At 30.5% G+C, this 57,671-nt stretch carries 54 protein-coding genes and 1 pseudogene (2 of these 55 cut by a window edge); 15 read left to right on the top strand and 40 right to left on the bottom strand.

The annotated features are described in order from the left end of the window. Window positions 1-686, top strand: the 3' end of a protein-coding gene (locus IPK06_17225) for a RecQ family ATP-dependent DNA helicase (protein ID MBK7981712.1). It extends 1,903 nt beyond the left edge of the window; only the last 686 of its 2,589 coding nucleotides appear in the window; its start codon lies off the left edge, out of view; its stop codon occupies window positions 684-686. Here the strand turns inward: IPK06_17225 and IPK06_17220 are convergent. The 4 genes from IPK06_17220 to gap form a co-directional block, all read right to left on the bottom strand. Further along, entirely contained in the window at window positions 670-1,044 is a 375-nt protein-coding gene (locus IPK06_17220) for a hypothetical protein (GenBank protein MBK7981711.1), read from the bottom strand. The two genes, IPK06_17225 and IPK06_17220, sit on opposite strands and share 17 nt — an antisense overlap. Before the next feature lie 80 nt (window positions 1,045-1,124). Then, window positions 1,125-2,027, bottom strand: a complete 903-nt coding sequence (locus tag IPK06_17215) for a rhomboid family intramembrane serine protease (protein ID MBK7981710.1) — start codon at window positions 2,025-2,027, stop codon at window positions 1,125-1,127. 159 nt (window positions 2,028-2,186) lie between these two features. After that, window positions 2,187-3,383, bottom strand: a complete 1,197-nt coding sequence (locus tag IPK06_17210) for a phosphoglycerate kinase (GenBank protein MBK7981709.1) — start codon at window positions 3,381-3,383, stop codon at window positions 2,187-2,189. 208 nt (window positions 3,384-3,591) lie between these two features. Continuing rightward, entirely contained in the window at window positions 3,592-4,650 is a 1,059-nt protein-coding gene (gene gap / locus IPK06_17205) for a type I glyceraldehyde-3-phosphate dehydrogenase (protein MBK7981708.1), read from the bottom strand. Window positions 4,651-4,978: 328 nt separating this feature from the next. Here gap and IPK06_17200 point away from each other — a divergent pair, with 328 nt between their 5' ends. The 3 genes from IPK06_17200 to IPK06_17190 all read left to right on the top strand — a co-directional run bounded on the left by IPK06_17200 (window position 4,979) and on the right by IPK06_17190 (window position 10,083). After that, window positions 4,979-5,806 (top strand): PHP domain-containing protein, encoded by an 828-nt coding sequence (locus IPK06_17200; GenBank protein ID MBK7981707.1) that lies wholly within the window; start codon window positions 4,979-4,981, stop codon window positions 5,804-5,806. 85 nt (window positions 5,807-5,891) lie between these two features. Beyond that, entirely contained in the window at window positions 5,892-8,114 is a 2,223-nt protein-coding gene (locus IPK06_17195) for a T9SS type A sorting domain-containing protein (protein MBK7981706.1), read from the top strand. Window positions 8,115-8,127: 13 nt separating this feature from the next. After that, complete coding sequence (locus IPK06_17190; GenBank protein ID MBK7981705.1) at window positions 8,128-10,083, top strand: ABC-F family ATP-binding cassette domain-containing protein; 1,956 nt, start codon at window positions 8,128-8,130, stop codon at window positions 10,081-10,083. A gap of 6 nt (window positions 10,084-10,089) precedes the next feature. Here IPK06_17190 and blaOXA read toward each other — a convergent pair whose 3' ends face one another. After that, window positions 10,090-10,911, bottom strand: coding sequence for a class D beta-lactamase (blaOXA, locus tag IPK06_17185; protein ID MBK7981704.1), 822 nt, complete (start codon window positions 10,909-10,911; stop codon window positions 10,090-10,092). After that, window positions 10,901-11,872: an ROK family protein gene (locus IPK06_17180; GenBank protein MBK7981703.1), complete on the bottom strand. Its 972-nt coding sequence runs from the start codon at window positions 11,870-11,872 to the stop codon at window positions 10,901-10,903. The genes blaOXA and IPK06_17180 overlap by 11 nt, the downstream gene beginning before the upstream one ends. Before the next feature lie 96 nt (window positions 11,873-11,968). Between IPK06_17180 and rsmA the strand changes: the two genes are divergently transcribed. Genes rsmA through ubiE form a run of 4 tightly spaced genes read left to right on the top strand, consistent with a single transcriptional unit; the run spans window position 11,969 to window position 15,751 of the window. Then, window positions 11,969-12,751 carry a ribosomal RNA small subunit methyltransferase A gene (rsmA, locus tag IPK06_17175; protein MBK7981702.1) on the top strand — a complete coding sequence of 261 codons (783 nt, stop codon included), beginning with the start codon at window positions 11,969-11,971 and terminating at the stop codon, window positions 12,749-12,751. Next, complete coding sequence (gene mgtE / locus IPK06_17170; GenBank protein MBK7981701.1) at window positions 12,735-14,120, top strand: magnesium transporter; 1,386 nt, start codon at window positions 12,735-12,737, stop codon at window positions 14,118-14,120. The genes rsmA and mgtE overlap by 17 nt, the downstream gene beginning before the upstream one ends. Then, complete coding sequence (locus IPK06_17165; protein ID MBK7981700.1) at window positions 14,117-15,061, top strand: phosphatase PAP2 family protein; 945 nt, start codon at window positions 14,117-14,119, stop codon at window positions 15,059-15,061. The genes mgtE and IPK06_17165 overlap by 4 nt, the downstream gene beginning before the upstream one ends. Before the next feature lie 6 nt (window positions 15,062-15,067). Then, on the top strand, window positions 15,068-15,751 hold the full coding sequence (ubiE, locus tag IPK06_17160; GenBank protein MBK7981699.1) for a bifunctional demethylmenaquinone methyltransferase/2-methoxy-6-polyprenyl-1,4-benzoquinol methylase UbiE: 684 nt from the start codon (window positions 15,068-15,070) through the stop codon (window positions 15,749-15,751). 91 nt (window positions 15,752-15,842) lie between these two features. Here ubiE and rdgB read toward each other — a convergent pair whose 3' ends face one another. From rdgB to uvrA, 3 genes are read right to left on the bottom strand one after another with little or no spacing between them, the layout of a single operon-like run. Next, the gene (rdgB, locus tag IPK06_17155) at window positions 15,843-16,421 is read right to left on the bottom strand and encodes an RdgB/HAM1 family non-canonical purine NTP pyrophosphatase (GenBank protein ID MBK7981698.1); all 579 of its coding nucleotides are present in this window, start codon (window positions 16,419-16,421) and stop codon (window positions 15,843-15,845) included. After that, window positions 16,422-17,759 carry an amidohydrolase family protein gene (locus IPK06_17150; GenBank protein MBK7981697.1) on the bottom strand — a complete coding sequence of 446 codons (1,338 nt, stop codon included), beginning with the start codon at window positions 17,757-17,759 and terminating at the stop codon, window positions 16,422-16,424. A 6-nt stretch (window positions 17,760-17,765) separates the two neighbouring features. Beyond that, window positions 17,766-20,594 carry an excinuclease ABC subunit UvrA gene (gene uvrA, locus IPK06_17145; protein MBK7981696.1) on the bottom strand — a complete coding sequence of 943 codons (2,829 nt, stop codon included), beginning with the start codon at window positions 20,592-20,594 and terminating at the stop codon, window positions 17,766-17,768. An 82-nt stretch (window positions 20,595-20,676) separates the two neighbouring features. Between uvrA and IPK06_17140 the strand changes: the two genes are divergently transcribed. Beyond that, window positions 20,677-21,321 (top strand): YigZ family protein, encoded by a 645-nt coding sequence (locus IPK06_17140; GenBank protein ID MBK7981695.1) that lies wholly within the window; start codon window positions 20,677-20,679, stop codon window positions 21,319-21,321. 98 nt (window positions 21,322-21,419) lie between these two features. Next, window positions 21,420-21,848, top strand: coding sequence for an Rrf2 family transcriptional regulator (locus tag IPK06_17135; protein ID MBK7981694.1), 429 nt, complete (start codon window positions 21,420-21,422; stop codon window positions 21,846-21,848). 1 nt (window position 21,849) lies between these two features. Here the strand turns inward: IPK06_17135 and IPK06_17130 are convergent, their stop codons facing one another. The 12 genes and pseudogenes from IPK06_17130 to IPK06_17075 all read right to left on the bottom strand — a co-directional run bounded on the left by IPK06_17130 (window position 21,850) and on the right by IPK06_17075 (window position 34,202). Then, window positions 21,850-22,497, bottom strand: coding sequence for an O-methyltransferase (locus IPK06_17130; protein ID MBK7981693.1), 648 nt, complete (start codon window positions 22,495-22,497; stop codon window positions 21,850-21,852). Continuing rightward, window positions 22,498-23,673, bottom strand: coding sequence for a S8 family peptidase (locus IPK06_17125; GenBank protein ID MBK7981692.1), 1,176 nt, complete (start codon window positions 23,671-23,673; stop codon window positions 22,498-22,500). It abuts the gene before it with no gap. Between the two features lie 244 nt (window positions 23,674-23,917). Further along, window positions 23,918-24,463, bottom strand: coding sequence for a hypothetical protein (locus IPK06_17120; protein ID MBK7981691.1), 546 nt, complete (start codon window positions 24,461-24,463; stop codon window positions 23,918-23,920). 8 nt (window positions 24,464-24,471) lie between these two features. Next, window positions 24,472-25,389 (bottom strand): signal peptidase I, encoded by a 918-nt coding sequence (lepB, locus tag IPK06_17115; GenBank protein ID MBK7981690.1) that lies wholly within the window; start codon window positions 25,387-25,389, stop codon window positions 24,472-24,474. 135 nt (window positions 25,390-25,524) lie between these two features. Further along, window positions 25,525-27,316, bottom strand: a pseudogene (gene lepA / locus IPK06_17110) (elongation factor 4). Window positions 27,317-27,501: 185 nt separating this feature from the next. Further along, window positions 27,502-28,845, bottom strand: a complete 1,344-nt coding sequence (locus tag IPK06_17105) for a hypothetical protein (GenBank protein MBK7981689.1) — start codon at window positions 28,843-28,845, stop codon at window positions 27,502-27,504. A 70-nt stretch (window positions 28,846-28,915) separates the two neighbouring features. Beyond that, entirely contained in the window at window positions 28,916-29,455 is a 540-nt protein-coding gene (locus IPK06_17100) for a T9SS type A sorting domain-containing protein (protein MBK7981688.1), read from the bottom strand. Between the two features lie 23 nt (window positions 29,456-29,478). After that, on the bottom strand, window positions 29,479-29,700 hold the full coding sequence (locus IPK06_17095; GenBank protein MBK7981687.1) for a hypothetical protein: 222 nt from the start codon (window positions 29,698-29,700) through the stop codon (window positions 29,479-29,481). Then, window positions 29,697-31,853 (bottom strand): hypothetical protein, encoded by a 2,157-nt coding sequence (locus IPK06_17090; GenBank protein ID MBK7981686.1) that lies wholly within the window; start codon window positions 31,851-31,853, stop codon window positions 29,697-29,699. Before IPK06_17090 ends, IPK06_17095 begins: the two co-directional genes overlap by 4 nt. 201 nt (window positions 31,854-32,054) lie before the next feature. After that, complete coding sequence (locus tag IPK06_17085; GenBank protein ID MBK7981685.1) at window positions 32,055-32,294, bottom strand: hypothetical protein; 240 nt, start codon at window positions 32,292-32,294, stop codon at window positions 32,055-32,057. Continuing rightward, on the bottom strand, window positions 32,276-33,340 hold the full coding sequence (locus IPK06_17080) for a hypothetical protein (GenBank protein ID MBK7981684.1): 1,065 nt from the start codon (window positions 33,338-33,340) through the stop codon (window positions 32,276-32,278). Before IPK06_17080 ends, IPK06_17085 begins: the two co-directional genes overlap by 19 nt. Window positions 33,341-33,491: 151 nt before the next feature. After that, a complete protein-coding gene (locus tag IPK06_17075) occupies window positions 33,492-34,202 on the bottom strand; it encodes a hypothetical protein (GenBank protein MBK7981683.1) in 711 nt (236 codons plus the stop codon). A gap of 76 nt (window positions 34,203-34,278) precedes the next feature. Here IPK06_17075 and IPK06_17070 point away from each other — a divergent pair, with 76 nt between their 5' ends. Genes IPK06_17070 through IPK06_17060 form a run of 3 tightly spaced genes read left to right on the top strand, consistent with a single transcriptional unit; the run spans window position 34,279 to window position 35,838 of the window. Next, window positions 34,279-35,037 carry a WecB/TagA/CpsF family glycosyltransferase gene (locus tag IPK06_17070; protein MBK7981682.1) on the top strand — a complete coding sequence of 253 codons (759 nt, stop codon included), beginning with the start codon at window positions 34,279-34,281 and terminating at the stop codon, window positions 35,035-35,037. A gap of 1 nt (window position 35,038) precedes the next feature. Next, a complete protein-coding gene (locus tag IPK06_17065; GenBank protein ID MBK7981681.1) occupies window positions 35,039-35,245 on the top strand; it encodes a glycosyltransferase in 207 nt (68 codons plus the stop codon). A gap of 20 nt (window positions 35,246-35,265) precedes the next feature. Then, window positions 35,266-35,838: a glycosyltransferase gene (locus IPK06_17060; GenBank protein MBK7981680.1), complete on the top strand. Its 573-nt coding sequence runs from the start codon at window positions 35,266-35,268 to the stop codon at window positions 35,836-35,838. A 63-nt stretch (window positions 35,839-35,901) separates the two neighbouring features. On the opposite strand, the gene IPK06_17055 is transcribed toward IPK06_17060, so the two are convergent. From IPK06_17055 to IPK06_16990, 14 genes are all read right to left on the bottom strand, one after another. Then, window positions 35,902-36,621, bottom strand: coding sequence for a hypothetical protein (locus IPK06_17055; protein MBK7981679.1), 720 nt, complete (start codon window positions 36,619-36,621; stop codon window positions 35,902-35,904). Beyond that, window positions 36,575-36,874, bottom strand: coding sequence for a glycosyltransferase family 2 protein (locus IPK06_17050; GenBank protein MBK7981678.1), 300 nt, complete (start codon window positions 36,872-36,874; stop codon window positions 36,575-36,577). The genes IPK06_17055 and IPK06_17050 overlap by 47 nt, the downstream gene beginning before the upstream one ends. A gap of 399 nt (window positions 36,875-37,273) precedes the next feature. Beyond that, window positions 37,274-37,756 carry a glycosyltransferase gene (locus IPK06_17045; GenBank protein ID MBK7981677.1) on the bottom strand — a complete coding sequence of 161 codons (483 nt, stop codon included), beginning with the start codon at window positions 37,754-37,756 and terminating at the stop codon, window positions 37,274-37,276. Further along, window positions 37,753-38,853: a UDP-galactopyranose mutase gene (glf, locus tag IPK06_17040; protein ID MBK7981676.1), complete on the bottom strand. Its 1,101-nt coding sequence runs from the start codon at window positions 38,851-38,853 to the stop codon at window positions 37,753-37,755. The genes IPK06_17045 and glf overlap by 4 nt, the downstream gene beginning before the upstream one ends. Continuing rightward, the gene (locus IPK06_17035; protein MBK7981675.1) at window positions 38,850-39,647 is read right to left on the bottom strand and encodes an oligosaccharide flippase family protein; all 798 of its coding nucleotides are present in this window, start codon (window positions 39,645-39,647) and stop codon (window positions 38,850-38,852) included. The genes glf and IPK06_17035 overlap by 4 nt, the downstream gene beginning before the upstream one ends. Continuing rightward, entirely contained in the window at window positions 39,602-40,144 is a 543-nt protein-coding gene (locus tag IPK06_17030) for an oligosaccharide flippase family protein (protein ID MBK7981674.1), read from the bottom strand. The genes IPK06_17035 and IPK06_17030 overlap by 46 nt, the downstream gene beginning before the upstream one ends. Further along, the gene (locus tag IPK06_17025; GenBank protein MBK7981673.1) at window positions 40,145-41,353 is read right to left on the bottom strand and encodes a peptidoglycan DD-metalloendopeptidase family protein; all 1,209 of its coding nucleotides are present in this window, start codon (window positions 41,351-41,353) and stop codon (window positions 40,145-40,147) included. It lies immediately after the preceding gene. Then, entirely contained in the window at window positions 41,347-42,129 is a 783-nt protein-coding gene (locus IPK06_17020) for a DUF4292 domain-containing protein (GenBank protein ID MBK7981672.1), read from the bottom strand. Before IPK06_17020 ends, IPK06_17025 begins: the two co-directional genes overlap by 7 nt. After that, a complete protein-coding gene (locus IPK06_17015; GenBank protein ID MBK7981671.1) occupies window positions 42,126-43,928 on the bottom strand; it encodes a tetratricopeptide repeat protein in 1,803 nt (600 codons plus the stop codon). Before IPK06_17015 ends, IPK06_17020 begins: the two co-directional genes overlap by 4 nt. Before the next feature lie 62 nt (window positions 43,929-43,990). Continuing rightward, window positions 43,991-44,935: a ribosome small subunit-dependent GTPase A gene (gene rsgA / locus IPK06_17010; protein ID MBK7981670.1), complete on the bottom strand. Its 945-nt coding sequence runs from the start codon at window positions 44,933-44,935 to the stop codon at window positions 43,991-43,993. Between the two features lie 89 nt (window positions 44,936-45,024). Beyond that, entirely contained in the window at window positions 45,025-46,467 is a 1,443-nt protein-coding gene (locus IPK06_17005) for an outer membrane protein transport protein (GenBank protein MBK7981669.1), read from the bottom strand. A 54-nt stretch (window positions 46,468-46,521) separates the two neighbouring features. Further along, a complete protein-coding gene (locus IPK06_17000) occupies window positions 46,522-47,691 on the bottom strand; it encodes a hypothetical protein (GenBank protein ID MBK7981668.1) in 1,170 nt (389 codons plus the stop codon). A gap of 140 nt (window positions 47,692-47,831) precedes the next feature. Further along, window positions 47,832-48,164 carry a hypothetical protein gene (locus IPK06_16995; protein ID MBK7981667.1) on the bottom strand — a complete coding sequence of 111 codons (333 nt, stop codon included), beginning with the start codon at window positions 48,162-48,164 and terminating at the stop codon, window positions 47,832-47,834. Between the two features lie 46 nt (window positions 48,165-48,210). After that, window positions 48,211-49,614 carry a cysteine--tRNA ligase gene (locus IPK06_16990; protein MBK7981666.1) on the bottom strand — a complete coding sequence of 468 codons (1,404 nt, stop codon included), beginning with the start codon at window positions 49,612-49,614 and terminating at the stop codon, window positions 48,211-48,213. Between the two features lie 99 nt (window positions 49,615-49,713). Between IPK06_16990 and IPK06_16985 the strand changes: the two genes are divergently transcribed. Both IPK06_16985 and IPK06_16980 read left to right on the top strand, forming a co-directional pair. Further along, the gene (locus tag IPK06_16985; protein ID MBK7981665.1) at window positions 49,714-50,562 is read left to right on the top strand and encodes an EamA family transporter; all 849 of its coding nucleotides are present in this window, start codon (window positions 49,714-49,716) and stop codon (window positions 50,560-50,562) included. 86 nt (window positions 50,563-50,648) lie between these two features. After that, window positions 50,649-51,614 (top strand): lytic transglycosylase domain-containing protein, encoded by a 966-nt coding sequence (locus IPK06_16980; GenBank protein MBK7981664.1) that lies wholly within the window; start codon window positions 50,649-50,651, stop codon window positions 51,612-51,614. On the opposite strand, the gene IPK06_16975 is transcribed toward IPK06_16980, so the two are convergent. The 5 genes in view from IPK06_16975 to IPK06_16955 are tightly spaced (at most 37 nt apart) and all read right to left on the bottom strand, a layout consistent with a single transcriptional unit that may run on beyond the window. After that, on the bottom strand, window positions 51,609-52,598 hold the full coding sequence (locus IPK06_16975) for an RluA family pseudouridine synthase (GenBank protein ID MBK7981663.1): 990 nt from the start codon (window positions 52,596-52,598) through the stop codon (window positions 51,609-51,611). The two genes, IPK06_16980 and IPK06_16975, sit on opposite strands and share 6 nt — an antisense overlap. Next, a complete protein-coding gene (gene lspA, locus IPK06_16970) occupies window positions 52,555-53,202 on the bottom strand; it encodes a signal peptidase II (protein MBK7981662.1) in 648 nt (215 codons plus the stop codon). The genes IPK06_16975 and lspA overlap by 44 nt, the downstream gene beginning before the upstream one ends. Window positions 53,203-53,222: 20 nt before the next feature. Then, entirely contained in the window at window positions 53,223-53,939 is a 717-nt protein-coding gene (locus tag IPK06_16965; GenBank protein ID MBK7981661.1) for a conjugal transfer protein TraR, read from the bottom strand. 20 nt (window positions 53,940-53,959) lie between these two features. Then, on the bottom strand, window positions 53,960-57,136 hold the full coding sequence (locus tag IPK06_16960) for an isoleucine--tRNA ligase (GenBank protein MBK7981660.1): 3,177 nt from the start codon (window positions 57,134-57,136) through the stop codon (window positions 53,960-53,962). 37 nt (window positions 57,137-57,173) lie between these two features. Next, window positions 57,174-57,671, bottom strand: the 3' portion of a protein-coding gene (locus IPK06_16955; GenBank protein ID MBK7981659.1) for a hypothetical protein. It continues 36 nt past the right edge of the window; only the last 498 of its 534 coding nucleotides appear in the window; its start codon lies beyond the right edge, outside the window; its stop codon occupies window positions 57,174-57,176.

Below are 57,671 nucleotides of genomic sequence, written 5' to 3'. Positions count from 1 at the left end.
ATTTATTGAATAAAAATATTTTAAAGGAAATTAATGACGAATTAGTTTTTAATCCTATGGAAGAACTTTTCTCAAGTGAAGATGAAGATTATGAAAGCTCAAAAGTTATAGATAATAAATATGAAAATAATTTAGAATTATTCAACAAACTCCGCGAAGAAAGGGATTTAGCAGCTAAAAAATTCAACCAAAATCCACAGCTTATCTGCTCGGATAAAATACTAAGAGATATAATAAACGCAAATCCGCAAACTTCCTCGGCGCTATTGCAGATTGACGGATTTAACCAAAGAATGTTCAATAAAATAGGAGCTGAATTTCTTTCAATTTTAACAGAACACTATGCGAGTGAAAAACAAAACAGCATTGCAGGTAAACTGCCGAAGCATATTTCTCAGACATACGATTTGGTTATTAAGAAATATTCATTACACGATATTTCGAAATTACTCAAACTTCCGGAATCTATTGTTTCAATTCAAATAGAAACAATAATAAGTTATTATCCGGAAATGGATTTTCATTCACTGTTAATGAAAGAAGAGTTTGAGATTATTGAAAAAAATATTTTAGATTTTTCGGAAGATTTGAAAACTATTAAAAGCCGAATCGATAAAAATATAAGTTACTCAAAGATAAGAATTGTAAAAGCTATTCTAAAAGCAAAGTCTATTTCGCTTGGTTAGATTTAAGCGTATCTAAATATGTTTGCGAAAGATTAAAAAATTCATTCCATTTTTCATCATCAAACTTTAGTGATTTATATTTTTCATAATATGATAAGGAATCGATATCGTATTTTTTAAAGACCTCGTCTTTTTTTATTTTCAGCGAGTCGGTACCGGAATAAAAATCCTCAACAACTAGCAAATCAACATACACTTTAGAAAGTGTATCAATATCAAGTTTTTTATGGCCATCGCAGTTTTGAAACGTAATTAAAAAAAATACAGCTAAAAAAGAATAAAGGAATGTATCAACTAAATTACACTTGGCAAATGATTTTAGAAGTAAATTTCTAATACTTTTTTTTAATAACCGCATAAATAAATTTTTATAAAATGTTTAACCCAAACGCCGTACAATTCAAATAAAAAGAAAATATTTTCACAGAAATGTAAATTTTAATTTTTCTTGCTTGCTTCAAACAATATTTTCTTTTCCTTTTCAGTTAAGTTTTGATATCCGCTCTGACTAATTTTATCAAGAATTTTATCTATTGTTTCTTGAGATATTTCATCACCGCTTTTTTTAGGTGAATTTATCTCAAAAAATTCGGCTTCTTTTGCTTCTTTTTTGCCAAAACTAAACGGTGACTTCTTTTTTTCAAATTTCGAATCATCTGTATAATCAACTTTACTTTTAAAATTTTCAAACATTCTGTCAAAATTATAACTGTTTCTTCTATCCAACATTACAAATACAAAGCCTACAATTGCTCCGCCCAAATGAGCTAAATGCGCTACAAAACTTGCATCGCCGACAGATAAAAATTCAATTACCATCATAAAAACAATAAGATATTTTGCTTTAACGGGAATTAAAAAATAAACGTAAATCAATCTGTCAGGGAAATACATTGCAAAAGCAACCATTACTCCGAAAACAGCGCCGGAAGCACCGATAATTGGAGCGGAACCTCCGCCCAAAAATAACTGTAATAATCCTCCGCCAATGCCGGCAAGCAGATAAAACACTAAGAATTTCTTCGATCCCATAATATTTTCAATTTCCATTCCGAACATCCACAGCATTAACATATTAAAGAAAATATGAGAAAAACTTCCGTGTAAAAATTGATAGGTAATTAACTGCCATGGCATAAAACTCCAATAATCATTACCGAATGGAATTAATGCAAAATATTTTGTGATTAAATTATCCAGCAAAACGCCGCCAACCACAACATTTTGGGCAATTATTGAAATGAAATAAACAATACCGTTAATAATTAAAATGTTTTTAATTACCGGAGGGAAAAAACTAAATCCGCCAAATCCCCGAGGTCTATATTCTTGATAAGACATTAAAAATCCCTTTAAATAACTTTAATTTTCACTGATCGAATTTACTAAAATATATCTAAAAATATATTAAAAATAAGGAAACCTCTGATTTGTTCAATATTCAAACAATTTTCAGAGGTTTGCAAGATTAGACTAACTTATTTGGAAAATGTTTCAGTATTATTTGTTTGTAAGCGCTTCAACACCCGGCAATACTTTTCCTTCCAAATATTCTAAAGAAGCGCCTCCTCCGGTAGAAACGTGAGATACTTTATCATCCAAACCAGCTTTTTTAATTGCAGCGGCAGAATCTCCCCCGCCGATTACGGTTATCGCACCTTTTTCGGTAGCTTCAACCAAAGCTTCGGCAATTGAATTTGTTCCCTTTGCAAAATTATCAAATTCAAAAACACCCATTGGACCATTCCAAACGACTGTTTTGCTGTTAAGAATTACTTCTTTGAATTTCTCTATCGTTTTTGGACCAATATCCAATCCCATTTTATCTGCCGGAATTGCATTTACGGGAACAACTTCAGAAATTGAGCAATTATCAAATTCAGACGCAACAACAACATCTACAGGCAATAAAAAATTTACTCCAGATGATTTGGCTTTTTCCAAAATTTCTTTTGCGAGATCGATTTTGTCAGCTTCCAAAAGCGAAGTTCCAATTTCCATTCCTTGAGCTTTATAAAATGTATAACCCATACCGCCGCCAACAATTAAATTATCTACTTTGCTCATCAATTGTTGAATAACATCAATTTTTCCTGAAATTTTTGCGCCGCCTAAAATTGCGGTAAACGGTCTTTTAGGATTTTCAACTGCGCTTCCTAAATAGTCCAATTCTTTTTTCATTAAATAGCCGGAAGCATTTTGACCAATATATTTTGTGATTCCTTCAGTAGAAGCGTGAGCTCTGTGAGCGGAACCAAATGCATCATTGATATAAACATCCCCTAAACTTGCCAATTGTTTAGCAAATTCCGTATCATTTTTTTCTTCTTCGGGATGGAATCTTACATTTTCTAAAATTAAAACGTCTCCGTCTTTCATAGCATCAACCATCTTCTTTACTTCTTCGCCAATACAATCCGGCGCTAATTTTACTTCTTTTCCCAATAATTCGCCTAAGCGAACAGCCGTTGGTTTTAAACTGTATTTTGGATTCGGTCCGCCTTTTGGTCTGCCCAAATGGCTCATTAAAATTGCTTTACCGCCATCTTTAATTATTTTTTCGATTGTTGGTAATGCAGAAGTAATTCTAATATCGTCCGTAATTTCTAAATTTTCATTCAAAGGAACGTTAAAGTCCACTCGTACAAGAACTTTCTTACCCTTAAGGTCTAAATCTTCAATAAATAATTTTCCCATTTTCATCTCCAATAAAATAAAATTTTAATTCATATAAGTTTTTGAAGAGCAATCAAGATTTGTCATTCCCGAAAACATTGTTTGGGAATCCATAGTTTTATGTGAATAGATTCCGGTTAAAAACATTCCGGAATGACAGAATAATTAAACATATAAAAAACGCAGCCAATAATTTAGACTGCGTTTTATTGAATTTATTTCAATAGGCTTATTTACCCATTTTTAACAATAAGTCTACAACTCTATTTGAATAACCCCATTCATTATCGTACCAAGAAACTATTTTAAAGAATCTCTTTTCTCCTTTTAGGTTATTTTGCATTGTAGCTAAAGAATCATAAATTGATGATCTTTCATCATGAATGAAATCTGAAGAAACAACTTCTTCATTTGCATAACCTAAAATTCCTTTTAAATATGTTTCAGAAGCTTTTTTCATCAACGCATCAATTTCTTCAATACTAGTATCTTTGGTTGCTCTGAAAGTTAAATCAACAACAGAAACATCAGCAGTAGGAACGCGGAATGACATTCCGGTTAATTTCCCTTTTGTTACCGGCAAAACTTCGCCAACAGCTTTTGCGGCGCCTGTTGATGAAGGAATAATATTGATAGCAGCAGCTCTGCCGCCTCTCCAATCTTTCTTTGAAGGTCCGTCAACTGTTTTTTGAGTTGCAGTATATGAGTGAATTGTAGTCATTAAACCGGTTTCAATTCCAATTCCCTCTTTTAACAATACATGAACTACGGGAGCCAAACAGTTGGTTGTGCATGATGCATTAGAAACAATATGATGTGTATCGGCAACATATTCATTATCATTAACGCCGATTACTATAGTTTTAACATCGCCTTTTCCTGGAGCTGAAATTAAAACTTTTTTAGCGCCGGCTGCCAAATGACCTTTTGCCTTTTCCGAATCTGTGAACAAACCGGTTGATTCTATAACAATATCAACACCTAATTCTTTCCAAGGTAATTGCGAAGGATCTTTTTGAGCCATTACGCATTTAATTTTATCGCCGTTTACAACAATTAAGTCATCATCAGCCAATGTAGGATCGCTTTTTGCGCTGCTTAGTTCACCTTTAAATTTTCCGTGAACAGAATCATATTTTAATTGGTAAGCAAAATATTTTGCATCTGTGCTAACGTCAACTACAGCTACAATATCAACTTCTTTGCCAAGCATTCCTTTTTCGGCAAGTACATTAATTACTTGTCTCCCAATTCTACCAAAACCATTAATTCCAACTTTTATAGCCATTTCTTCTCCTTTTAATTCTTTGTTATGAAAAAAATAAATTTATAATTGTCAAAGATAATATTTTAGAAATTCATATACAAAATGAAGATGTTAAAGTCTTAAAAATCTTGTTTTATATCCCAAATTTATAAATGATAGGAATTATATTATTTCAAAATAAGACAAAAATTACGCTCAATTGATAATTCTCAAATAATTAATCACTTATTTGTAATTTTATACATACCAATTTAAAATTTGATCCTGACTAAAATATGATTTATAGAATAAATTTTTGTACTTTTCCAATTAAAAATTTTATAACCCAAATTTCTTGTCAATTTTGAAAATTAAAGCAGATTTACATACTCATACGACTTATTCTGATGGAGCATTACCGCCAAAACTTCTATTAGATTTAGCACATTCAAGACAAATTTCATTTATCGGAATTACAGATCATGATACGGTAGCCGGAATTGATGAAGCGATTAAATACGGAAAAAAAATTGGAATTGAGGTGATTCCCGGCGTTGAAATTAGCACAGATATTGAAGGTACGGAAATTCATATTTTGGGTTATTTTATTGATTATAAAGATAAAGAGTTAAACAATGTTTTGAAATTTTTTAGAGATGAAAGAATAGAAAGAGCTAAAAGAATAATTAAAAAATTAAACATGTTAAATATCAAAATTACCTTAGAAGATGTTCATGAATTTTCACAGAATGCGCCAATTTGTCGTCCCCACATAGCAAAAGCTCTTTATAAAAAGGGTTATATTAAAAATTATATGCAGGCTTTTCAAAAGTATATTGGTGACGACGGTCCGGCTTTTGAAAGAAAAATTCATGTATCGCCTCAAAGCGCAATTAAAATCATTAACGATGCAGGCGGACTTTCATTTATTGCTCATCCGGGAAATATGAAGGATACGATTCTTAAAAATCTTATAAATTTAGGAATTGACGGAATAGAAGTGATTCATTCATCGCATAAGAAATATCAGCAGAAATATTATACTGATATTGTTAACCAATATTGCTTGTTAGCAAGCGGCGGATCGGATTTTCACGGAGGTTTTAGAAACGATGAAACGAATATGGGTAAATATTATATAACTGAAACATTTTTATCAAATCTTAAAAATGCTTCAAAATTAAATTCAAGAAAATAATTATCTTCTCTGGTCAAAAAAATTTAGACTAGATAAAATTCATGAAATCCTTATATTTTGGTTAATTGAACTAATTGAGTTACAGATGAAAAAAATCATCATATTAATATTAATTTTTAATTTCAGTTTGTCATTTTCGCAATCAATTAAGAGCTGGCAGAATTATTCCAATTTTAAGAATGTTGTTCAATCATGCGAATTAAATAATTCAATTTGGACCGCAACCGACGGAGGAATTTTCAGTTACTCTCCACAAGATAGTTCGTTTCAAATTTTAACAAAATCCAACGGACTTTTAAGTCAAAATATTACTTCAATAAGTAAAGATAAAAATGAAAAAATATGGATTGGTACAAACGAAGGGTATATTATTATTTATACACCCCAAACCGGAGAAGTAAAAAATATACTCGAAATTTTTAAAACCGATAAATCAATTAAAAGTATAAATAATATTTATATCTCCGGCGATACCGCTTTTGTTTCAACAGCTTTTGGTTTAACTTTGGTAAATATCAATGATTTTTCTTTCTTTGACAGCATTTTAAAGTTTGGTGAATTTGACAGTCAAACTCCGGTTAAAAGAGTTTATAACGGCAGTACTTTATACATTATTACTCAAGCCGGAATCGCATATAAAAAAGCCGGCGCGATAAATTTAACCGCACCGGAATCCTGGGTTAATCTAAATATCACTGTTTCAAACAATATAAACTCTTTAATTGAGTTTAACAATAATATTTATGCGGCAAGTGATCGGGGTCTGCTTAAATTTTCTAATGGAAGCTGGACACAATTTTTATTCGCCGAAACAAAAGTTTTAGATGTAATTGCAAAAGATCAGAATCTTTATATTATGCTTGCAAATTCAGTTCATAAATTCAATGGAACCGATGAAGAAATTATAACTGAGACCGGTTCAGTATTTAAAAGTTTTTTTATTGATCAGCAAAGCAAAATTTATGTCAGCACAAATAAAGGATTATTGATTTTTGATCAGCAGAAAAATATCTTTGTTGTTCCCAACGCGCCCGCGACAAACAGTTTGATTAGTTTGGCGATCGATAACGAAAACAACTTATGGTCCGCTACTGGAAAAGATGGGGCAGGAATTGGTGTAGTAAAATTTGACCAAAATAATCAGCAATGGTCAATTTTTAATACACAAAACACTAGCAGCATGATAATAAATGATTTTCACAGAGTAAATGCTTCTGGAAATTCGGTGTATTTTTCGACTTGGGGCAGAGGTTTTGTAAGATATAAAGATAATCTATTTCAAAGATTTGACGCTAATAATTCAAATTTAATTGGAATACCGAAAAACAATACTTTTCTCGTCATCAATGATATAAAGGAAGACAAAAACGGTAATGCCTGGATTTTAAATTATTGGGCAGCGGATAAAAAACCGATCAGCGTCTTGAAAAATGACGGAACAATTTTAGGTTATGAATTGGGCAGTCCGCTTAATTCTACAATAATAAGCGTAAAAGATCTTGTAATTGACCAGTTCGGCACAAAGTGGTTCTCCGGTGATATTGGCGGTGACGCGGCAACTGAAGGATTATTTTATTTCAACGAAGGTGAAACCTTAGAGAATTTAAATGATGACACATGGGGGAGATTAACAACAAGTAACGGACTTAGAAACAAGGATATTAGAGATTTGGCAATTGATAAATTTGGAGAACTGATTATTGGAACAAGCAGCGGTGTTGATGTAATAACCGATCCGTCAAATCCATCATCTTTAAGAAATGATCTTTACTTTGCAATTAGATCAGAAACTATTAATGCCGTTGCTGTTGACGCTATTAACCAAAAGTGGTTTGGAACCGCAAAAGGTGTTTTTCTATTGAGTTCGGACGGCTCAACTTTATTAAATAATTTTACGACCGATAACTCTTCTCTTCCTTCAAATAATATTAAAGATATTTCAATAGATGATGTAAACGGAATAATTTACATTGGCACAGATTTCGGATTATCCTCAATAAATACAATGTTTATAAAACCAAATGAAAATTTTTCTGATATTACAGTTTATCCCAATCCCGTTGAAATTTCAAATTCCTCTAACAACAATGTTATAATAGACGGATTGGTTGAAGACTCGGAAATAAAAATATTAAATATAGCCGGAAAAGTCATTCAAGAATTCAGATCCATCGGCGGGAAAACTACATTCTGGAATTGCAAAGATAAAGATGGTAAATTTGTTGCCTCGGGAATTTATATTATTGTCGCTTACGATCCGGAAGTAAATCAAATTGGACATACAAAACTTGCCATTCTTCGCAAATAAATTTTAAGTTTTTATGATAGATATTAACAGCCTTTCAGTTCAATTTACCGGTGAAAATTTATTTGAAAATGTAAATTTAAAAATTCTGCCGAATGATAAAATTGCTTTGGTAGGATCAAACGGAACCGGAAAATCAACTTTCCTCAAAATGCTTTCGGGTAAACAATCCCAAGAGAATGGAACAATATCATTTAAAAAAGGATTAAAGATAGGTTATCTTCCGCAAGAATTAATCTCGGTTAACAATCATACAATATTTGAGGATGTAAGAAATTCTTTAACGCAAATTATAGAAATTGATGAACGAGATAAACTGCTTCAGGCAAAGTTGAACAGACTACCATCAAGCGGAAATGAGCATGATGAAATTATTAAGCAAATAGGAAATTTAAATCATCTTAAAGAGGAAATTGGCTATTACGAAATAAACTCAACGATTGAAAAAATTTTAATGGGATTAGGGTTTTCTAAAGATCAATTCGATAACGCAACTTCGCAGCTTTCGGGCGGCTGGCAAATGAGGGTTGAACTTGCGAAAATTCTTTCATCAAATAATGATATTATTTTGCTTGACGAACCGACTAATCATCTTGATATTGACTCTTTACAGTGGCTCGTTAAATTTCTAAAATCATATAAAGGCGCAATTATACTTGTAAGTCACGATAGATATTTTGTAAATAATATTTGCACAAAGACTTTAGAAATCTATAATAAGAATGTAACTTTTTACAAAGGCAGTTATAATGATTATCTGAACTTCAAAGAAGAACGCGCGGAGAAATTAAAATTAGATTATGCTGAACAGCAAAAACAAATTAAACAAACCGAGCAGTTTATTGAAAGATTCAGATATAAAGCGACCAAAGCAAAACAAGTTCAAAGCAGAATTAAACAACTGGAAAAAATTGAAAGAATTGAATTAGTTGAAACAGAAAATAAAATTAATTTTCATTTTTTCGATACAAATCCAAGCGGCGTTATTCCTTTAAAATTAAATAACGTTTCAAAAGCATACGGAAATCTTTCTGTTTTAGAAAATATAAATTTAGATATAGAACGTGGCGAAAAAATAGCTTTGGTCGGTCCAAACGGTGCCGGTAAAACTACTTTATCCAAAATTTTATCAAAACGATTGGAAGCGACTTCGGGCAACGTTGAATTAGGTTATAACACACTCATTTCATTTTATGCGCAAGATGTTGTAGATAATTTGAATTTGGAAAATGATATAATAACTGAGCTTTATGAAAGCGATTCAGAAAATACAATTGGACAGCTTAGAACTTTATTAGGAGCTTTTTTATTTAACGGCGACGATGTTTTTAAAAAGATCAAAGTTCTTTCCGGTGGAGAAAAAAGTCGTGTGGGACTAGCAAAGGTTCTGCTTACAAAAGCAAATACAATAATTTTAGATGAACCTACAAACCATTTGGATTATGATTCTAAAAGAATTCTGCAAAATGCTTTAGGTAAATTTGACGGCACCTTAATTATTGTTTCTCATGATGTTGATTTTTTAAAACCTATTGTTTCTAAAGTAATTGAAGTGCGAAATAAAACTCTTAAAACTTATTACGGAGGAATTGATTATTATTTAGTTAAACGCGAAGAATCTGATTTTTCCGAAATTAATGAAAATAAGAATGACGATTTCAGCGGTAAAATTTCTCGGAAAGATCAAAAAAGATTTGAAGCAGAAAAAAGGCAGAAGTTTCACAAAGCAACAAAAGAAATTAAAACAAAAATTACTCAGTGTGAAATTGAGATTGATAAATTGGAAAGCTCCAAAACTAGTTTGGAATTGGATATGATGAATGAAAAAGTTTACTCAAATCCTATGCTGGCCAAACAAAATAAAATTGAATATGACAAAGTTAAGTTTGAACTTGAAAGACAGTATGAAATCTGGACAAACTATAGCGAAGAACTTGAGAAAATTACAATTGAGTTAGAACAAATAGATTAGCAAATATTATTTAGTAATAATTCCTTCATTTTTTAAAATCGTTCTTGTAATATTTATTCTATTCGGCAAATCCTCATCTTTTGTGATATCAATATTCGTCGCAAAGATCCATCCTACATTTTGAGTTTCAACAAATCCAACATACCATCCAATTTGGGTCTCATTTTTTACGCGCGCCGACCAGCCGGTTTTAGCATACATTTTGTAAGTTTCGGATGAATCTACGAGAAGAATGTTTTTTACAATTTCCATATTACGCTTTGTAAACGGAAGATCCTGATTAATAAATTTTGTTAGAAACAATATCTGCTCAACCGCGCTTATCCTTAGATCTCCTTCCAGCCAAAATGTATCTATTTTATCACCAAGCATTTTATTGCCGTAGTTAATTTCATTCAAGAATTTTTGCATATTTTCAAAACCAACTCTTCTTGCCAATTCTTGGTAAAACCAAACGACTGAATATTTTATTGCGCTTTTAAGGTTATGGTCTTGATCCCACGCGTCAATAAATCCTTTTTCACCGTTCCATTTAATAATTTCATTTTCATCTTTAATAGCGTTCGTTTCTAATGAAATTAAAGAATTAGGGATTTTAAAAGTCGAGGCAGGCAAATAACTTTTTTCTGATCTTTCAAGATTATAAGCAAACAGCGTATCAATAGTTAAATTATAAAGAAGAAATGTCCCTTTTGCGTTGGCATCTTTGAAAACATTTTCCCATTCGGTTTTAATTACAATATTTTTACTAATTTCATTTATTGATGTTTGAGAATAACCATTACAAATAATAAATAAATACAGCAGAATGAAAATTTTAATTTTCATCTTTAATAAATTCCTCGACCAATGCATAACCTCCGTATAAAGGAGCGTCGTCACCCAATTTTGTTGATTTTAAATTCACAACTTTTGCGGCATCTTTTATAGCGGCATTTTTAAACGCTTTTTCTATTTTTTCCATCATAAATTTTTCGTTGGCTTCAATTAAACCGCCGCCCAAAACAATTGTATCCAAATTTAGTAAAGTAGTAATACTTCCAAGTACAGTTCCTACAATTTTACATGCTTTTTCAATTTCCTCAATTACAAGCTCGTCTTTCTGTTCAATGGCTTTTTGTAAATTTTTACTTTTAATTTTTTCTTTATCTTTAATTATTTTTTTCAATACAGTATTTTTCTTTTCAGATCTTTTAATGATATTATTTACAATTGCCGTTCTGCTTGCAAGATTTTCGAAAGTAGATTTTGCTCCTTCACCGTCAAAATAACCGTTTGCCCGAACTTTCATATGACCTATTTCTCCGGCAAAGAATGATGAACCTCTGTAAAATTGACCGTTAAAAATCAATCCGCCGCCTATTCCGGTGCCAAGAAAAACAACCAACCCATTTACGATTGTATTATTATATTCAAAATATTTAATTCCCAACGCAGCCATATTAACATCATTTTCCAATAGCAAAGGAATGTTGAAATATTTTTCAGTTTCCTTTTTAATATTAAAATTTTCGATTTTCAAATTAGGCGCAACGGAAATTATTCCGCTTTGTGGATTTACTGTGCCGGGAACACCAAGCGCAATTGCTTTAATTTGATTTTCGGTAACGCCGGTTTTCTTTAATAATTCCTCAATACTTTTAACAACTGATTCAACAAGAAAGTCAGGGCCTTTTTTAATATCCGTCGCGACCTTTGTTCTTTCTATAATTTGTTTTTCTTTGTTGATAATCGCAGAAAGAATTTTCGTTCCGCCTAAATCCACCGAAATAATATAATCTTTTGCCAAGTTATTCCTCTTAAATTAAATTTTATTGCTATTTTGGGCACATAAAATATATTTTACAATTTTAATAAATAAGTTAAAAAAGTTATAACTAATATGCTGATAAAACCTCTAAAAAAATTCGGACAAAATTATTTAAAAGATAAAAATATAGTCATTAAAATGATTGAATGTCTGAATTTAATTGAGAATGATTCGGTTTTGGAAATTGGTCCCGGAAAGGGATTTATTACAAATGAACTAATTACTAAAGTAAAGAGTTTAATTGCAGTTGAAATCGATACACGTGTAATTGATGAATTAAAATTATTGTATCCATCGGCTGAAATAATAAATTCCGATTTTACTAAAATTAATTTCAATGAATTAAAAACTGCATTCCCATTGAAAATAATTGGAAATATCCCATTTAATCTTACGGGAAATATATTATTCAAATTACTTGAAAATAAAAGTTCTATAAATGAAGCTTGTTTAATAATTCCTTATGATATTGCAAAAAGATTGACAGCAAAAACAAGAACAAAAGAATATGGATCATTAACCGTAATTTTTAAATATTTTGCGACAATTACTTTAGTAACAAAAGTCTCGCAAAATGTATTTTTCCCAAAGCCGAATATTGATGCCTCAATTATTCATATAAAATTTGACAAAAGTGAATTGCCGTTTATAAATAATGAAACATTTATTAAAGTTGTAAAAGCAGCCTTCGGAAATCGTAGAAAAACTTTAAATAATTCGCTTAGGAATAGTATATTTGCACAATGTAATTTTTCGGCGATAAATATTGATTTGACAAAACGAGCCGAAGAATTGGAATTAAACGATTTTATAATTTTAACCGAATTTATACAAAAAGATAATGCCTCCAGAAAATGAAATAAGAAATGTAAAAACTGTTTTGCAAGTTGATACCGAACTTTTGGAAAGCATTAATGGTTTGATTGAAAATGAAGCTTCTCAAAGTTTGTTAAATATATTTGCTGATCTTCATTCTGCCGATATTGCGGAAATTATAAATCGACTCGATTTGTACAGCGCCAAATATACTTTTTCATTGCTCGATTCTGAAACCGCTGCTGAAGTTATTTTAGATATCGATGAAAGTCAAAGAGAAAAAATACTCAAAGATATAGATGTAAAAACCATCTCTAATATTGTTGAAGAACTTTATTCAGATGACGCGACCGATATTGTAAGTGATTTACCTGAACCTATTGCCCGACAAGTTCTAAAAAATATAGACAAAGAAGATTCCGAAGATCTAAAAGAATTGCTCAAATATCCTGAAGATTCCGCAGGCGGAATAATGACGAGCAATTTTGTCTATGTAACATCAAACGCGACAATAAAAGACGCGATAGAAGAAGTTAGAAAAAATGCCGAGGAATTTGAACATATATATCAAATTTATGTTTTAAAGGAAAACGATGAATTAGTGGGAACAGTCACTTTAAAATCTTTATTGGTAAATCCGTTAAATGTTGGAATAAAATCAGTTATGCAGGAAGATCTTATTTTTGTTACAACAGATATGGATCAAGAAGAAGTCGCAAATATAATGCATAAATACGGACTTGTAACGATTCCGGTTGTTGATGAACATAGACGGATGCTAGGCAGAATTACTTTTGACGATATTCAAGATGTAATTCACGAAGAAGCTTCGGAAGATATACAAAAAATAGCAGGCTTAACGGAAGAAGAAGAAATTAGTTATTCCGCATTTAGAGTTTCGCGAAACAGATTACCTTGGCTGTTTGTTTCTCTTTCGGGAGAACTTATAAGCGCCGTAGTTCTCGCTTCATTTCAAGCTTCAATAGAACAAATAATAATCGCGAGTTTTTTTATTCCGATTGTTATGGCAATGGGCGGAAGCGCCGGAAGTCAATCAGCAATAGTTATGGTTCAAGCAATTAACGCCGGAGAGATTTGGGAAAATGATACTTTTAAAAGATTAATTAAGGAACTTCGTGTTGCTTTTATAAATTCTATTGCATGCACGGTTGCCTTACTACTTCTGACATATTTTATTTTTAGAGTCGATTTGAATTTTGCATACATACTTTCAGCTTCCTTATTTATTATTATGGTAAACGCAACAATGGTTGGAGCAATAGTTCCGGTAATTTTGAATAAACTTAATATCGATCCGGCGATTGCCACTGGTCCTTTTGTTGCAACAACAAATGACATTATTGGTTTAATTATTTACTTTTCACTTCTAACATTATTCATTTTTAAATGACAAGTTTCATTAAAAGCTTAATTAAATCTTTATCGGCAACCGACTTGGTTGTAATATTTTTTTATCTATTCTTAATTTCGGTCAATATTATTTTTTTCGAAAAAATTGAATATTGGTATGTTCTGATTTTATTGGATGTACTTTTAATTTTAATTGTGTTTTTTTTCGCAAATAAATCAAATACATCCAAAAGTAAAATTTGGAAGAACATTCATTTTTATTATGTAGTTCCGTTAATATTTTTATCCTTCAAAGAAGTTTATATTTTATTGAATTCTATCCACTCGCAAGATTATGACTATTTACTTATCGCGGCCGATAGATTTATTTTGGGATTGGATCCGACTGTGTTTTTATTTCAAATTGCAAATCCAGTTTTAACAGAAATACTTCAAATTGCATACGGCACTTTTTTCTTTCTCCCAATAATTCTAGGTATCGAATTTCAACTTAAAAATAAATCAATCGAATTCAACTATATTATATTCACTATTGTTTATGGATTTTTTCTATCCTACATTGGATACTTTTTCTTGCCCGCTGTTGGGCCAAGATTTACTTTACATAATTTTGAAATGACCAATGTTGAACTTCCTGGTTTATTCTTAACCAATTTTTTAAGGGAAATTGTAAATTCCGGAGAATCAATACCAAGCGGAACTTTAAATCCGGTACTTCACGTCCAACGCGATGTTTTTCCAAGCGGACATACACAGATGACTTTGTTAGTAATGTATCTTGCCGTAAAATTGAAATCAAAAAATAAATTATTTTTTCTAATTGACGGAAGTCTTTTAATTTTCGCCACTGTTTACTTAAGATATCATTACGTAATTGATTTAATAGGCGGAATGGTTTTTATGATTTTTACCATTATAACGGGTAAATATTTATTTAACTGGTGGCAGAATAAATCAGGTAATGAATTAATTAAATACTAATTATTTATGACAGAAAAGAAAACACAAGTAAAAAGAATTTTTGACAGTATTTCGCACAGATATGATTTTTTAAATCATTTTTTAAGTGTCGGCGTTGATTTTTATTGGAGAAAGAAATCGTTAAAACTTTCCAAAATTTCTTCAAATGCAATTCTTTTAGATATAGCATGCGGTACTGGAGATTTTTCAATTGCCGCAAATAAAATGGGAGTTAAAAAAATTACAGGCGTTGACCTAAGTAAAAATATGCTTTCACATTTTAATGATAAAGTTGCATGGAGCAAAGGTAATTTAATACAATCTGTTGCTGAAGCAATTCCCTTAAAAAGTGATTACTTTACAAATATAACTGTAGCCTTTGGCGTTAGAAATTTTTATGATATTAAACAAGGTTTTGAAGAATTTTTACGCGTACTGAAACAAAAGGGCAAAGTAACTATTTTAGAATTTAGATTGCCTAAGAATGTATTTATTAAAAACTTTTATCTTTTTTATTTCCACAAAATACTTCCTTTAATTGGGAAAATAGTTTCAAAGGATAATGAAGCTTATACCTATTTGCCTGAATCTGTCGATTTATTTGATTCTAAAATTGATTTGGTGAATATACTAAGTGAGGTTGGATTTAAGAATATCGAAAAGCATTCTCTTACATTTGGAATTGTTCAAGTTGTAATTGCCCAAAAATAACTTTTCGAAATTTTTAATCTGAATGAATAGAATAATATTTAGCTATAAGTTCTTAATTTTTTTTTATTATTTCACGTTTCAAATTTCACGTCTATTCCAGCATCCTTTTCTTCAACAGACCAAATGCTTTCGCTCTATGACTAATTCTATTTTTGTCTTCTAAATTCATTTGCGCTAAAGTCAAATTAAATTCATCGGGTTGAAAAATCGGATCATAGCCAAATCCATGCTCGCCTTTAAATTCTTTAATAATTTTCCCGGGCAATTCACCAATTACGGAAAATCTTTTTGTTTCATCCACATAAACTGCACAGCATACAAACTTTGCTAAATGCGGTTCAGCATACGTTTTAAGTTCATTCAGAAGTTTTATATTGTTATCGTAATAACTAACATCTTCTCCGGCATAGCGGGCCGAGTAAATTCCTGGTTCGCCATCTAATTGTTCAACCGCCAAACCTGAGTCATCAGCAATTACCGGTATTTTAAACTGACTATAAATTCTATCAGCTTTTATAAATGAGTTTTCTTCAAAGGTATCTCCATCTTCAATAATTTCCTCAGTAAAACCGATTTCATCCAACGATAATATTTCAAATTTTGTATCAGAAAAAATATCTCTTACTTCTTTAAGCTTTCCTTTATTTCCGGTCGCAAAAATGATTTTCATTTAATTAAACTTTGTCCTTTTAATTAGTTTGTTCAATTCATGTTTACCTTTTTTATATAATTCCTCTTCATCAAAAAATAATGAACTTCCGTTGCGCAAAACCCATTCGCCGTCAATCATAACTTCTTTTACATTTTCTCTATTTGCGGAATATATAATTGTTGCGTAAATATTTTCGTCAATTAAAGTCTGATTAGGTTTTTCTAAATCCAATAAAACCAAATCAGCTTTTTTGCCGATTTCTATACTACCGATTTCATTTTGAAGATTCAAGGCTCTAGCGCCTTCAATTGTTGCCAATCTGAAAACAGTTTCAGCATTCATAATTGTTGGTGAATATCTTGGCTTTTGAATTAATGAAGCCAATCGCATTTCAGCAAATTGACTTAAATTATTATTACACGGTGCGCCGTCGGCGCCAAGCGAAACGCAAATGCCCTCTTTTAAATATTTTGGAATATCTGCAATCCCCGAGCCAAGTTTTAAATTTGACGAAGGACAATGAGAAATTCTTGTCATGGAATTTTTCAACAGTCCGATCTCTTTTTCATTTACATGCACACCATGAGCTAAAACTGTATGATCACCTAGAATATTTATTGAATCAAAATATTCGATATTTTCCATATTGTGCATTTGTCTTACAGCTTCAATTTCATTTTTATTTTCAGATGAATGAGTATGATAAATTGATCCGTAAAAATCTTTCATCATACTTTTTGTTTCTTTAAGCAAATGTTCGGAACATGATAATACAAATCTCGGCGCAAATCCATATTTAATTTTATCATTGTTCGTATTGTGAAATTCTTTCGCGAGATCATAAGTCATATTTAAACTATCATCAGTACTTTCAATAAATTTAGGATAAAGCGAATTTATATCCATCATGCATTTTCCAGAAAACGCTCGCATGTTTGATATTATGAGTTCATCAAAAATTACTTCATGATGATTAATTGTTCCCATATCCAAAATTGTGGTTGTTCCGCTTTTCTGCAGTTCATATATTCCCAATTGAGCAGAAGCTCTAAGCGAATTTTGATCATGCGCATTTTCATACGGAAATATTTTTTTCTGAAGCCAGTCCAATAATTCCATATCTTCAGCTAAACCTCTGAACAATGTTTGGCACAAATGGACATGCGTTTGTACAAATCCTGGAATCAAACTTAACTCAGGAAATCTAAATATTTCAACATTATTTTCTTTTTCAATTTCATTTTCCGGAAGAATGTTTATTATTCTATTTCCATCAATAACAACGGCATAATCATAAAGTATCCTTCTCTGTTCATCAACGGTTAAAATATTTTTAGGAATAATGATCTTTTTCATTTTGTTTTAGTTCATCTGCAATTCTTGCTTTAAATATTTTCCGGTCAAACTTTTTTGATTTTTAATAATCTCTTCAGGTGAACCTTCCGCAATAATATTACCCCCAAATTCACCGCCGCCGGGACCTAAATCAATGATGTGATCGGCAACTTTAATTACGTCCAAATTATGTTCAACAACAACAACGGTATTTCCTTTATCTACAAGTTTATTTAAAACTCCGAGCAGAATATTAATATCCTCAAAATGTAATCCGGTAGTTGGTTCATCCAAAATATAAATTGTTTTTCCAGTTCCAACCTTACTTAATTCAGTTGCAAGTTTAACTCTTTGCGCTTCGCCGCCTGAAAGTGTTGTTGCCTGCTGACCGAGTTTAATGTAGCCAAGACCAACATCATTTAATGATTTTAATTTTCTTTTTATGCGCGGCATTTCTTCAAAAAATTCCAAAGCAGATTCAATCGTCATTTCTAAAACATCATTTATTGATTTGGTTTTATACAAAACTTCCAAAGTTTCCCTGTTATATCTTTTGCCGTTGCATTCTTCGCAAATTACATATACGTCAGGAAGAAAATTCATTTCTATTTTTTTTAAACCGTCGCCTTGGCATTCTTCACATCTTCCTCCCGAAACATTAAAGCTGAATCTTCCGGGTGAATATCCTCGAATTTTTGATTCAGGAAGCTGTGAAAATAGATCTCTAATAAATGTAAATAATCCAGTGTAAGTCGCGGGGTTTGATCTTGGAGTTCTCCCTATTGGAGATTGGTCAATTTCAATAATTTTATCTAAATGTTCCAAACCTTTTATTTCTTTATAATCAAGCGGAATGGTTTTGGAATCATAAATTTTCCGCATTAAAATTCTAACTAAGGTTTCGTTAATCAATGAAGATTTTCCGGAACCGCTTACTCCGGTTACAGCAACAAATTTGCCTAAAGGAATTATTAAATGCACATTTTTTAAATTATTTCCCGAAGCTCCGACAATTTCCAAAAATTTTCCTTCATGGTCCCTTCTTTTTTTAGGCACTAGAATCGCTTTTTTGTTGAGCAAATATGATAAGGTAATTGAGTTACTATTTTCATTGTTTGTTAAGCTATTTCTGTCTCCGTGAAAGCATACTTCCCCGCCATGAATTCCTGCTTTTGGTCCAAGATCAACTATATAATCTGCATTAGTAATGGTTTCTTTATCGTGTTCAACAACAATTACCGTGTTGCCTAAATTCCTTAATTCTTGTAATGATTTAATTAATTTAATATTGTCGCTTTGATGTAATCCTATGCTCGGTTCATCCAAAACGTAAAGTACTCCTGTCAGTTGAGAGCCTATTTGAGTCGCCAATCTTATTCGTTGTGATTCGCCGCCTGAAAGAGTGCGCGCCGATCTGTCGAGTGTTAAGTATTCGAGTCCTACATTTAATAGAAAATCCAAACGTGAATTAATTTCTTTAATTATTTGATTTGCGATAATCGCCGCGTTGCCTTCGAGTTTAATGTGCTCGCAAAATTCTTTAGTTTTAACAATAGACAAATTGGAAACTTCACTAATATTTTTTTTGTTAATTTTTACCGCTAACGATTCCTTTTTAAGTCTTCCGCCATTACAAGTTGAACAGACTTGAGAATTCATAAATGATTCAGCCCATTCTCTAATTTTTGAAGATGTTGTATTCTCAAAATAATTCTGCACATATTTTTTTAATCCTGAAAACTTATGCATATAATTTGCGGTTTTGCCGTTGCCAAAACTATAAGTAAATGGAATTTTTTCTTTACTGCCGTACAGAATTATATTAAACTGCTCTTCGGTGAGGTCTTTAATTTTTGTATTATAATCAAAATTAAAATTTTTTGCTACGGCTTCAAGCTGATTGAAAAACCAAACTTTTCTTGGTTTTCCTACCGGCTCCAATGCGCCTTCATTAATTGTTTTGTCAAAATCCGGAATTATTAATTTTAAATCTAAATCTTTTTTTTCACCCAATCCATCGCAATCGGGACAAGAACCATAAGGTGAATTAAACGAAAAGGAATTAGGCGCAAGTTCTTGGTAACTTATTCCGCATTCAGCGCAAGCAAAGTTTCTGCTGTAAATATAGTCTTCATTTTCAGAATTAATTATTATGCTTCCGTTACCAAAGTTCAAGGCTACTTCTATTGATTCAGCCAATCTGAATCTTGATTTATCTGTAACTTGAATTCTATCTATTACAATTTCAATATTATGAATTTTATATCTATCAACTTTAAATTCTTTTGTTAACTCTATAATTTCATCATCAACTCTTACTTTAATAAATCCATCTTTTTGTATATCTTCAAATAATTCTTTGTAATGACCTTTTCTTCCTCTTACAACCGGCGCCAGAATAATTATTTTTTTCGCTGTAAAATTTTCCATTATTCTGTCAATTATTTGATCAGTTGACTGTTTTTTTACTTCATTACCGCAATTATAGCAATGCGCGGTTCCCACGCGTGCATATAGTAATCTTAGGAAATCATAAATTTCAGTTATAGTGCCAACTGTTGAGCGGGGATTTCCGCCGGAGGATTTCTGCTCAATTGAAATTGCCGGACTTAGTCCTTCAATTAAATCAACATCCGGTTTTTCTAATTGACCTAAAAACTGGCGCGCATAAACAGAAAGTGATTCGATATATCGTCTTTGACCTTCGGCATAAATTGTATCAAACGCCAAAGATGATTTACCCGAACCTGATAAACCGGTGATCACAGTTAAAGAATTTCGAGGAATTTCCAAATCAATATTCTTTAGATTATGTTCCCTTGCGCCTTTTATAATTATTTTATCTTGTATTGTCATTAAATAAATTTGGAATTGTTCAAACAATTATATTACTTAAAGCTATTCAGAAAATCAATTTTATTATTTAAAATAATTATATATGACCGATTTAAGCAGAATTAAAACTTTAGTCGAAGAAACACAAAATAAGATGAAAGAAAAAAGTTCTTCATTTTTAGGTTTTGCATTCATTGTAGATTCTGAAGAAAGTGCGTTTGAAAAAATAAAAGAATTGAAAAAAAAATATTACGACGCTACGCATCATTGTTATGCAATAAAATTAAATTCAGGATTTGAAAAATATTCAGACGATGGCGAACCAACCGGAACCGCGGGAATAAGAATTTTAAGCGCAATAAGTCATTTCGGTCTTACAAATATTTTAGTTGTAGTTATAAGATATTTCGGCGGTATTAAATTAGGCGTTGGTCCTTTAGGTAAGGCATATTCCACATGTGCAAACGAGCTTCTGCTTAATTCAAAAATAATTGAATCTATAAAATATGAGAAAATTGAAATACATTATAATTATAATGAAACAAGTAAAATTCATTATTTGCTTAAAAAGTATGAATGCCAAAAAGTATCGGAAAAATTTGAAAAATCACCCATAATATCTTGTTTTTTGATTCCGGATAAAATAAAAAATTTTGAAATTGAGCTAAATGATGTTTTACATGGAAAATCCGGTCTAAAACGCATAAATGAAGAAATGTATTTAGAATTATATAATATTAAAATTTAATTTGATAAAGAGTTCCGATTTACTTAAATTTTATTTCGGATATAAAACTCCTTATAAATTTATAAAATTGACAAAAATTTTCACTTAAAGAGGTAAGCATGATTTACACAAAAACCGGTGAATATGCGATAAGAGCTATTTTGTTCCTTGCAAGGCAATCCAATGATATACTTGTAATGTCATCCGACATTGCCAAAAAAGAAGATATCCCTTCTCATTACCTGGCAAAAATTTTACAAAGGATGGCAAAATACGGATATGTTGATTCCTACAAAGGCAGAGGCGGCGGTTTTAAAATCACCAAATTGGCTTTGGATAGTTCAATTTTAGAAATTGTTGAAAGAATAGAAGGTCCAGTTATTACGCTTAAATGCGTAACCGGTTTAAAGGAATGTTCCGATGAAACACCTTGTCCGCTTCATGACGAATGGAGTAAATTAAGAGATAATATTCATTTCTTAATTTCGAGTAAGTCAGTTAGAGAAGTTGCTGAAGAGTATACTGAGACTTTGAAGAGAAAAGTGTAAACTATTCTTTTTCAATTTTTATTGCCAGACCCAATCCATCACCGATTGGCAAAATTGAAGATTTTAATCCCGGGAAATTCAAAAATAAGTAATTGAATTTTCTAATAATTTGAGTACTTTGTTTATAATTTTCCGGGACATTTTCCGAAGCAGTAAATCCTTTCCATAATAAATTATCTATTAAAATTATTCCTCCGGTTTTCAATTTTTCATACGATAATTTAAATAATGTTTCGTAATCCTTTTTATCAGAATCTAAAAATATAAAATCATATTCCGCATTTAATTTGGGAATAATTTTTAACGCGTCGCCTTCAATTAAATTTATTTTAGATTCGTTAGATCTCAAGATAAAATTTTTTGCTAATTTAATATTATGAGAACTTAATTCAATTGTATCTAATTCTCCGTCAGAAGGTAAAAATTTAGAAATCCTAATTGAGGAATAAGCAATTGCAGTACCAATTTCGAGAACAAGTTTGGGCTTATAAATTATAAGTAATTGCTCTAAGAAATTTGCTGATATTTTTTCAAGAATTGGGATGTTATTTTCTTTAGCAAAAATTTCCATTTCGCTAAATAAACTGTCAGTATTTTGAATTGTTTTTTCTAAATATAGATGCTGATCGGGAAATAATATATTTGACATTTATTTAAGAATTATCATTTTCTTTGTATCAAAATTATCACCGGTTTTTAACGTATAAAAGTAGACTCCGGAAGAAAGATTGTTTGTAGGGAAATAAATTGAATAATTTCCTTTTGGTTTATTCTCATTAACCAATGTCGCTATTTCTCTTCCTAGAATATCATAGACTTTCAATTGTACATTTGTAATTCTATCTTCAGCCAAAGAATACTTAATATTGGTGCCAAGGTTAAAGGGATTCGGATAATTCTGCTCAAGTTTGAAGTTTTGAGGAATTTCTTCCGATATTTCATTTATTTGATCATCTACGTATAATTCAAAGTAGCCTTCGTTTGGTTCTCTTATTGTGTTGTTTTGCAGATCTTTATAAGTAAAATAAATTTTATTGTTGGATGCACTAATTTCACTCGGCAATTCAGTCTGATAATAAATTCCGCTATTATGACTTACGGCATATTTATTACCGCTTTCGGTTAGCATCTCCACAGAGTTTTGCTGAATGTTTTCCGAGATTTTAATAATTTTATTGACAACATATTTATTATTAATCATTTCTATATTTGGGTAATTAACGGCTCGCAATGCCGAAACCAAACCATAACCAACATCATTATTAGGTGATGATTGATTATCTCCGCTTTTAATTATAATATTTCTAAGCTGCTTATTTGATAGATGCGGATATGCGGATAATAACTGAGCGGTAATACCAGCTACAATTGGAGCGGAGTAAGATGTTCCGCTTCCTGCTGAATAACTGCTGTCCATTCCAGCGATTGCATTATAAACCGTTACTCCCTGAGCAACAACTTCCGGTTTAGTTCTTCCATCATAGGTTGGACCGCGGGAACTAAACGACGCAATTATATTCGAACTTGTAACCGCTCCTATTGTAAGAGTATTGAATCCATCTCCAGGCGCGGTAATATAATACCAGTAAGTTGAGTCGTTGCCGAAACTATTCCCTTCATTTCCGGCAGAAGTAATAACTGCAATTCCTTTTTCAAACGCCATTTCAGCTGCTTTTGTAACTATTGTCGTTTTTCCATCCATATCAGCATAAGTATAAGAAAAATCTGTTTGATCAAATTCACTGTAACCCAAAGATGACGTTGTGATGTCTACTCCGATTGAATCCATCCATTCCAACGCCGCAGCATAATTATCTTCTTCCATATGTGTTTCCGAAGGAATATATTCAGTTTTTGCCAGAATGAAAGAGGCATTGAACGCCGGACCTATTAACTTCCCTTCGTCAAAACCAGCTAAAATCGAAAAGACACTTGTCCCGTGATTATGTTGTGAAGAAACATCTTGACCAGATTCATTTGCGGTTAAATTATCGTCAAAAACAAAATCATGTTCTGCGATAACATTTCTGTTTCTTAAAGAATTTACCTTTTCCCAGTCAAAGCCCGTGTCAAGAATTCCAATAATTACACCTTGTCCAGGTAAAACCTAAATCATGAACTTCAGGAATATCAGATAACTGATCTTGAGTTAACGAATATCCATAATCATATGTGTGTGGAACATTCGACTTATTAATCGATTTATTTTCTATATATTTATCTGAAATTGGTTTTGATGATATTAATTTTTTAACTTTTTCAACTTTTGAGACAAAAGATAATTTCCTAACAACTTCCAAATCATCATCATTTAGTAATGCGCTTACCGCGTTGAACCATTTCAGTTTTCTAATTATTTGAATATTTTTTTCTTTTAATCTATCTATGTATTCTTGAAATATAGGAATATCAGAATACGTGATATAATTTTCACCTAAGTTTTTCTTCCTTCTATCAATACTTTTTTGAGAAAGGATTTCATGTGCGGTTGATTCTTTATGCGTAATTTTTGAAAATGAATCGCCTTTATCCATAAAATATATAAAATATTTTTGCTGCCCATAATGCAGTGAAGAAGTGAAGATTACAAATAATAAAATTCTTTTAAAATTCATTACTTCCTTTAATGAACTATTTTTGCAATTCTATTAAATCTTGTAGATCCCAAAAGTTTGAAAATGTTACTAAATGGAATTTCCGGATTCCACGACCAATAAATCATTAAAGCCTCTCCGACAATTTTTTCTCTTGGTACAAAGCCCCAATATCTGCTGTCGGAACTATCGTCGCGATTATCGCCGATTGCAAAATAATAATCCTGAGGAATTTCATATTCTGTAACTAATTTTCCATCAATATAAATATTTCCGGTCATTACTTTTACAACTTCCCTCTTGTAATTTCTGTTTATAAGCGTTCTGTATGTTTCAATGTTTTCAGGAGTTAATTTAATTATATCGCCTTTTTTAGGAATAACTATAGGTCCGTACTGATCTTTATTCCATTTGCTGTCTTTAGGAAAAATATCGGGTCGGGTGTAACTCTTTGGTAAAATTTGAGGCATAAGATATTGAATATTTGCCGGTCTTGGCAATTCTTTTCCGTTAACATAAATAACTTTATTTTTAATTTGTAACGTATCTCCGGGTTCAGCAACACATCTTTTAACGTAACTTAAAACTTCGGTTGGAATAATAACATCTCTATCTCCAGGATATTCAAAAACAAAAATATCACCTTTTTTAGGTTCGGAAATTGGAGGTAATTGATAATATGGCAAAACAACATTTGTAAATGGAATATTTCTTGGAGTTGATGCTCCATATATGAATTTATTGACAAATAAAAAATCACCAACCATTATTGTTCTTTCCATAGAGCCGGTTGGGACACGAGATGTTTCAATAAAAAAAGTTTTTATAAGTAAAGCGGCAATTGCGGCATAAAATAAATTTTTCCAAAAATCCAAAAATTTCTGTAAAGGCGTTCTATTCAATTTTTTTAAGTGTTTTTCTTTGATTTTTCTTCGTTTAAACCTCATTTAAAAGTCCAATTTAATTTTTCTTGCATTTATAGTTCTATTTCAAAAAATGTTTCAATAAAATATTAATTTAATGGAATTTCAGCATTAATAACAAATAAAATCTTTTCAATAGAAAAAGCTACCGCTTGTTTTTTATTCATCAATTTGCAGAACGGCTAAAAATGCTTCTTGCGGAATTTCAACATTTCCGATTTGCTTCATCCTTTTTTTGCCTTCTTTCTGCTTTTCCAATAATTTACGTTTTCTTGTTATATCCCGACCGTAACATTTAGCCAAGACATTTTTTCTTAATGCTTTAATGCTCGTTCTGGAAATTATTTTATTACCGATTGCGGCTTGAACGGCAATTTCAAACATTTGACGTGGAATAAGGTCTTTTAGTTTTGAACAGACTTTTTTCCCCCAATCATATGCTTTTTCTTTATGTACAATTATTGACAATGCATCGACAGGATCGCCGTTTAACATTATATCCAACTTAACAAGATCAGAAACTCTATAACCAATGTACTCATAATCAAAAGAAGCATAACCTCTTGTTGTTGATTTTAGTTTATCGTAAAAATCAAAAATTATTTCGGATAAGGGAAATTCAAATTCAACATCCGCTCTTGTAGGATCAATGTAAGTCGTATTTTTATAAATTCCTCTCTTATCCATTGCGAGTTTCATAATATTGCCAAGATATTCACTGGGAACAACGATCTGAGATTTTACATAAGGCTCTTCTATTCTTTCAATTTCACCGACTACGGGAAGATCAGCAGGATTATCAACAGTTACTTTTTCACCATTCTTTTTATACGCATGATATTCAACGTTTGGCAAAGTTGTGACAATTGTTTGGTTGTATTCTCTTTCCAACCTTTCCTGAATAATTTCCATATGAAGCATTCCGAGAAATCCGCAACGAAAACCAAATCCTAAAGCGGCAGATGTTTCGGGAATAAAAGCCAAAGAAGCGTCATTCAGCTGAAGTTTTTCTATTGCATCGCGTAAATCTTCATATTCATCTGAATCAGAAGGATATAAACCTGAGAATACCATAGGTTTAATATTTTTATAACCCGCTAGCGGTTGTTCAGCACCGTTGCGCGCGTGCGTAATTGTATCACCAACCTTAGTATCATGGACATCTTTAATGCTTCCTATCACATATCCAACATCTCCGGTTGATAATTCATCCTTTTGATTTTTCTTAAACCAAGAATACCAATTTCTTCCGCTTGGACAACTGCATTACTTGCAAAAATCTAATCTGATCCTTTATTTTAAGAACACCGTTAACAATCCTGATATAGGCAATTGCTCCGCGATAAGAATCAAATACAGAATCGAAAATTAGCGCTTGTAAAGGTTTGTTGGGATCACCGCTCGGAGACGGAATTTTTGTTATTATCGCGTCTAGAATTTCGTTAAATCCTATTCTTGCTTTAGCGCTAGCCAAAATAATATCACTCTCATGGCAACCTATTAAGTCAATTATCTGCTGTTTAATTACGTCGACTCTTGCGCTCGGCAAATCAATTTTATTTATAACCGGAATTATTTCAAGCCCCGCATCAACAGCAAGATAAACATTACTTATTGTTTGCGCTTCAACACCTTGAGCGGCGTCAACAACTAATATAGCGCCTTCGCAGGCAGCAAGTGAACGTGAAACTTCATAAGTAAAATCCACATGTCCCGGAGTATCAATTAAATTAAGATTGTAAGTTTTTGAATCTGAATGTTTATAAATCATCTTAATAGCATGAGATTTAATAGTTATTCCCCTCTCACGTTCTAAGTCCATGTCATCTAATAATTGAGCTTTGGCTTCTCTCTGTGAAACTGTCCCTGTCACTTCAAGAAGCATATCGGCTAAAGTAGATTTACCGTGATCAATATGCGCAATTATGCAAAAATTTCTAATATTTTCCATTTTTCTTTCAAATTTAGCTTAGAAATATAGCTATTGAAAAGGCAATTTCCAATTTACATATTTTCGTTAAAAATGAGCTTTAGGTTAAATGAAAATTATTAAATCATGAATTTTGTTCTGAATCTGAAATTATAAAATATAATTTCTTTAATCCGAAAAATTAGAAGTAACTGCTTTTTGATTTATCAACGAAGATTAAAAGGATAAATAAAAGAAATTCTCGGTTCAATTTTTCTTTGGGGTTTGTATCGAATAAAATTGTTTTCAACATCTCTTACAGGTGCAAAAGTCCAATTATAAACCATAGAAACTAATACATACGCGTTAAGCTTATAACCTAATTCCGCAAAAAGAAAAGATCTGTTGTCTAATGCAAATAAATCACTTTCACTTTTTATATCAATTTTATCATAACCTCCTCTCGCGACAAAACTTGCATTCTGCGGCGCTATTTCTGTTCTTAAACTTAGTGCGCCATCTGAAGGATTTTCATCAAATCTCTGGTAACTTCCGAAAATGTAAAATGTGTTAAGTACCGAAAAAAGCAGTTCGCCGTAATAACTATTTCCAATGTCTATTCCATTTTTCAATAATTGAATTTTACTGTTTACCGTATTTGTCTTCGGGTCAATTTGGAATCTTTCCAATTCATAGAAATAATTAAAATAAGTAGGAATATAGTTTATGCCATTGAATCTGCGTTCAAATTTTGTTCTAATATCAACAATTCCAATTCCATAAAAGTCGAATAATATTCCGGCGCTTCTTCCATTACCGAATCCAAAAATTTCCGCATAATCAAAATAAATATCAGAATTAACCGCGCTTGTTCTAAGCAAAGGCAAACTAAAATCAAAGCCAATAATTTGTGTTGGACCTAAATCTTCTATTGTTTTATATTTATCTTTAACGGCATCAAAACTAACTTCAGTTACGCCTGCATTTTTGTTGAAATCATTGGAATATGTTGCCCCAATTTCAAAAGCTCCAATTACCGGAACAGTAGCTAATTCAGTTGTTAACAATGGCCTTGTAAAAAATCGCAATCCGATAATTCCCGATTCCGCAAAAGTACTGTAAACCGATTCAACTCCGTAAAGATCAAAGTCAATGTCTAATTCCATTCCAATTTTTCTAGAATCAAAGCTTGGTGTGTTATTATACAAGTACATTATACTGCCGTGTCCGATTGTGGCAAAATCCAAAGCGCCTAATCTTGCATAAAATGGATCCTTCTTTTGTCCGTATCTTACATAGCGAATTAAGCTTAGATAATCTGAAGTTTCATCAAAATTTTCACTTCTTATTTTACCGTTATAATCAAAATCTAAATTTAAGTCGAATCCAATTCCAAATTTTGCAAAAGATATTTCGGGGAAAAGATGAATTGAATAATATGGTTTTCCGTCAATCCAAGTATAGCCGGCAGCTCCGCCAATTAAAGCTTGGTTAGGGTTTGGACTAAAAATTTGTCCAGATGTAAATGTTGCTGAAATTATCCAAATTGATGCTAATAATTTATTTTTCATTCACCATAGCTAATTGAAAAAGAAATAAAATTCAATGATAAAAATTTAACTGATTTATTTTATATAAATTTTATCTTACAACCGCCAGTTTTTGAGTAACATCTTGTTTTTTACCGTCAACATCCATGATAACTTTGTATAAATAAACACCGTTGCCGATCATATCACCGTCGTTATCTTTACCATCCCAATAAATTTTATTAAGGTCGTAATTCAATTGATTACTTGAAAGCTCAAATTCTTTAATTAGTCTTCCGGCAACCGTAAAAACCTTAATATTAATTTCATCAGGAATTTGCGTAAGCTTAAATGTAAAATAAGTTTCACTGCCAAATGGATTTGGATAATTATATACTTCCAATAATTTTGGTTCGCTCATTACATTAAAATTTCTTGTAATGCCCGATGTTTGGTCGATATTTCCCGAAGCATCTCTGCCTAAAACCTTTAACGTATATTCTCCGTCCTCCAATATTGGATTATAATTTACCGTAACTTTAGGATTGGTTGATGAGTAATTTATTTTAAGAATTTCGGGGTTGGAAAAATAACTAATATATTTATTGTTTAAGAATACCGCAACCGCTGTTGTATCAGAAATTGGAACCAAAGACGGATCATTTAGTTCAATTTTTATTGAAGGTTCCTTCGCAATATATTCACCGTCAAAATTTGATTACCGTCAAAAGTTAAAGCCAATGATGGTTTTGTAGAATCACCTTTAACAAAAAACGAATAGTTGAAATAATTATTATCTTCATATAATTCGTCAATTTTATTTTCCGGATCAATTGAAATGGAAAAAGTCTTAGCGCCAATACTATTGGAAGTATTATAAGATAAATTAAATTTCATTCTTTTTCGGAATCAAGAGATTTAATAGTTTGCTCAAATATTTTCTCTCTGGAATTATCGGAATTTATAACTTCTACTATTACTTTAACACTATCAGCTTTTGATTCTCCCACATTATAAACATAAAACCGCAGATTTGCATTTTCTCCTTGATCAACAGAATCTTTTTCAACCGATACAACTTGATAATTGATAGCGAGCTCTGGGATGCCGGTGTAATCAACGCCGAATGAATTCAATATCGGTGAAGTGTTGTTATCGCCTGCGGTAAATTCGGTTAAAATTTTAATATTAGGATATTTCTTCGCATCAATGAAATTTAGCGATGCTTCATTATTAGTAAAATTTAACGTATTAAGGGTATCTTCCGTATTATCATTTGCTGAAATTAAAATTGGCTTAAAAGTAATTTTTGAATTATTAGCATGCGACTCATCAACAACAAGTTTTTTCCAATTTGAGGATGGCCCGATTACAGAAGTAATTAAATTACCTTTAGAATAAATTTTTATAAAAGATGTATCTACTTTTACAGGTCCCTCCGTCGGATTTGAAAATGCTTCTGGAACAGTTCCTGGGGCAGCTCCTTTAATTCCCAAAATAACCCATGAACTTCTAAATTGAAGACTATCAATAAATTTACTGCCAATACCATATAGTTTAGTACGAAGTTCGGCGTCGCTTATACGACCATCATCTGACACGCCAATTAATATAAAATAATTTTGAGAAAGTGTATCTAAAAATGTCTTATATTCAGATAATACAGCAGATCCACCTGAATAGGTATTAAAGTATTTATATTGAATAAATTTCAAACTACTTCTATCAAACAATGCAATATGATGACCGGTTTTGAAATTTTCCGGGACATAATTTGTATCATCCTTAAATATCAAAGCACTTCTTCCATCATAAAACCCTGCCGAAGAAACAGATATTTTTGTAGTTGTTGAATCAAGTTTAATATTTGTTTTCCATTCAACGTTAACTTTTTTTGAATTCAAATATGATAAACTATCAGCTAGAAGATAATTAAATTTTGAATTGATAAAAAATGTTTTAATAATTCCAAAATCTGTTTCATTTTCTAATTTTGTTCGGATAAAATATCTTTTATTAGTAATTAAGCTGTTTAGTTTTATCTTCGTATAAAATGTATCTAATAAAACTGAATTAGACTTAAATTTTGTAAAATTTTCATCGTTTGAAATATCATACTGTAATTTTTCTATTTGAGGTCTGGTGGATGGATTTAACACAATTAAATTTGAATCAACAGAATTTTCATAAGCGAAATTTAACAATGTTCTGGTCGATGAACTAGCCACATACATATCATAAATTACCTCATTATCGTTCTCATATATTTCATCAATTTTATTTTCATTATCGATATTAATCGTTAGTTGATGTTTACCAGGTTTATTTTTAACAGGAATACTAAAAAATAAGGAATCCTTATAGTTTGGTATTTTCCTTAATTCTTCCTTCTGAAAAATAATTCGATCTTCATACGTATCGGTAACAATTATTTTTACTGTATCAGGTTCAACTCTTCCAAAGTTGTAATAATCAACTAAACATTTAATACTATCTAATGCATCGTTTATTACTGAATTTTTAATAAATAAGTCTTTGGATGTAACCGCTAAATTACTTTTTTGAGGAATTGGAAGGCTGATTACTGGGTCGCCTATTAGAGTATTTGTTAATGAGAATAATTGATTTACTAAGGTAGAACCATTATTTTGAATTAATTCAACTTTACCTTGATTTAGTGCCTCGCTTATAATTAAGATGTTTTCTGAAAGAATTTTTTTATAAAATATCCTTGGAAAAGTAACGGCTGTGCTGGTAAATCCAAGTGAAGAATTTCCAATATACGCTATTCCTTGACTTTTTTCGGAGAGTACAAAAAGTTCTGAATATGAATTAATGTCTGATTCAGCAAACTTTCCGGTTGAACAACCATAATCCGTAACTAAAGGTGAACGATTTCTATTATTGTTTAATTGTTCTGGTTCAGTAATTGAATTATCCCACGTTCTTGTTCCACTATGTCCGATATATGAAATAAATACTGCACCTTCGTCAATTGTTTCCTGAACAAAACTTTGATCAAATGGACCAAAATTTGTAGTAGGATTCATTGTTTTATAAAAATGATGTATATTGCCGCCAATTGGTGCTGGATCTGCATATTCGCTAATTATAAAACGATTTGAACTACTCAGTAAATCGAGCTCAGATTGAGTATCGCCGCTACCGCCTGAAAAAACAGATAACTTTTATTCCAATCATCATATTTCTGTTCAACATAAGCTTTATGCCGCTGCAAATATCTATCTAATTCATTTACATCTTTTTACAGGCAATCTTCCAATATTCATTTGAGGAATATTAGCTCCTGTCGTATCCCAAACAACAAACCAATTATCGCTAACCGGAGCCCCGAACGAAGGAACATAATTATTTACTCTTGGTAATCCAAAGTTTTTTTCTTTATTGTGATAATAATCGTACGTTGCATCACCAATTAAATTAACATATTTAGGGTGTGGTGTACCCCAACTTATTTGTGTTGATTGCAAAAAATTTTTATAACTTCAGGATTAAAAAAGCCATAACTAAATTGATCGTAAATATCATCAACATCAATATGAATTGTATTTAGATTATAATTTTCTTTTATAAAAGTTAGATATTCTTTTGACTTTTCTAAAAATTTCTTATGTGTTATCGCAATATAATCTGCTTTATTTTCTCTACTCGTTAAATCGCTGAATTGTTTCTTATAATAAATTTTTGGAGTTTGTATTTTTGATAAGTCAGCAAAAATAAATTTATTATTTGATAAAACTGTATCACCAAAAATTATTTGATTACTTGTTTTATTTAATTTATACTTTTTAAATTCCTCGCCATATTTCCAAATTGAAAAATTACTTGAAGTTACATTTTGGATTTCAATATTTCTCAAAGCAGACGCATTAAGAAAAGGAAAAGAAAAAATTAACAAATTATCAATTGGTATTAAATATCTTGGATATTCAATTTCATACCAATCAAAAATGCAAGAATTTATAGTTGATTCAGTTGGCAGAGAATTAATTTTTAAAATATTGCCGCCGGAATTTAATAAATTTGAATTTAACTCTGTATTTAACACTACTTGCTCATATTTGTCAATAAATGTTGAATCACTCCAAATTCCACTTGAATTTAATGATAAGCTAACTAGATGCGCATTTTCTTTAATGTCGGCGGCATAGTCTTGAAATTTAACAAACATTTTAAAGGGTTTATTTGCGTAAACATCAGAAACAGAAAAATTTTTATTTTTTATACCTACACCAAAGTTGCCTTCGTGCCAGGTCTTATTTTCAGTCCAATATGGCATTTCTTTCTGAACAAGATCCGAATTTGAAAAATCAAACCAATTATTTGTTTCGTAATGATCTATATGAGTATAATATGATAAGGTATCCTCGGGATTTATATTTTGGTTACTAATTAAAACTCTTATACCATCTGTTCCATCCCAACTTAACCAGTAAATTGTTGTATCTGTATAACGACCTAAATATTCATTATAAGGATTGCCAATTGTACTAATCTCACGATGCTTACCCCCCATATTTCGAACACCAACAAATTCAATAAAATCATTTTCATCAAAAGATAAATCATTTTCACCTTCAACATAAATTGGGATCTGATTTCCCTTTAAAAATATTTTAAAAGACTTTGGATTTATTGCCGAAGTTGAAATCCCAAATGACTCAATATCACTTTTTTTTTATTCGGTAGATTCCATCTTCAAATGTACCTAATTTAAGATAAGATTTTGAATAATCGATCCAAGCAGATGACTCATTAGTATAATTTTTTTGATCTGAAATTATTAAACGAGCAAAATCTTTATTCAAAATGTATGGAGAAACAATTGATTCGGAAATTAACTTAGCTTTTTCAAGATTTTTACTAAAAGTTAATTTTATTTTAAATTTTTCAACTTTAATTATTGAGTTATTATTGCTTAAAGAATACGGGTTTATTTTCAAGTGTACGCAATAATTTTTATCAATCCAAAGATTACCCAAATTTTCTAAAAATTGTGGATAATCCTTCCGGGTTAAAACAGACTGTTTATATACAAGTTTATCCTTTTGCAGTTCAATGGTTGGATTTAATTCAGGTTTTCCATTAAGTTCCTTTTGTGCAATAATTTCATATTTTAAAATTGGGTTAGAATTTTGGGGGATTGCAATAAAAACATCATATTTGGGAAATATTATTTCACCTGGTTTTGATTCATCTAAAAAATTTCTAAAAACTAAATTTTTATTGTTTACTAATTCACTTTGAGAATAATCATTTGGAATCTCTATCTCATAAGCTAATACATTTGCTTGTTGATTTTCATCTTTTAAAATTACTTGTCCATTAATTTGTAAACCTGCAAATATTAGTAGTATTAAATAAAAACTTTTTTTCATATTATATACTAACTTTCAATTAAATTTGTAATAAATTAATTTTCAAAGTAATCCAATGTAAAAAATAAGAGAATTAGTGCAAAAATACCTATTAAATAATATTAAAATAAGTGTTTTGTCAATAGAAGAACTAATTTTTCATTTAGAAAAATATTTAAATACCGAAAGCTCTAATGAAATTATTACAACATTTAATTTAGATTTCCTTAGAATTTCAGAATATGATGAACAATTTAGAGAAATCTGTAAAAATTCAATTTTAAATTTACCTGATGGGATTGGAATTACTAGTTTACTAAAATTAAAATATAAAGTTCACGTTAAAAGAATTACGGGAAATGATATTTTTCCAATTATTTTGCGTTTGGCAAAAAAATTAAACTTAAAGGTTGCAATTGTTGGTGGTTCTGAATTGACATCAAAGAAAGTTAACGAGAAAATTATTAATGAAATAAATATTTCAAAAGATAATTTATTATGCCTGTCCCCTGAACAGAACTTTGAATTTAATAAAGAAAAAAATAACAAAGTGGTTACAATGGTTACCGAGTTTAAGCCAGATATTGTATTTGCGGCTTTAGGTTGCCCAAGACAAGAGAAATGGTTACATAAATATATATCCAATTTCGGCAGTAAATTAAATGTTGGGATTGGTGCAACTTTAGATTTTTATTCTGGTGAAAAAAAACGTAGTCCGGAAATTATACAGCGAATTGGCTTAGAATGGTTATGGAGGTTATTCCAAGAACCAAAGAGATTATTTAGTAGATATGTAATTAATGATATACCATTTTATTCTAAATATACCCTTGAAATAATATTACATAAAAAATAAATTGAGCGATAAATTACTATCAATAGTCCTTCCAGTGGATAATGGAGATAAGTTCCTCAAAGAGACAATTGCATCAATTATGCATCAATCTTTCTCAAATTTTTCTTTAATTATTATCGATGATGGTTCAACAGATAATACTGAAAAGGTTATAAAAACTTTTTGTGATGAACGAATACTATCTTATAAAATTGAGCATGGGGAATAATAACGTCATTCAATTACGGATTGAGCAAGGTTAATACAAAGTATGTTGCGAGAATTGATGCTGATGATATTTATTTTGTTAATAAATTTATGAAGCAAATTAACTTTCTCGAAAAAAATAATGAAGTAGTACTGATTGGAACAAATGCAAATTATATGTCAGAAAACGGGAAAATATCTAAAATAATGATTAATGTCCCATCAGATCATGAAACTATCTTAAATAATTTATTTAAGAAAAAAAGGGCAATCATCCAATCTACAATAGTCGCAAGAGCTGATATCTTAAAAAAAATTGGTGGATATAGAGAGAATGTTTATCCTGAAGATTATGATCTTTTTTTTCGAATAAGTGAAATTGGGAAAATTCATAATCTAGATGAATCACTTGCATCTATAAGAATTCATAAAAGTTTTTCACACTATAATCTAAATTTACTAATTAAAAATCATCAAAAATTAATTGAAAGCTACAATGTAAAAAACAATATTCAAAAAAATAAAGTTTCCTCTTTCGCGAGTATATATCTTAATAGAATAGGTTTATATTATTATCTAAACGGTAATAAAATAATGGCTCTTTTATTTTATTAATAAGTTTAATATTATCCACTATTAGCACTTTCAAATCAATTTATTACAAACTTCATAAATAAACTATTCAATTGCTTTTTCCCAATATTTTTTTTGATCCGATATATTTTTGTCAAAAATACTTTCAATAAAAAATATCATTCTCAACCAAATTTTATAATTATTAAATTTTACAACAAAATCTCTATTAAAAAATGTTAATATATATGCAATAAATACTTTTGGAGTAATTAGTAATTTCACCCCTAATGTTCTCCAATAAATTCTTGAGGTTTTTATATCTCCCCAAAAATATTCTCTAAAGCCTCTCATGATAATCTGTTCAGAATTGGAATTTATATTAAATTCTAAGGGTAAATTTTTATAATATTTTTCTTGAATTTGATAATGAATATTTCGTTCGGATTTAAATAAATTATTAGAATTAGATTCACTGTGAATTCGATAAAGGAGTAAAATTTCTTGAATATTATAGAATTTAAGTTTACTTTTTGCTCTCAACCAAAGTTCATAATCTTGTGCTACATGTAAATTGCCATCATTTTTATAACCGCCAAGTTGAAGAATTTTTTCTTTTTTATAAATTACTGCAGGATGGCATATACTAGAAAATAAAGCTAACTTCTGAACAATAGAATTATGGTATTGTGGAACTTTAATAATATATTCAACACTTTTATTAAAAATTGTATACCAAGATGAAACGACATCAAATTCTGAATTTTCAGAAATAAAATTATACTGAGTAAAAAAGCCTATTTGGTAATGAAATATCATCTGCATCCATTCTGGCAACCCAATCATAATTAGCTAGCTTTAGGCCATAATTTAAAGTATCAGCCAAACCAGTATGATCTTTTTTAATATATTTTATTCTAGTATCATGAAAAGAACTTACTATTTTTTCTGTATTGTCTATAGAACCGTCATCTACAATAATAAATTCAAAGTCTCTAAATGTTTGATTTAAAATACTTTTAATTGATTGGCTTAAGTACTTTTCACCATTATATACCGGCAATAAAACGCTTATCATAATTTTTTACTCTAAAAAAAAAGAATGGACCAGAAAGAATAGAGAAAATATAATTAAAAATTAATGAAGGTTCTTTTTGAATAAAAATAATCCCATAAAAATCCAGTAAATATGTTTTAATCAATCTTTTAATTTTTACTTCACTATATAAAAAACAAATTACAAATAAATTTCGCGGGAAATATTTTGATCTTAATTTTGTTTGGAAATTATATCTATAATGAAATTTTCCCTTACCAAAATAAACATGATTTTGTTCCGGATGCTTAACAACTGATTGAACAACCGTCACGACTGGGAATGAATTTGATTTAATTCTCAAATAATATTCATACTCATCTCCGTAAATGAAAAACAACTGATTCGGTAGCCCGATTTTTTTTATTATATTTTTATGTATTAATGTGCCATTAAAGAAATTAGCACTATAAATAATTTTTCATTGGCGATTTCATCATATGTTTTATACAATTTTTTATTTTTATAGTCATCTAAACCAAAATTAAGCTTTGTAATATTTTGTTTTGAAAGCACGACAGAATTTAGAACAGCATCTGTTTTATAATTTGATGTAATTAAATTTTCTAATGCATCTTTGTGTGTTAGACAATCATCATCCATCAACCAAATCCAATCAAAACCTTTAATATATGCCTCTTTCATTCCATTCTGAAAACCACCTGCGCCCCCAAGATTTTCTTGATGAATATTTGTTAAATCCTTTTGTTTATCCAACCATTCTGTGGTTCCATCTTTGCTATTGTTATTTACAACGATTATTTCATCTAATTTTCTTGTTTGATTTTTAAGCGCTTCAATGCATTCCTGCAGTAGCTTCAATCGGTTATATGTTACAACAACTGCACAAATCTTCTCATTCATTTAAAATTTTCACTCGTGTAAATTCTCAAACAATTCCCTACCACTTGATCCATATTATAATATTTATATTCGGCTAATCTTCCGCAAAACATTACATTTTCAACCTTATGTGTTTCATTTTTATATTTTCTGTATAACTCCGCGTTCTTAGTTGTGGGAACCGGATAGTAGGGTTCACCATCCTTCTCAGAATATTCTTTGCTTATTGTTGTAGTTGAATTTTTTTGTCCAGTTAAATATTTATATTCTGTTATTCTTGTAAAAATATGCGTTTCGTCAACATGATTAACAACAGCTGCTTCTTGATATTTTTCGGTATAAATGTTTTCCCATTCAAACCTAATTGAACGGTAAGGAAGTTTTCCATGTTTATAGTCGAAAAAATAATCGATTGGTCCAGTGTAAATCATTTTATCATACTTAATTTCATTTATTATTTTTTTATAATCCGTGCTTAAAATGAGCTTTATATTTTCATTTTTTAAAATTTGCTCAAACATTTTTGTATAGCCGTATTTAGGCATAAATTGATATTCATCATTAAAGTATCTATCGTCGTCATTTGTGCGAATTGGAATTCTGCCGCAAACAGAAGGAGATAATTCAGAAGGATCCAAATTCCACTGTTTTTTTGTATAGAATTTAAAGAATTTTTCGTAAAGGTCAATACCTACTTGATTAACAATTATATCTTCCGAATTCCTTATAGGAAATCTTTTTTGTTTAACAATGTTATAAAATTCTTGCACCTCCTCATTTAACGTAAAATTTTTATTATATAATTTATTTATCGTTGTTCTGTTTATTGGAATCGGATATAATTTACCGTTTAATTTGGCAAGAACTTTATGTTCATATTTTATCCAATCAGTAAATTGCGAAAGGTATTCAAAAACAGTTTTACTGTTTGTGTGGAAAATATGTGGTCCGTATTTATGTACTAATATTCCATGTTCATCTAATTCATCATAGGCGTTGCCGCCTATATGATCTCTTTTCTCAACAATAATGACTTTTTTATTTAATTGGCTGGCAATCCTTTCGGCAAATACGCTTCCGGCAAATCCGGAGCCAACAATTAGATAATCGCATTTCATAATTCAACTGAAGCTTTCTTAAAAATATGTATATTTTTTTTTCTTAAAAAAACTAACATGTTGAAAGTAACAACAAGTTCTGTTACTAAAACCGCAATTGAACTCCCTATCTCTAAATAATATGGCACTATAATAAATGAAAGTATAATATTTAAGACACCGGCAATAATTATTATCTTTGCAAATTCCTTCTTATAGCCAAGATTTACCATTGTTTGAATTCCGGCAACGTTGCTCACGAATATTATAAAAGGCAAAAATGAAAGTATTTTAAGAATAGTAACAGATTTTAAATATTCTGGACCTAAAACCAAAAGTACAATTTGTTCGGAAAAAATAAACAGTAGTATTGAAAGCAGTAAAATAAAACTGCCCATTGATTTAACATATTTTCTTACAAAACTAAATCCGGCTTTTCTGGATTTGCTAAACTCAGTAGAAAGATGAGGGAAAATTGTTCTGCCCGCTGTTGATGTCATGTTCTGAACTGCGTATCTAATTTTATCTGCAGCGGAAAAATAACCTACAATTGTATCATTTGTGAATAAGCCTAGAATGAAAATGTTTGAGATTGTGTACAGACTAACTGAAACATTTGAGAGAAAATAATGCCAGCTGTCTTCAAGCTGAAATTTTATTTGCTCAATAGAAGGAATAAATAATTTCAGTTTGAACCTAATCTTAGAAACCCATAATCCAATTACGCCGGTAATAATGGAACTTAATGAATTTAACCAAACAAGAATTATTATATCGTCTTTTGATTTAACAAAAGAAATATTGATACGACCCACAAAATTTTCACAATTATGCTTATCCAACTTATATACCCCATTTCTTCAATGCCTTGGAAAAACCAAATGGGAAATATTGCGGTTACAAATACTGCAAAAAATGAAACAATGTAAATCATTGCATTATCGTTGAATTTGGAAAAGAATAATACCACAGGAATTAGTATAAGTATACTTATTAACAACAATAATAATTTTACTCCTAGAACTGAGTAAAATATCTCTTCAATTTTTTTTTGATTGTTTCTATTTAATGAAATATCTTTTGTTGCGGATAGATTAAAACCATAATCAGTGAGAACGGTAAAATATCCAATAAAAGCGTTAGCAAATGATACAAGTCCATAACCATCAGGACCTAAAACTCTAACTAAATAAGGAAATGTAACTATTGGGAAAATATATTGTGAAATTTGCAGAGCTGTTAATGAAGAAAAATTTCTAAGTAAAGTTTTATTTTTTTGAATAAATATTTTTACAAAATTTTTAATATTCATTTACTTTTTTACAAGCCATTCTTGTGGATTCTGATAATTTCTTTCATTCCAAATTTCAAAATGAAGAATATTTCCTTCCAGGCTCTCATTTACTTTGCCAATTAAATCTCCGGCTTTTACTTTGTTTCCTTCTAAAACTGAAATATCCGATAAATGACCATAAACAGTTCTGTAATTATCTCTATGTGTTAAAATTAATACGCTTCCATAACCTGGAATCCATTCAATTGCGCTTACAATTCCTTCGGCTACGGCAAATACATCTTGATCCACTTTTGCAATAATATCTATTCCGTAATTTAGTGTTACTGTTTTTGTTTTATCATTTTTATTTTCACCAAATGATCTGCCGACCTTGGGTGCGGATATTGGCCAACTTAAAACTCCCTTTAACTGAGTAAAATTTTCAAAACTGCTGTAATTAAAATCATAATTATAGTCTTTAATTTCGCCTTTCAACTTTGCAGTTCTTAATTGTCTTTCTTTTTCTCTTTCCTTTTCAATTAAATCCGCTATCATTTTTTTTATGGTGATTTCAATCTTTCTTTTCTGGTCAATTTCCGTATTTACATTATTCTTATCTTTTTTCAGGGATGCAAGAACAACTTTCTTTTCGTTTCTCTTTTTATTAAGTAGATCCTTCTCGTTTGATTTCTGATTCTTTAGTTTTATTTTTTCATTAAGTTCTACTTCTATTTGGTTTTTCGATTCATTGAGTTTTTGCTGATTTTCAATTAATTCAGCAATATTTTTTTCGCTGGCATTGTGTATATAATTCAAATACTTATACCTGATCAGCATTTGATTAAATGATTCGGCATTAAAAACATATTTTAAAACCGAATTATTGCCCTGTTTATAAACCCAAACCAAATATTTGCTGTATTCACTTTGCAATGATTTTATTCTTGATTTATGTATTGATATTTGTGAATTCAAATTTAAAATGTTTTGTTCGTTTTGCTTTTCTTCTTTTTCAATTTTCTTTATGCTTTTATTCAGGAGTAAATTCTGCTGATCTAATTTTTTAAGAATAGAAACGTTATTTTTTTCTTTCTTTGATAATTCGGAAAGTTCTCCTTCCAGATTTTGAATTTGCTGCTGAATAACTTTTAACTCACTGCTTTTATCATCTAATTTATTTTTATTCTGACCAAAAACAATTATTGATAAAAATAACAATATTATAATGTTTTTATTTATTACCATATTTTTACAACAACATCTTTTGGGATTTCTAATTTTAGATTTTGCAAATTTTCATTTACTGAAATTTTTCTGTAATCAATTGTAATTTTTTGATTGTTAAGTTTATTATTTATTACAACTGTTGAAGGAACAGCCACATTATCAAACATTTCAAAATCGGAATATACGCCGTCTAACAATAATGTTTTTTCATTTTTGTAAAGCTCATATTTATTAATCGCCAAATTTCCAATCTGAATTTCATATAAGCTTTGTTTGTTGTTCAAGGTATCCAAATATGTAAGATGATATTCTTTATCAGTTAGTTTGTAAATATCGGGTTCAATTCTAAGTTTATCCGTTAAATTTACGGCGCCGGCAAAAGCATCAACCAATTCACCAAACGACATATCAATATGAAATATTTTATTAAGAATATCACTATTATTTCTACCTTTGTAAAGGATATTTTTCATTTCATCATAGAATTCAAATTCAGATGAAGTAATTAATGCTTGAGCTAAATCAATACCGAACGGACCGTAAATAACAAATTTTAATGAATCGGGTTTTTTCAAAAACACTTCGAAAGTTGCTTTGGCGTCTATTTTTTCCGATTCAACATTGAAAATTCCAGATCCTTCAAATGTTTTGATTTTTCTTCTGTTTGCTTCCAACTTTTTTATTAGTCTGTCGGCAGTTAAAATTTCTTCTTCGTAATCCGGTTTGCTCGGAACGCAGCTTATTACCGAAACTATAAGTAATAAGTAAAGAAAAATGTTTTTATATTTTGTCACTCCAATCCTTTTAAAATTTTTTGTCCAATATTTTCTAATTTAGGATCTAACTTTAATGCGCCTTCCCAAAGTGTTTTGGCTTTTTCTTTATTTTCTAATTTATAATATACATCACCAAGATGATCAAGTAAAGTAGCATTTTTATCATCAAACTCAATAGCTTTTTCTATATATTTTTTTGCTTCCTGGTAATTATTCATTTTGAAATACACCCACCCGATTGTATCTAAATAAGATGAGTTTTCAGGTTCGGTTTCCACCGCTTTTTTTACCATTTTTAAGGCTTTGTCTAATTTAATTCCTCTTTCTGCCAATGAATAAGCGAAATTATTAAGAGTCAAAATATCAGTTGAATCTATTGATACTGCTTTGTCGTATATGCTGTCACTAATGTTGAACATATCTTTATTTTCATATATCATTCCCATTAAGCTAAGTGCCTGAACATTTTTGGAATCAATTCTAAGCGCACGTTCAAGAAATTTAAGAGCTTCATCACTTTGTTTTACTTGATGAAGTGAAAAGCTTAACGACATTGTAGAATTTAGATCATTCGGATTTACTTCAACCGCTTTTCTCAAGTAAGGAATAGCACCTTCATGATCTGAATTTTGAGCGAGTGAAAGTCCAAGAATAAAATTCAACACAAAATCATTCGGAAATTTTTTTACGGCACTTTCCATTTCTATTGCGGCTGTTGTGTAATCACGATTCTCAAATAAAATTTGACCAAATCTGATTCTTAAGTCACTGTTTAACGGAGCAAGTTCAATTGCTTTTTTAAAATAATTTACTGTGGCTGAATCATTTTTTAATTTATTTGATATTTCGCCCATAAAGGCATTAAGCTGCCAATCGGCCGTATCTTTATCAATTTGTTGAATAACATTTAACGCAATAGGTAATAATGTAGAATCCTTCAAGCTTTCAGCATAAAATGCGCCGCCGATTCTCATTTTTATTTCAAATGGAACATTTTGTTTACTAAGGATTTTTTTATATTCTTCGGCACCTTTTTCCCATTGCTTCATTTTTACATAAGCATTTCCTTTGAGTTCAACAAGACTAATATCATCAGGAAAAATTTCCAAAGAGTTATTCACGGCATTAATTGCTTTATCATATTTTTCATTTTGGATATAGGACTGAATTAACATTTTTTGCAATTCCAAACTAGATGGATTTAACTCTAAAAGCTCCTCTGCCGTTTTAACTGTTTCATCAGTCTGACCTAATCTTTCATTTAAGTCGGCAATTTTGATAAGTATGTTCCATTCAGGACCGGTAAGTTCCAGAATATCTTTATAAAGTTCTAAAGATTTTAGAGGCTGATCAGCTTCATAAGTTTGTGCCAAATTGAATTTTGCATTTACATCCGTTGGATCAATTGAAATTATTTTTTCAAAAACAACTTTTGCAGAATCTGTATTTCTTGTGAAAGTATATATTGTTCCAAGAAGTGTTAAATATTCGACATTTTGAGGTTCCAAATCAACGGATTTTCTCGAATTTTTAAGAGCTTGGGGTACTTTACTCAATCGAAGGTAATCTTTACCCAATGCATAATAAATTCCGGCGCTAGGATCAATATTTAGCGCTTCTTGGTAATCAAGAATTGCTTCCGCATATTTACCGTCAAGATCCAACATGGAAGCATCGATAAACATTTGTTGTGCGGCATCTTTATCTGCATTTGTTAATGTTTTTAATGTTTCCTTAGAATCAATGTTTTTGTTTTCAATTTGAGAAGAACAAGAAACAATAAAAATCAAAAGTATAACGCTAATATATTTTACCAAATACTAAACCTTTTTTCTAAAAATTAATGTATGTAAAGTTATTAAATGAATAGTAAATTTGCTTAATAAAACATGTCGTCTTCTATAGTATTTAAAATATTTAAGTAACTTTGATAACGTTCTATCGAAATACTTCCTTTTTCAACAGCTTCTATAACTGCACATCCAGGTTCATGATCATGAATGCAAGTGCTGAATTTACATTTATTAAGTTCAGCTTTAAATTCACTAAAGTAATGTGCTAAATCCGCTTTTGTAATTCCATAAGGATCAATTTCTCTAATACCCGGTGTATCTACAATATAGGTATTTTCAGAAACTTTCTGAATTTCACCTGTTACAGTGGTATGTTGACCTTTTTTAGAATAATTACTAATCTCACCTACTTTAAAATTCAAAGCGGAAAACATTGAATTCAGCAATGAAGATTTTCCTACTCCGGATTGACCCCAAAAAAGATTTACGTTTCCTTCCAAATCATTTTTTAATTCTGGAATTGATTCACCGCTTTTTGCGCTTACTCTGAAAACATTATACCCCAATGTTTTATAAAATTGTTCCCAAAGAATCGAGTTATTATAATCATCATCCAAATCAATTTTATTTATAACAATTGCAATATCCAAATTCGAACTTTCAGCGGCTACAATTACCCTATCTATAAAACGGTTATTGAATGCTGGCAGTTTTATGCTGGAAACAATGTATAATTTATCAATATTCGATGCAATAATTTGTTCTAACCTTTTGCCTCTTTTTAATCCGCCTCTCAGCTTTCCGGCTTTCCTGGATAGATAATTATTTCTATCATAAATAAATTCAATTACACCGATTTCCGTCGAAATTTTAGTAATTTCCACCCAATCTCCCAACGAGGCAAAGTCTAAAGTTAAAAGTTTATCTTTCTTAAGATTAAATTCTTTTTTAAACTTCCCTCTCAGCGAACATCGTAAAATTTCTTCTTCAGATATTTTTACGTAATAATCTTTACTCTCAATTTTTACAATTCTGCCTTTAATATAAAATCCTATAAATAATAAAAAAAAACACCTTATAATTAAGGTGCTTTTAAGTATAATTCCAAATGATTTTATTATTACATAAAGATGTAGTTTATTGTAATACCAAATTTATCGAGCTTAATATCTTGATTTATTCTTGATATATCAGATCCATAATTATCACCGAAATTATTCCACCATCCGTGTAAATATCCAAAATCAATTATTAAATTTTTTGAAAGCGGCAATCCTAAACCTACAGTGAAGTATTTTTTATCAAATTCACTTCCATCTCCAATATAAGGCGAAGGATTATATATAAACCCGCCTCTAAATTTCATTGATGGATATGGTAATGTTATTTCAGCGCCGAAATTATAATTTACTACGCTTTGCATATTATCTTTTATTTCTGCATTCTTAGAATCAAGATCAATTCTTTTAAATCCGCCGGTAAATTCTAATTGTGAATAATCGATAAATTTCAAACCTGCATTTAAATTGACAAACGGCAAAGAAGCTGAAATTCCGGTACTTAATTCCATTGGTGTAGAAATTTTGTAATCAAAATTATTTGCAGGAAAATCAATATAATAACTGGCTTCAGCAAATTCGGATTCCCCGTAAATTGAATATCTTTCTGTAATTGTATAACTAGTAGGAAATTTAACCGCGGCACCAATGTTGAACATTTCGTTTATTTTATAAAGCAAACCTAATCTAAAGTCGAGTCCGCTTATGTCCCAATTAATAAAATCATTCATATAAAATGATCTAAAATCAAAGGTACTGCTGTCTTGGGGATCCAAATACCCGGAATATACGTTATTTATATCTTCTTCGTAATAGGATCTATTTCTTTTATATTCGCCAGATAAAATATTTATTGTTCCACCGAAGTATACATTTTTTGCAATTTCAAAAGCGCCTGACATAATCCAACTGTTCAAACTGCCTTCTTCATCAATTGTTCCGCGCTGGTTCAATTTTCCATTTATATTTGTAGCGTCTCCGTCGTATTCTCCATTTGAATTATATGTTGGGTAACTTAAATAAAGTTCATACGCCAAATCGTCATTAACACTTGTCAAATCTTGTATCATTGAATTATTATTCGGATTGTATCCATCAAATTTTGTAAACCCATTGTAATCATGTGACTGGTTATAACCGAAGGCAATAACTGCGCTTCCTTTTCTTGTAGGCAAAGGAATTACCAAACCAAATTGATTAGTGTTATTATTATTTTTTTCAGCGGAAGTAGTTGAATTAAATATTGTCCCATTATTATTAAATGAATTCGTATTTATTCCAAAATTCAGAAGACTTTTTCTTATTGTTGCCAATCCAGCCGGATTTATGATTGTGCTGCTGAAATTTCCCATAGACGCAATTGAGCTGTTCCCAAAGGCAAGATTTCTAGCATCGAAATCTATTGATTGTTCGCCAAGTCTATATGCGTCGTTTAAATTTTGAGCAATTAAATGAGTAGAAACATATATTAGCAAAATTGCCGTAAAAATTACCCTTGATTTCATTAAAGTTATCTCCATTAAATTCAATAGTTCAAATCAATTCAATAATTAATTCATTTATCTTCTTCTTCCGCCACCGCTGCCAGAACTTCCGCTGCTTCTTGATGAACCGCTGGAAGAACTGCTGCCCGAAGAGCTTCCGCTTGAATAACTTCCGGAGCTTGATCTTCCTGAAGAAGTACTTCCGGAATTTGAACTGCTGCTTCGGGATGGTGAAGAATAACTTGGACTACTTGATCTTGAAGGAGAAGAATAACTTTTTGATGAACTTCCGCTTCTTCCAGAATTTGAGCTTCCTTCATAAGATTTTACATTCGGTTTGCTCATTGTACTGTTTCGAGTTTTATAATTTCTTTGTGTTGTATATGAACTTCTTTCAGAAGAACTTGGTCTTGAAGTACCTTTTTGTGTAAAATCTCCAGATTTCTTCTCATCAGTTCTTTTAGATATTGCTCTTTTTTCTGTACTTTTTTCATTGGAATTTCTGTCAGATTTGGAAAATGATCTTGAATTATTTTTTTCATCATAATATTTTGACGCACGTTCTTGTGATCCACCGATATTTGCGGAACTTCGTGAAGTTCTATCTGAGTTTACTGAAGATTCGCCTCTTGATTTAGACAAACCGGATGATCTATTTGCCGAGCTTGAATTACGAGTTGCTCTATCTGATAGATAATTTCTTCCGCCGTTGTTGTCTCTTGATCTATAATCATAATTGGTTCTGTACTTTGTTTTACTGAAATAATTATTAATTGGGTAGTGATAATAATAACCCGATGAATACCAACCGTTGAATCCGTAATAGTAATCGTAATACCACGGGGAATACCATGAATAATAAGGTGAATACCAATTAAATCTGTAACTGTACCAAGGATTCCAACTGTCCCACCAAGGATCATAATAACCCGAGTATGTTCTGTATGTCATTCCAGGATAATAAAAATCGTAAAATCTATAGATTCTAGATTCATTTCCAAAATCGTCATTATAATTCTCATCAACATAATTTGTATCATAATCTTCATCGGAATAATATTCTGATGAATCGGCATATTCATCATCATAATATTCAGTTGTATCTTCGGCATATGCTTGATCCGGTGCTTTTTTCTCAACTTTATCCCAATAAGCTTCACGCTCATAATCGTAGCCAATTTCGGTATAACATCCGGCGAATGTTACGGTTAAAGCAATTATTAGGAAATAAATATATGTTTTCATTTTTGTACCTCGTAATTATAAATCATATAATAGGATTCAAAATCTAAGCCAAAAAAATATTCGTTTTATTGCAATTTTTAATTCATTTGCAAAAACTTTTGTACAAATTTATAAACTTCTGTATAGTTTTTTATACAATATTAATCTTTTGAAATTACAGAAAAATTGAAGATTAATGGATTTAACGAATAGTCCGTTTTAATCAAAAAAGAGATATATCCAATTTTACTAGTGGTGTGAAAAGTAAGTTTATTTTTTTGAATTTTACAGTCATTAATTATTCCATCTCCTTTTATAATTTCAAATTGCGGATTTATTCTACGAAATTCGAGCCCGTTGCCGAATGAATTAATTCCGAATAATTCTATATAATAATTGGAATTAACCAACAATTTGTGTCCATTAACATTTGTCGAAAATTTCACTTCATAAATGCTGAAAAAGAAATGCCAGATTATAAATGATGATATCACTAAAATTGATATTATAAATATATATATCACTGATACTTTAAATATTTTATTTGGACGTAATTTTATAGGTGGTTCCCTCTTTGGCATCTTCCAAAATGATTCCCATATCTTTTAATTTGTCTCTAATCTCATCCGCAAGTTTGTAATTTTTTTCAAGTTTGGATTTTTTTCTAAGATCAATAAGCATTTCAATTAATTCGCTTTCCAATGTGTTTCTTAAAGTATTTTGCCTAAAAATTTCAATTCCTAAAACATTTGTAACTGTCTTTAGTAAATAGTCCTTTGCGCTTTGTAAAACCTCAGAAGGCACTTTTTCATTTTTTGCGAGATATTTATTGAAATCTCTAATAAAATCAAAAACAGATGCTAAAGCTTGTGAAGTATTAAAATTATCATCCATCGAACTTTCAAATGCAAAAAGATATCTGTCAATTTCAAAGGAATTTAAATTATTTTCATTGCTTGGCTTCATATTTTCAATCTTTTGCGCAAGATTAATTATTTTTTCCAAACCTTTTTCGGCACCTTCAATTAAATCTTCCGAAAAACTTAAGGGACCGGAAAAATGTGTTTGACTGAAAAATAATCTAATGGCATTCGGATTGTATTTCTTTAAAATCTCCCTTGCCGTAAAAAAATTACCTAATGATTTAGACATTTTCTCTTGGTTAATATTTAAGAATCCGCAGTGAATCCAATATTTTACAAATTCACTTCCGCAAGCTGCTTCGCTTTGCGCAATTTCATTTTCATGATGCGGAAAAATTAAATCATTTCCGCCGATATGAATATCAATTGTTTGACCTAAATGTTTCATGCTCATCGCGGAACATTCGACATGCCATCCCGGTCTTCCGTTTCCCCACGGACTTTCCCAAAATGGCTCGTTCGGCTTTGCTTTTTTCCATAATGCAAAATCGAGAGGATTTTTCTTTTCTTCATTTATCTCAATTCTTGCGCCGGCTTCAAGATCAGCCAAATTTTTTCCGCTTAGTTTTCCATATTCGGAAAATTTATTAACATCATAGAATACATTGCCTTCAACATTATAAGCAAAATCTTTATCTACCAATTTTTTTATTAAATCTAATATTTCGGTTATATGTTCTGTTGCCTTTGGATAAACGTCAGCTTTTTCAATTCTAAGTTTTTCTATATCTTCAAAAAAAGCCGAAGCGTACTTTTCGGCAATTTTTTCAACCGGTAAATTTTCTTCGTTGGATTTTTTAATCAGCTTATCATCAATATCCGTAAGGTTCATTACAAACTTTACATCATAATTCTTATATTCCAAATATCTTCTAATTATATCAGCTGAAACGAATGTACGCGCATTTCCAATGTGAAAAAAATCATAAATTGTTGGTCCGCAGACATAAATTGTAACTTTTGGCGGATTTTGGGGAACGAATTCTTCCTTCTTTTTTGTAAGCGTATTATAGATTAACATTTAAACTCCAAAATTGAAGCTCAAATATAGCAAATTTCATTTTTTAAAACATTGAATCAAAATTTCAATCTTTTACTTTGGCGTTTTTTATATTTGCCAATGATTTATTTAATAATTGTTTCAATTATTTGGGCTCTGTCTTTCAGCATAATTAAAGGAACTTTGATTTCCATTGATCCCAATTTTGTTGCATTTGTCAGGTTATTAATTTCATTTATAATTTTCCTTCCTTTTTTAAGGATAAAAAGAATTGGCAAAAATGTATTTTTCCATTTGGCTTTGATTGGGATGATTCAATATGGAATAATGTATTTGGCATACATTTATTCTTTTCAATTTTTAGAAGCTTATGAAATTGCGGTGTTGACTTTACTTACTCCTTTTTTTGTAGTTTTAATAATTGAAATTTGGGAAAAGAAAATTAATTTTCTTCATTTGATAATTGCTCTTTTAACAATTATTGGCTCGTTCATTGTTGTATATAAAGAAAATTTTGGATTTGCATTTTTGAAAGGAGTTCTGCTTATTCAATTTTCAAATATTTGTTTTGCTTTCGGACAAGTTTATTATAAGAAAATAATTGAAAAGCAATACGATATTAAATTTTTTGAAACATTTGCGATATTGTATTTCGGCGCTGTTCTAATTACTGGATTATTTGCAGGAGTAACAACAAATTTCAGTGAAATTAAAATAAGCTATGATCAAATCTATTCTATTTTATATTTAGGAATAGTTGCTTCTGGAATTGGTTTTTTCTTATGGAATATAGGCGTTACAAAAGTTGATACCGGAACATTGGCAATTATGAACAATTTAAAAATCCCGTTAGGCGTGCTTTTCGCGTATATTCTTCTTGGAGAAAAAACAAACTTGATCCAATTGTTAATCGGATCGATTATTATAGCAATGTCTTATATTTTAAATTATCGTTACTCAACTCGATAATAAAATTATTCAAGTAAAAATGAAAGAAATTTGATTTTTGAAAAATGATGAACTAAACTTACAATTCAATTTTAAGAGTTTAATAAATGAATGAAAAAAAAAAATTAAACATAAATTCAATCAAAACAATTGCGCTTACCGCTTTAATAGTTGCGGCTTCAATTTTATTATTTCAAAATTTTATTTCAAAAGAAACTTTGAACAATAATGAGATCGTTAAGGAATTTCCGCAAGAATACAAAATCATTTCGCCAAATATTCCCAGTAATTTAGAATTTTGCGGTGAAAGAGTTCCTATCGATAATTTTGAAGTATATGAAAGATTGGACAGAGAATTTATTGTAAATACTTATTGGCATTCATTGATGATCTTGACATTAAAAAGAGCAAACAGATGGTTTCCTGTAATTGAACCAATTCTTAAGAAAAATAATATCCCGGATGATTTTAAATTTTTATGCGTTACTGAAAGTACTTTGTTGAATTTAATTTCTCCATCAAATGCTGTAGGCTTTTGGCAAATATTAAAAGGTTCCGGACAAGAATTAGGTTTGGAAATAAATGATGAAGTTGATGAAAGATATAGCGTAGAAAAATCTACCGAAGCGGCATGCAAATATTTGCGATCCGCTTATGAGAAGTTTGGGAATTGGACAATGGCTGCGGCTTCTTACAATATGGGAAGAAATGGAATAAATGATCAGCTTGGCAGACAAAAAACTAACAATTATTACAATTTAGTTTTAAATGACGAAACTTCTCGTTATGTTTTTAGAATTATTGCGACAAAAATTATGATGAACAATCCTTCAGAATATGGCTTTGACCTTAAACCTGAAGATCTATATAAACCTTATGAAATGGATGAAGTGTTTATTGATAGTACGGTTTTAAATTGGGCAGATTTTGCAATTGCAAGAGGTATAAATTATAAAATTCTTAAACTTTACAATCCTTGGCTGAGGGATAATTTTTTAACTAATAAACAGAAAAAAAGTTACACAATTAAATTACCTAAACCGGGTACAATTACTGTAATTCCCGAATTATAATTTTTGCTGCCTCCGTAACTCTTGCAGTAGGTTTAAAAAATCTTCAGGCAATTCAGATGTAAACGACATTTTTTCATTGGTAATTGGGTGAATAAATCCTAAGGTTTTAGCGTGAAGTGTTTGTCTATTAATAATTTCCAAAAGATTACTTACCCTCGCTTTAATTTTAGGCAGCTCAAACCCGTAGTTTATTCTTCTTCCGCCGTATGTCGGATCGCCAAAAATATTGTGCTTAATGTGAGCTAAATGAACTCTAATTTGGTGAGTTCTTCCGGTCATTAGTTTTAACTTTACCAAAGTCAGAAAATCAAACTCTTCAATTACGGAATAAATTGTATGCGCGGATTTTCCATCAGATTCGGAAACTGAAAATAATTTTCTGTCTGTTTTACTTCTTGCAATATTTGCAATTATTTCGCCGCTCGAATCTTTAAATTTTCCCCAGCAAACAGCCCAATATTCTCTTTCGGTAGATTTTGCGGCAAATTGCTTTGCCAAATGAGAATGGACTTCTTCATTTTTCGCGATTACTAAAAGTCCGGTTGTATCTTTATCAATTCTGTGAACAATTCCGGCTCTGTAATCTCCGTTAAATGAACTTAAATTTTTAGTATGATGCAGAAGTGCATGAACCATAGTTGATGTATAATTTCCGTAAGAAGGATGAACAACCATCCCCGCTGGTTTATCTAAAATTATTAGATAATCATCTTCATAAATTATTTTTAAGGGAATGTCTTCAGGCTCAATCTTATCAGGTCTTGGCGAAACCGGAATTGTAATTTTAATTTGATCTTTAGGCAAAATTATATAATTAGATTTGACTGCTTCATTGTTAACAAAAACCAAATTATTCTTAATTAGTTTTTGTACTCTTGATCGGGTTGTATTTTCTAAACAATTTGCTAAATAAGAATCTATTCTTTGTTTTCTCTGTCCCTCAGTTATTACTAAATTTATTATCTTCTCTGTCTGTATTGCCATACTCTATTTGAGTTTCAAGTTTTTCCGATGCGTTTTCTATTTCTAATTTATTCTTACTTCTATCTTTCTCAATGCTTTTATGAAATATTAAAATTAATGCAACTCCAATTGTAACGGCAGAATCCGCAACATTAAAAATGGGAAAACTATCATATGTTTTGCCAAAAATTGTAAAACCAAAAGTATCCACATGTAAAAAATCAACTACCCGACCATATAAAAGTGGGGCGTAGCCGTAAATAACTCCGTAAAAAAATCTATCGATTAAGTTTCCAACAGCTCCGCCTAAAATTAAAGCCAATGAAAAACGATATAGGAATTTTTCATTTCTGACATTATATAAATAAATTACAATGCCAATACTGGCTATTAACGAAAATAAAGAAAGAAATAATTTTGCATAATCTCCAACTTCAATTCCAAAAGCCATACCAGGATTTTCAACAAAAGTAAATTTGAAAATATCTCCAAATACATTAATACTTTCGCCGTATTTCATTCCTTGATGATTTATTCCTAAAAACGGAATTGAAATACCTTTAACTAAAATTTTTGTTATTTGATCAATTAAAACAATAATAAACGAATAAAAAATTACTCTCAAATATCACTCGACTGAATTTATTAAGACTTTTTATTTTTGCAATCAACACAATGTTGAGTATGCGGAACAGCAAGCAATCTTTTCTTTGGAATTAAATGCGGACCTTCGGGCAATTCCAAACTATCTATGCAAACACCGTAAGTACCGTTATCTATTCTTTGTAGCGCGTCTTCCAAATATCCTAAAAATTTTGTTTCTCGCTGAGCCCACAAATATAATTTTTCTCTTTCCTGGGCATCGGTTCCCTGCTCTGCCATATGTAAAGAATACGGAGAATTTTCATTTACATACTGCCCGGTTGTTTCATCCATCATTTGTTCTTTTAGATTCTGCAGCTGTTCAATAATTTCTTTTCTTTTTTCAAGAATTACATCTTTGAATTCAGTTAATTCTTTCTTGGAATATCCAACAAATTTCTTTGTTATTTTCGGTTTTGCAGGTGTTACTATCACTTCTATTTTTTTTCCGGTTTTAGTTTTAGACGGAGTCTTAACTTCACCTTTATTAACTATTACATTTTTGTTCTTTTTAACAACTGCTTTTTTAACAACTGTTTTTTTGACGACTTCTTTTTTTGCTGCCGGTTTTTTATCAGCAACTTTTTTAACTGGCTTTGCTGTATTTTTTTGCGTTTTTACACTTTTACTTTTAACACTTTTACTTTTAATATCTTTCGTCTTTTTTTGTGCAGTTTTTAAAGACGACGGTTTTGTTTTTGCTGTTGTTTTCTTTGCCATGATTCCTCTCCTCAATAAAATTACTTTACCTTATTGATGGTTATATTGCATTTAAATTCACCAATGGTCAATTCTTCAGTATAACCTGTTCCCCCGTCAATATTGTTTATTAAACTATCTGCAAGCACTTCATTATTTATATAATTGCGAAAATGTTCTATATGATTTGCAAGTTCAGAATCACACGAATAATTTATTTTAATTCTATCTGTGATTTCCAAACCCGCGCTTTTTCGCATATTCTGAACTCTGTTTACAAATTCCCTTGCAAATCCTTCGCCGATTAATTCATTAGTCAATTCACTATCAATCGCGACGGTTATTCCATTCTCGGATTCAACAACCCAACCTTCAATTTCGGTACTAATAATTTCTACGTCATCTAACGATAAACTAACATCATTACCATCCAAAGTAAATGAAAAAGATTTGTCGGTTTCCAATTTTTTAATTTCATCTTTTGTGAAATCTTTAATTCTTTGGGCCAAATTTTTCATCATTTTTCCGTATTTCGGACCAAGAGTTTTAAAGTTTGCTTTTGTAGATTTATTTACAATAGATGCATCATCCTCTAAAACTTCTAAATCTTTAATATTAACTTCTTCCAAAATTACATCGCTCATATTTCTAACTGCTTCTCTGTATTTTGGTTCAACGGCAATCATAATTTTTTTAAGCGGCTGTCTAACTTTTAAATTGTTTTTCGCGCGCATTGCTCTTGTTAAATATACAACTTTTTGCGCAATATCCATTTTATTTTCGAGCTGTTTATTTCTGTATAAAGAAGTTGGAAAATCAACTAAGTGTACTGAACTTCTTTTTTCAAGTTTAGTTACTTTGTTCAAACTTTGATAAATTTCTTCAGCAATAAATGGGGCAAATGGAGAAGTTAATTTTACAACCGTAATTAAACATTCATATAAAGTTTGATAAGCAGATATTTTGGATTTATTTATCTCAGATTTCCAAAATCTTCTTCTGCTTCTTCTTACATACCAGTTAGAAAGCTCGTCAATTGTAAAATCACTTACTAATCTTGCAGCTTTTGTAACATCATAATTATTCATTAATTCTTCATATTCTTCAACAACCGAAGACAATTTTGCAATTATCCATCTGTCAATTTCAGATCTTTCTTCATAAGGTATAAGCTCATCGCTGAAATCAAAATTATCAATGTTTGCATAAAGTGCAAAAAACGAATATGTGTTAATTAGTGTACCAAAAAATTTTCTCTGAACTTCTACAATTCCATCTTCATCGAAAAGAGTTGTTCGCCATGGCGGACTGCCGGTAACAAGATACCATCTTGTCGCATCTGCACCGTGCTTGTCAAATAGTTCAAAAGGATCAACGGCATTGCCTTTTGATTTTGACATTTTCATTCCGTTTTTATCCAAGATTAGTTCATTTACAATTAGATTTTTAAACGCAACTTTCTCAAATAACATTGTTGAAATTGCGTGTAATGTGTAGAACCATCCTCTAGTTTGATCAATTCCTTCGCAAATAAAATCCGCGGGATAATTTTTCTCAAACAATTCTTTATTCTCAAATGGATAATGGTGTTGAGCAAACGGCATAGCTCCAGAATCAAACCAAACATCTATCAATTCGGGTGTGCGCTGATATATTTTTCCGTTTTTTTCAAATTTAATTTCATCAACAAACGGTTTATGAAGATCTATTTCTTCTTTTGGCAGATCGCCGACTTTAACTTTTTTACCGTTTCTATCAACAAATCCTTCATTTAATTCTTCAATACTTCCAACGGAAAACATATCGCCGTCGTCTGAAATCCAAATTGGCAATGGTGTTGCCCAAAATCTATCACGAGATAATGCCCAATCTTTATTTTCTTCAAGCCAATTTCCAAACCTTCCAGAACCGACTTCCGGAGGATACCAGTTAATTTCTTTATTCAGTTCAACCATTTTATCTGAAATTGACGTCGTTTTTATGAACCATGATTCACGCGCGTAATATATAACGGGAACATTATCAAATCTCCAACTGAATGGATATGAGTGAGTAATAGTTTCCTTTTTGTAAAGTTGTCCTTTAGCTTTTAATGCTTGAATAATTTCCTGATCAGCGTCTTTTACAAACTTTCCGGCATAATCTGTTATATCATCGGTAAACAATCCGCCGCGGGTTACCGGCTGCAGAAAAGGCAAATTATATGATTTAGATAATTCGTAGTCGTCCGCGCCGAATGCTGGTGCAATATGAACAATTCCAGAACCGTCTTCAGTACTTACAAAATTTGCTTCGGTTACGTAAAAAGCTTCTTTATCCACACTCAAATAAGTAAATAATTGATGATAACCTGTTCCCGCTAATTGAGAACCTTTAATTTCATCAATTATTTCATACTCTTCCCTTATTACTGATAATCTTTCCTTTGCTAATATTAAATAAACTCCTTCAGTTTTAATTTTTACATAATCTATATCTGAACCTACGGCAAGAGCAACGTTTGAAATTAAAGTCCAAGGAGTAGTTGTCCATACAAGGAAATATGTATCACCATCTTTTGCTAATTCGGAATCTTTCAATTTCATCAAAACGTATACTGAAGGATCTTTTGTTTCTCTATAACCTAAAGCAAGTTCATGAGAAGATAAAACTGTTTCCGATCTCGGACATTGCGGAACAATTTTATAATCTTTAAAGATCAAGCCTTTATCAAACAATGTTTTTAATGCCCACCAAACCGATTCTATATATTCATTAGTACAAGTTATATAAGCGTCTTCAAGATTCAGCCAATAACCCATACGGTTGGTCATTTTTTCCCACAAATCTTTGTACTTAAACACTGACTCGCGACATGCGGCATTATATTTTGCAACCCCAAATTCAGGTATCTCACTTTTGCTTTTAATTCCCAATTGTTTTTCAACTTCAATTTCAACTGGCAATCCGTGAGTGTCCCAACCTGCTTTTCTATTTACTTTAAATCCTTGCAGCGTTTTATAACGGCAAACTAAATCTTTTAAAGTTCTAGCCATTACATGATGAAGACCGGGTTTTCCGTTAGCAGTTGGTGGTCCTTCAAAAAAAGTAAAAGGTTTATTGCCTTCTCTTAGTTCAATACTTTTTTGAAAGATGTTGTTTTTTTGCCAAAACTCTAATATTTCTTCTTCTATCTTAGAATAGTTAACACCGTTTGAATATTGTTTATACTTTTCCATAATTTGAATAGATTAAAATCCTACTTTTTTTTTGAAACTATTTATTTGATAAAATTTCAGAAGCTTTTTTATTTGCTTCAAAAACTATTTTTTCAGCTTTTAAGTTTGCTTCTTTAATAATTAATTCGGCTTTGTGTTTAACTTCTAATAATTCTTTTTCGTGATCAATTTTTTTTAGCTGGGCAATTTCATTTTGTTTGAAAAAGATCTCAGAAATCGACATTCCAAAAAATGCCATTACACCAAGCATTATTATTCTTAAAGAATATAAAATTAAATTTTCAAATAATAAATTTTCAGTATGAAAATAATCACCGAAGACTGATATTAACAGTGAGCTGAAAATTGTAACGGCAACGATTACCGCAAAAACAATTTTCCCGCCATGAATCCAGCCTAAAGTATTATTTGTAAACCATCCGGTTCCGAAAATAAATAAAGATAAAATAAACCAAACAACAAAGTTAACAATCTCCGAACCAAAAAGTTCGGTATTCAAAAAGTTTGATAATAAAATCAAAAGCGCGATCAACAG

This window comes from Ignavibacteriota bacterium (genome assembly GCA_016713565.1).
GTDB lineage: Bacteria > Bacteroidota > Ignavibacteria > Ignavibacteriales > Melioribacteraceae.
The sequence above is the reverse complement of the archived record's forward strand: the minus strand, read 5'-3'. Positions and strand labels throughout refer to the sequence as shown.

Excerpts from the sequence above, each read along its gene's own strand:
- rdgB (MBK7981698.1), bottom strand. The coding sequence starts at position 16,421 with ATGAAAATCATTTTTGCGACCGGAAATAAAGGAAAGCTTAAAGAAGTA.
- IPK06_17075 (MBK7981683.1), bottom strand. The coding sequence starts at position 34,202 with ATGAAAAAAAGTTTTTATTTAATACTACTAATATTTGCAGGTTTACAA.
- blaOXA (MBK7981704.1), bottom strand. The coding sequence starts at position 10,911 with ATGAAAATTAAAATTTTCATTCTGCTGTATTTATTTATTATTTGTAAT.
- gap (MBK7981708.1), bottom strand. The coding sequence starts at position 4,650 with ATGGCTATAAAAGTTGGAATTAATGGTTTTGGTAGAATTGGGAGACAA.
- IPK06_17030 (MBK7981674.1), bottom strand. The coding sequence starts at position 40,144 with ATGAATATTAAAAATTTTGTAAAAATATTTATTCAAAAAAATAAAACT.
- IPK06_17210 (MBK7981709.1), bottom strand. The coding sequence starts at position 3,383 with ATGGGAAAATTATTTATTGAAGATTTAGACCTTAAGGGTAAGAAAGTT.
- IPK06_16965 (MBK7981661.1), bottom strand. The coding sequence starts at position 53,939 with ATGGCAAAGAAAACAACAGCAAAAACAAAACCGTCGTCTTTAAAAACT.
- IPK06_17130 (MBK7981693.1), bottom strand. The coding sequence starts at position 22,497 with ATGTCAAATATATTATTTCCCGATCAGCATCTATATTTAGAAAAAACA.
- lepB (MBK7981690.1), bottom strand. The coding sequence starts at position 25,389 with ATGAGGTTTAAACGAAGAAAAATCAAAGAAAAACACTTAAAAAAATTG.
- IPK06_17005 (MBK7981669.1), bottom strand. The coding sequence starts at position 46,467 with ATGAAATCAAGGGTAATTTTTACGGCAATTTTGCTAATATATGTTTCT.
- IPK06_17080 (MBK7981684.1), bottom strand. The coding sequence starts at position 33,340 with ATGGGGGGTAAGCATCGTGAGATTAGTACAATTGGCAATCCTTATAAT.
- IPK06_17025 (MBK7981673.1), bottom strand. The coding sequence starts at position 41,353 with ATGGTAATAAATAAAAACATTATAATATTGTTATTTTTATCAATAATT.
- IPK06_17050 (MBK7981678.1), bottom strand. The coding sequence starts at position 36,874 with ATGATAAGCGTTTTATTGCCGGTATATAATGGTGAAAAGTACTTAAGC.
- IPK06_17220 (MBK7981711.1), bottom strand. The coding sequence starts at position 1,044 with ATGCGGTTATTAAAAAAAAGTATTAGAAATTTACTTCTAAAATCATTT.
- ubiE (MBK7981699.1), top strand. The coding sequence starts at position 15,068 with ATGACAGAAAAGAAAACACAAGTAAAAAGAATTTTTGACAGTATTTCG.
- mgtE (MBK7981701.1), top strand. The coding sequence starts at position 12,735 with ATGCCTCCAGAAAATGAAATAAGAAATGTAAAAACTGTTTTGCAAGTT.
- IPK06_17125 (MBK7981692.1), bottom strand. The coding sequence starts at position 23,673 with ATGGAAGAAGATAATTATGCTGCGGCGTTGGAATGGATGGATTCAATC.
- IPK06_17135 (MBK7981694.1), top strand. The coding sequence starts at position 21,420 with ATGATTTACACAAAAACCGGTGAATATGCGATAAGAGCTATTTTGTTC.
- IPK06_17045 (MBK7981677.1), bottom strand. The coding sequence starts at position 37,756 with ATGAATGAGAAGATTTGTGCAGTTGTTGTAACATATAACCGATTGAAG.
- IPK06_17215 (MBK7981710.1), bottom strand. The coding sequence starts at position 2,027 with ATGTCTTATCAAGAATATAGACCTCGGGGATTTGGCGGATTTAGTTTT.
- IPK06_17105 (MBK7981689.1), bottom strand. The coding sequence starts at position 28,845 with ATGAAAAATAAATTATTAGCATCAATTTGGATAATTTCAGCAACATTT.
- IPK06_16980 (MBK7981664.1), top strand. The coding sequence starts at position 50,649 with ATGAATGAAAAAAAAAAATTAAACATAAATTCAATCAAAACAATTGCG.
- uvrA (MBK7981696.1), bottom strand. The coding sequence starts at position 20,594 with ATGACAATACAAGATAAAATAATTATAAAAGGCGCAAGGGAACATAAT.
- IPK06_16990 (MBK7981666.1), bottom strand. The coding sequence starts at position 49,614 with ATGTTAATCTATAATACGCTTACAAAAAAGAAGGAAGAATTCGTTCCC.
- IPK06_17095 (MBK7981687.1), bottom strand. The coding sequence starts at position 29,700 with ATGAAATTTAATTTATCTTATAATACTTCCAATAGTATTGGCGCTAAG.
- glf (MBK7981676.1), bottom strand. The coding sequence starts at position 38,853 with ATGAAATGCGATTATCTAATTGTTGGCTCCGGATTTGCCGGAAGCGTA.
- IPK06_17090 (MBK7981686.1), bottom strand. The coding sequence starts at position 31,853 with ATGAATCCTACTACAAATTTTGGTCCATTTGATCAAAGTTTTGTTCAG.
- IPK06_16975 (MBK7981663.1), bottom strand. The coding sequence starts at position 52,598 with ATGGCAATACAGACAGAGAAGATAATAAATTTAGTAATAACTGAGGGA.
- IPK06_17140 (MBK7981695.1), top strand. The coding sequence starts at position 20,677 with ATGACCGATTTAAGCAGAATTAAAACTTTAGTCGAAGAAACACAAAAT.
- IPK06_17055 (MBK7981679.1), bottom strand. The coding sequence starts at position 36,621 with ATGCAGATGATATTTCATTACCAAATAGGCTTTTTTACTCAGTATAAT.
- IPK06_17000 (MBK7981668.1), bottom strand. The coding sequence starts at position 47,691 with ATGAAAACATATATTTATTTCCTAATAATTGCTTTAACCGTAACATTC.
- IPK06_17120 (MBK7981691.1), bottom strand. The coding sequence starts at position 24,463 with ATGAATTTTAAAAGAATTTTATTATTTGTAATCTTCACTTCTTCACTG.
- IPK06_17165 (MBK7981700.1), top strand. The coding sequence starts at position 14,117 with ATGACAAGTTTCATTAAAAGCTTAATTAAATCTTTATCGGCAACCGAC.
- IPK06_17195 (MBK7981706.1), top strand. The coding sequence starts at position 5,892 with ATGAAAAAAATCATCATATTAATATTAATTTTTAATTTCAGTTTGTCA.
- IPK06_17190 (MBK7981705.1), top strand. The coding sequence starts at position 8,128 with ATGATAGATATTAACAGCCTTTCAGTTCAATTTACCGGTGAAAATTTA.
- IPK06_16960 (MBK7981660.1), bottom strand. The coding sequence starts at position 57,136 with ATGGAAAAGTATAAACAATATTCAAACGGTGTTAACTATTCTAAGATA.
- IPK06_16985 (MBK7981665.1), top strand. The coding sequence starts at position 49,714 with ATGATTTATTTAATAATTGTTTCAATTATTTGGGCTCTGTCTTTCAGC.
- IPK06_17150 (MBK7981697.1), bottom strand. The coding sequence starts at position 17,759 with ATGAAAAAGATCATTATTCCTAAAAATATTTTAACCGTTGATGAACAG.